Annotated in this window: 42 protein-coding genes, 1 tRNA gene and 3 pseudogenes; 16 read left to right on the top strand and 30 right to left on the bottom strand. The window is 73.1% G+C overall.

Annotated elements, in window-relative coordinates; genetic code table 11:
* A pseudogene (locus AC3WLN_RS14525) lies at positions 1–224 on the bottom strand (AprI/Inh family metalloprotease inhibitor); the annotation flags it as partial.
* Positions 225–732: 508 nt separating this feature from the next.
* Between AC3WLN_RS14525 and AC3WLN_RS14520 the strand changes: the two are divergent.
* The gene (locus AC3WLN_RS14520; RefSeq protein WP_492482307.1) at positions 733–1,749 is read left to right on the top strand and encodes a DUF2778 domain-containing protein; all 1,017 of its coding nucleotides are present in this window, start codon (positions 733–735) and stop codon (positions 1,747–1,749) included.
* A gap of 181 nt (positions 1,750–1,930) precedes the next feature.
* Positions 1,931–2,179 (top strand): DUF6894 family protein, encoded by a 249-nt coding sequence (locus AC3WLN_RS14515; RefSeq protein ID WP_492482306.1) that lies wholly within the window; start codon positions 1,931–1,933, stop codon positions 2,177–2,179.
* Positions 2,180–2,215: 36 nt separating this feature from the next.
* Here AC3WLN_RS14515 and AC3WLN_RS14510 read toward each other — a convergent pair whose 3' ends face one another.
* Positions 2,216–2,560 carry a hypothetical protein gene (locus AC3WLN_RS14510; protein ID WP_492482304.1) on the bottom strand — a complete coding sequence of 115 codons (345 nt, stop codon included), beginning with the start codon at positions 2,558–2,560 and terminating at the stop codon, positions 2,216–2,218.
* Between the two features lie 437 nt (positions 2,561–2,997).
* Between AC3WLN_RS14510 and katG the strand changes: the two genes are divergently transcribed.
* Positions 2,998–5,319, top strand: coding sequence for a catalase/peroxidase HPI (katG, locus tag AC3WLN_RS14505; RefSeq protein WP_492482302.1), 2,322 nt, complete (start codon positions 2,998–3,000; stop codon positions 5,317–5,319).
* A 177-nt stretch (positions 5,320–5,496) separates the two neighbouring features.
* Here katG and AC3WLN_RS14500 read toward each other — a convergent pair whose 3' ends face one another.
* The 3 genes from AC3WLN_RS14500 to AC3WLN_RS14490 are packed head-to-tail and all read right to left on the bottom strand — an operon-like array spanning position 5,497 to position 8,293.
* Entirely contained in the window at positions 5,497–6,741 is a 1,245-nt protein-coding gene (locus AC3WLN_RS14500; RefSeq protein WP_492482300.1) for a cytochrome P450, read from the bottom strand.
* A complete protein-coding gene (locus tag AC3WLN_RS14495; protein WP_492482298.1) occupies positions 6,738–8,030 on the bottom strand; it encodes an NAD(P)/FAD-dependent oxidoreductase in 1,293 nt (430 codons plus the stop codon). The genes AC3WLN_RS14500 and AC3WLN_RS14495 overlap by 4 nt, the downstream gene beginning before the upstream one ends.
* On the bottom strand, positions 8,027–8,293 hold the full coding sequence (locus tag AC3WLN_RS14490; RefSeq protein ID WP_492482296.1) for a ferredoxin: 267 nt from the start codon (positions 8,291–8,293) through the stop codon (positions 8,027–8,029). Before AC3WLN_RS14490 ends, AC3WLN_RS14495 begins: the two co-directional genes overlap by 4 nt.
* Before the next feature lie 258 nt (positions 8,294–8,551).
* Between AC3WLN_RS14490 and AC3WLN_RS14485 the strand changes: the two genes are divergently transcribed.
* Together AC3WLN_RS14485 and AC3WLN_RS14480 are read left to right on the top strand one after the other, a co-directional pair.
* Positions 8,552–10,684 carry a TonB-dependent receptor gene (locus AC3WLN_RS14485; RefSeq protein WP_492482294.1) on the top strand — a complete coding sequence of 711 codons (2,133 nt, stop codon included), beginning with the start codon at positions 8,552–8,554 and terminating at the stop codon, positions 10,682–10,684.
* A gap of 138 nt (positions 10,685–10,822) precedes the next feature.
* On the top strand, positions 10,823–11,101 hold the full coding sequence (locus AC3WLN_RS14480) for a hypothetical protein (protein WP_492482292.1): 279 nt from the start codon (positions 10,823–10,825) through the stop codon (positions 11,099–11,101).
* A gap of 113 nt (positions 11,102–11,214) precedes the next feature.
* Here the strand turns inward: AC3WLN_RS14480 and AC3WLN_RS14475 are convergent, their stop codons facing one another.
* A complete protein-coding gene (locus AC3WLN_RS14475) occupies positions 11,215–11,589 on the bottom strand; it encodes a DUF6481 family protein (protein ID WP_492482290.1) in 375 nt (124 codons plus the stop codon).
* A gap of 242 nt (positions 11,590–11,831) precedes the next feature.
* Positions 11,832–12,041 (bottom strand): cold-shock protein, encoded by a 210-nt coding sequence (locus AC3WLN_RS14470; protein WP_055952791.1) that lies wholly within the window; start codon positions 12,039–12,041, stop codon positions 11,832–11,834.
* Between the two features lie 585 nt (positions 12,042–12,626).
* On the opposite strand from AC3WLN_RS14470, the gene AC3WLN_RS14465 reads away from it, so the two are divergent.
* Both AC3WLN_RS14465 and AC3WLN_RS14460 read left to right on the top strand, forming a co-directional pair.
* On the top strand, positions 12,627–14,558 hold the full coding sequence (locus AC3WLN_RS14465) for an autotransporter assembly complex protein TamA (RefSeq protein ID WP_492482312.1): 1,932 nt from the start codon (positions 12,627–12,629) through the stop codon (positions 14,556–14,558).
* Positions 14,558–18,889, top strand: coding sequence for a translocation/assembly module TamB domain-containing protein (locus tag AC3WLN_RS14460; protein ID WP_492482287.1), 4,332 nt, complete (start codon positions 14,558–14,560; stop codon positions 18,887–18,889). The genes AC3WLN_RS14465 and AC3WLN_RS14460 overlap by 1 nt, the downstream gene beginning before the upstream one ends.
* Before the next feature lie 3 nt (positions 18,890–18,892).
* Here the strand turns inward: AC3WLN_RS14460 and AC3WLN_RS14455 are convergent, their stop codons facing one another.
* A complete protein-coding gene (locus tag AC3WLN_RS14455) occupies positions 18,893–19,081 on the bottom strand; it encodes a hypothetical protein (RefSeq protein WP_492482285.1) in 189 nt (62 codons plus the stop codon).
* Positions 19,082–19,198: 117 nt separating this feature from the next.
* Between AC3WLN_RS14455 and AC3WLN_RS14450 the strand changes: the two genes are divergently transcribed.
* The 4 genes from AC3WLN_RS14450 (at position 19,199) to AC3WLN_RS14435 (ending at position 20,856) form a co-directional block, all read left to right on the top strand.
* The gene (locus AC3WLN_RS14450) at positions 19,199–19,702 is read left to right on the top strand and encodes a peptide deformylase (protein ID WP_492482284.1); all 504 of its coding nucleotides are present in this window, start codon (positions 19,199–19,201) and stop codon (positions 19,700–19,702) included.
* A gap of 88 nt (positions 19,703–19,790) precedes the next feature.
* The gene (locus tag AC3WLN_RS14445; RefSeq protein ID WP_492482282.1) at positions 19,791–20,225 is read left to right on the top strand and encodes a hypothetical protein; all 435 of its coding nucleotides are present in this window, start codon (positions 19,791–19,793) and stop codon (positions 20,223–20,225) included.
* A complete protein-coding gene (locus AC3WLN_RS14440) occupies positions 20,222–20,566 on the top strand; it encodes a hypothetical protein (RefSeq protein WP_492482280.1) in 345 nt (114 codons plus the stop codon). Before AC3WLN_RS14445 ends, AC3WLN_RS14440 begins: the two co-directional genes overlap by 4 nt.
* A gap of 29 nt (positions 20,567–20,595) precedes the next feature.
* A complete protein-coding gene (locus tag AC3WLN_RS14435) occupies positions 20,596–20,856 on the top strand; it encodes a hypothetical protein (protein WP_492482278.1) in 261 nt (86 codons plus the stop codon).
* 26 nt (positions 20,857–20,882) lie between these two features.
* On the opposite strand, the gene AC3WLN_RS14430 is transcribed toward AC3WLN_RS14435, so the two are convergent.
* The 10 genes from AC3WLN_RS14430 to AC3WLN_RS14385 all read right to left on the bottom strand — a co-directional run bounded on the left by AC3WLN_RS14430 (position 20,883) and on the right by AC3WLN_RS14385 (position 27,168).
* Positions 20,883–21,140, bottom strand: a complete 258-nt coding sequence (locus AC3WLN_RS14430) for a hypothetical protein (RefSeq protein WP_492482276.1) — start codon at positions 21,138–21,140, stop codon at positions 20,883–20,885.
* Positions 21,141–21,335: 195 nt separating this feature from the next.
* A complete protein-coding gene (locus tag AC3WLN_RS14425; protein ID WP_492482275.1) occupies positions 21,336–22,010 on the bottom strand; it encodes an HAD family hydrolase in 675 nt (224 codons plus the stop codon).
* 108 nt (positions 22,011–22,118) lie between these two features.
* Positions 22,119–22,406 carry a hypothetical protein gene (locus AC3WLN_RS14420; protein WP_492482273.1) on the bottom strand — a complete coding sequence of 96 codons (288 nt, stop codon included), beginning with the start codon at positions 22,404–22,406 and terminating at the stop codon, positions 22,119–22,121.
* Between the two features lie 248 nt (positions 22,407–22,654).
* The gene (locus AC3WLN_RS14415) at positions 22,655–23,107 is read right to left on the bottom strand and encodes a DUF2934 domain-containing protein (RefSeq protein WP_492482271.1); all 453 of its coding nucleotides are present in this window, start codon (positions 23,105–23,107) and stop codon (positions 22,655–22,657) included.
* Between the two features lie 79 nt (positions 23,108–23,186).
* Complete coding sequence (locus AC3WLN_RS14410; RefSeq protein ID WP_492482269.1) at positions 23,187–23,447, bottom strand: hypothetical protein; 261 nt, start codon at positions 23,445–23,447, stop codon at positions 23,187–23,189.
* A gap of 113 nt (positions 23,448–23,560) precedes the next feature.
* Positions 23,561–23,962, bottom strand: coding sequence for a hypothetical protein (locus AC3WLN_RS14405; RefSeq protein ID WP_056475038.1), 402 nt, complete (start codon positions 23,960–23,962; stop codon positions 23,561–23,563).
* Complete coding sequence (locus AC3WLN_RS14400; protein ID WP_492482266.1) at positions 23,959–24,390, bottom strand: hypothetical protein; 432 nt, start codon at positions 24,388–24,390, stop codon at positions 23,959–23,961. Before AC3WLN_RS14400 ends, AC3WLN_RS14405 begins: the two co-directional genes overlap by 4 nt.
* Before the next feature lie 261 nt (positions 24,391–24,651).
* The gene (locus AC3WLN_RS14395) at positions 24,652–25,122 is read right to left on the bottom strand and encodes a hypothetical protein (protein WP_492482265.1); all 471 of its coding nucleotides are present in this window, start codon (positions 25,120–25,122) and stop codon (positions 24,652–24,654) included.
* A 40-nt stretch (positions 25,123–25,162) separates the two neighbouring features.
* On the bottom strand, positions 25,163–26,425 hold the full coding sequence (locus AC3WLN_RS14390; protein ID WP_492482263.1) for a class I SAM-dependent RNA methyltransferase: 1,263 nt from the start codon (positions 26,423–26,425) through the stop codon (positions 25,163–25,165).
* Positions 26,422–27,168, bottom strand: coding sequence for a TlyA family RNA methyltransferase (locus tag AC3WLN_RS14385; protein WP_492482310.1), 747 nt, complete (start codon positions 27,166–27,168; stop codon positions 26,422–26,424). Before AC3WLN_RS14385 ends, AC3WLN_RS14390 begins: the two co-directional genes overlap by 4 nt.
* Before the next feature lie 251 nt (positions 27,169–27,419).
* Here AC3WLN_RS14385 and AC3WLN_RS14380 point away from each other — a divergent pair, with 251 nt between their 5' ends.
* A complete protein-coding gene (locus tag AC3WLN_RS14380; protein WP_492482261.1) occupies positions 27,420–28,967 on the top strand; it encodes a CYTH and CHAD domain-containing protein in 1,548 nt (515 codons plus the stop codon).
* A gap of 48 nt (positions 28,968–29,015) precedes the next feature.
* Here the strand turns inward: AC3WLN_RS14380 and rlmB are convergent, their stop codons facing one another.
* On the bottom strand, positions 29,016–29,843 hold the full coding sequence (gene rlmB, locus AC3WLN_RS14375) for a 23S rRNA (guanosine(2251)-2'-O)-methyltransferase RlmB (RefSeq protein WP_492482259.1): 828 nt from the start codon (positions 29,841–29,843) through the stop codon (positions 29,016–29,018).
* Positions 29,844–30,177: 334 nt separating this feature from the next.
* Here rlmB and AC3WLN_RS14370 point away from each other — a divergent pair.
* Positions 30,178–30,252 (top strand) — tRNA-Glu (locus AC3WLN_RS14370).
* 403 nt (positions 30,253–30,655) lie between these two features.
* Here the strand turns inward: AC3WLN_RS14370 and AC3WLN_RS14365 are convergent.
* From AC3WLN_RS14365 to AC3WLN_RS14350, 4 genes and pseudogenes are all read right to left on the bottom strand, one after another.
* Positions 30,656–30,791: pseudogene (locus AC3WLN_RS14365) on the bottom strand (IS5/IS1182 family transposase); the annotation flags it as partial.
* A gap of 17 nt (positions 30,792–30,808) precedes the next feature.
* Positions 30,809–31,513: pseudogene (locus tag AC3WLN_RS14360) on the bottom strand (ABC transporter permease); the annotation flags it as partial.
* A gap of 10 nt (positions 31,514–31,523) precedes the next feature.
* On the bottom strand, positions 31,524–32,723 hold the full coding sequence (locus AC3WLN_RS14355) for an ABC transporter permease subunit (protein WP_492482257.1): 1,200 nt from the start codon (positions 32,721–32,723) through the stop codon (positions 31,524–31,526).
* Positions 32,720–33,661: a glycine betaine ABC transporter substrate-binding protein gene (locus AC3WLN_RS14350; RefSeq protein WP_492482255.1), complete on the bottom strand. Its 942-nt coding sequence runs from the start codon at positions 33,659–33,661 to the stop codon at positions 32,720–32,722. Before AC3WLN_RS14350 ends, AC3WLN_RS14355 begins: the two co-directional genes overlap by 4 nt.
* A gap of 304 nt (positions 33,662–33,965) precedes the next feature.
* On the opposite strand from AC3WLN_RS14350, the gene AC3WLN_RS14345 reads away from it, so the two are divergent.
* Entirely contained in the window at positions 33,966–34,355 is a 390-nt protein-coding gene (locus AC3WLN_RS14345; protein WP_492482254.1) for a response regulator, read from the top strand.
* Between the two features lie 2 nt (positions 34,356–34,357).
* Here AC3WLN_RS14345 and AC3WLN_RS14340 read toward each other — a convergent pair whose 3' ends face one another.
* Positions 34,358–34,738, bottom strand: coding sequence for a YraN family protein (locus AC3WLN_RS14340; protein WP_492482252.1), 381 nt, complete (start codon positions 34,736–34,738; stop codon positions 34,358–34,360).
* On the bottom strand, positions 34,728–35,696 hold the full coding sequence (gene rsmI / locus AC3WLN_RS14335; protein ID WP_492482250.1) for a 16S rRNA (cytidine(1402)-2'-O)-methyltransferase: 969 nt from the start codon (positions 35,694–35,696) through the stop codon (positions 34,728–34,730). Before rsmI ends, AC3WLN_RS14340 begins: the two co-directional genes overlap by 11 nt.
* Positions 35,697–35,815: 119 nt before the next feature.
* On the opposite strand from rsmI, the gene AC3WLN_RS14330 reads away from it, so the two are divergent.
* Positions 35,816–37,030: a penicillin-binding protein activator gene (locus AC3WLN_RS14330; RefSeq protein ID WP_492482248.1), complete on the top strand. Its 1,215-nt coding sequence runs from the start codon at positions 35,816–35,818 to the stop codon at positions 37,028–37,030.
* Between the two features lie 39 nt (positions 37,031–37,069).
* On the opposite strand, the gene hemW is transcribed toward AC3WLN_RS14330, so the two are convergent.
* The 4 genes from hemW to AC3WLN_RS14310 form a co-directional block, all read right to left on the bottom strand.
* Positions 37,070–38,248, bottom strand: a complete 1,179-nt coding sequence (gene hemW, locus AC3WLN_RS14325) for a radical SAM family heme chaperone HemW (protein ID WP_492482247.1) — start codon at positions 38,246–38,248, stop codon at positions 37,070–37,072.
* Positions 38,249–38,297: 49 nt separating this feature from the next.
* Positions 38,298–38,930, bottom strand: coding sequence for an RdgB/HAM1 family non-canonical purine NTP pyrophosphatase (rdgB, locus tag AC3WLN_RS14320; RefSeq protein ID WP_492482245.1), 633 nt, complete (start codon positions 38,928–38,930; stop codon positions 38,298–38,300).
* Entirely contained in the window at positions 38,927–39,655 is a 729-nt protein-coding gene (gene rph / locus AC3WLN_RS14315; protein WP_492482244.1) for a ribonuclease PH, read from the bottom strand. Before rph ends, rdgB begins: the two co-directional genes overlap by 4 nt.
* Positions 39,656–39,772: 117 nt before the next feature.
* A complete protein-coding gene (locus tag AC3WLN_RS14310) occupies positions 39,773–40,084 on the bottom strand; it encodes a hypothetical protein (RefSeq protein ID WP_492482242.1) in 312 nt (103 codons plus the stop codon).
* Positions 40,085–40,348: 264 nt separating this feature from the next.
* Between AC3WLN_RS14310 and hrcA the strand changes: the two genes are divergently transcribed.
* On the top strand, positions 40,349–41,404 hold the full coding sequence (gene hrcA / locus AC3WLN_RS14305; RefSeq protein ID WP_492482309.1) for a heat-inducible transcriptional repressor HrcA: 1,056 nt from the start codon (positions 40,349–40,351) through the stop codon (positions 41,402–41,404).
* An 89-nt stretch (positions 41,405–41,493) separates the two neighbouring features.
* On the opposite strand, the gene AC3WLN_RS14300 is transcribed toward hrcA, so the two are convergent.
* On the bottom strand, positions 41,494–42,095 hold a 602-nt coding region (locus AC3WLN_RS14300; protein ID WP_492482240.1), incomplete at its 5' end, for a DUF1236 domain-containing protein.

The following is a 42,095-nucleotide window of genomic DNA, read 5'->3' as shown; positions in this document are numbered from 1 at the left end:
GGCGGCGCCAGGTCGGCCGGGGCGGCGGAGGCACCCGGCGGCGGGGCCAGGGGCTCCGAGGTGACCGGGCCGGACGGCATGGCCGGCACGACGGGCTCCAGGGCCGCCTGGGGTCCCGGGGCGAGGCGGCCGCGGGTCGGACCTTCGAGGCGCTGGGAGGCGCAGGCGCCGAGGCCGGCGGCGAGCGCGAGGACGGCAGCTGTCGACAGGAGCGAACGCGGCATCGATGACAAATTCCGAGCAGGAGCGGGATCGGGGCCTGGAATCCCCGGTTCGAGTCTGCGTCACCGGCAATTGCGCTGGCGGCAAGGCATCGCCCGCGGCCCATGCGGGATTTGGGGGGACGGCCCGAGATTTGGCGGCCGGTGTGGCGTTCGTGCCGCACGGGGTCTCGGAGGCTTTGGGCCGCGCCGGTTCGGGGAGCCACGGGCCTCTCTCCACGCGGCACGGGTCGGAGCGCGGAACGCGTGATCCGGGCGCCGGTCGCGACGCAATGTGGCGACAATCGAGCGAAAGTCGTCGGATCGATCCTCATCTGTGATCGTCAGTAGATCGGCAGGTCTTCGAGTCCGTGTCCAGTTTCGGCGCAATCTGGCCGTAGAAACGCCGAGTCCACCCGTTGGAATCGGACCCTGACGGCCGACGGATTCGGAAGCCGCCAGCCGCACCCGGGATGGTGCGGAACGAAGGGCCGGCAGCCGCGCCGGCCCCGTGGAGCGGATGGCGCCGAGCATGGCTGAAGCTGCCGAGAGATCCCCGCCGATGCCGCCGTCGCGGCCCGCCCTCCGGGGCCTCCTCGCGGCGGCGCTCCTGCTCGGCGGCGGAGCCGGTGGATTCGCGCTTTGGTCCCGAGCGCCGGTCGAAGGCCCGCCCGCGACGATCGAGACAGCCGCGCATGTGCCCGCGCCGGTGGCGCCGCGAACCCCGGCACCCGAGGGGGCCGAGGCCGAGCGCGGTGCCAATGTCGCGCTGAGGGCCCCCGAGGAAGGCCCGGCGGCCGAGACCCTCGCGGCGGCCCCGCCGGAGACGGTCGCCGAAGCGGCGCGCGCCCCGGGCCCCGCAGCGGAGGCTCCGCCGGCCCCCGTCGATCCGGCCTCGGCGACGCCCCCCCTCACCGCGCGATGGGTGCCGCTCCCCGTGCCGCGCCCGCCGGAATTCCGGGCCGGGCGGCTGACCGCGCGGGCGCCGCGCGCGCCTTCGGCCCGCACCACCAGCGCCGCGCCGCCGCCGGAGGACACGCGCTCCTTCATCGAGAAGCTGTTCGGGGTCGAGAGCCCGGAGCCGCCGCGGCTCGCCTACGCCGCCCTGGAGACGAAGCCCGTCGACAACGTCTTCCGGCAGGCCCTGAGCGCCCTCCCGCCCAGCGGAGCGGGCGGGGTCGCCGTCTACGACATCCGCGCCCGGATCGTGACCCTGCCGAACGGCGAGAAGCTCGAGGCCCATTCGGGCCTGGGCGAGGCCATGGACAATCCCGGTCACGTGCATGTGCGCATGAAGGGGCCGACGCCCCTCGGCACCTACGACATTCGCGAGCGCGAGCAGCCCTTCCACGGCGTCCGCGCCTTGCGCCTGACGCCCGTGGGCGGCCCCGAGGCCGTCCACGGCCGCGTCGGCCTCCTCGCCCACACCTACATGCTGGGCCCGAGCGGGGCCTCGAACGGCTGCGTCTCGTTCCGCGATTACGAGAAATTCCTGCAGGCCTATCTGCGCGGCGAGGTCCAGCGCCTCGTCGTGGTGGCGGGGGGATAGGACCATCCCCTCCCCGATGTCGGTCGGGTATCCGACACAAGAGGGGGGATCGTTGAAGTTTTCCCGCGCGACCCGATGCGGCCACGCACGTAATCCCGTAGGGTCCTCCGGTCGCGGCCCTGGATCGGCGTTCCGCGCTTGAGAGACAGAGTGTGCTCCCGCCCTGATGCCGGAGAGCGCTGTGGCTCGCTACTACTTCGACATCCACGATGGGTCCTTCCGGCTGGACGAGGACGGCGTCGAATGCGCCGACTTCGACGAGGTCCGCCGCGAGGCCAAGCGCACCCTGCCCGAGATCGCCCGGGAGATCCTGCCGGAGGATGGCGACCACCACACGATCACCTGTCGCGTGCGCGACGAGCGCAACGAGACGGTCTACACGGCGACCCTCATCTTCAACGGCTTCAGCACGCGCGCCGGGGAGCGGTGATCCGCGCCGCAGAACGGGACGGTTCCCAGGCCCGGCTCAGGGCCGGGCCTGCGCCCGGGCGATGACCTTCGACGCGTGCCAGGCCTGCCCCCCGACCGTCGGCACATGGAAGGCCGCGAGGGCGCCGATAGGCGACCGGGCGGGCTTCGCCGAGCGTCCCGCCGTGCAGATCATCGACGTCGCGACGAAGAGGAAGACCGCCACGGGAAACCCCAGGCTGACCGGCCTGTCCGCCAACCCTGTGGGATGTCCGTGCACGTCCCACCGCACGGCAATCCGGCCCGCCGGGACGCCGGCGCGGCCGAGATGACCGACCGCCGCGAGGATCAGCAGCGTCGCGAGGGATGCGACGAGGCCGAGCCCGCGAAACATCCGGGTCATGGTCCGCTCTCGATCCCGGACGCGGCGCGATTCAGCGAGCTTACCGGAAGAAGCCCGGTGCTGGGTGACGGCTGGAAACGTCCGGGATGGCCGGATCGCCGCCCGTTCGCTTCGCGGCGGGTTCGCGGTGAAGGGGGCGTCGCGGTCCCGGTCGTGCCCCGGCGCATCGGACGCGACCGTCCGCCTGGCCTCGGACCAGACCCCGCGTTTCGCATCGCGCAAACGTGAGACGGTTGTCCCAAGGCGTGCCGGCAAACCCTGGGCCTCGCGGGGGGAACGGCACCTTGATTTTCATCGGAGCCGCCAAACTTCGCTCGTGGTGCCGGGGCGCGAGCCTTGCTTGCGCAGGGGGCATTGCCCGCTTCACGACGCTGTCGGCAACAGGCAGGCGGCCCGATCCGTCCGATGGCGCCGGCCCTGCGGCGAGGGAAACGTTGATGAACGACATGACGATCGACAAGACGAATACCCAATCGTACCCGATGGAAGGCAAGTGCCCCTTCGGAGGCGATCGCATCGGCGGGGCCCAGGGCAGCCGCCCGACCCTCGAGAACTGGTATCCGCACCGCCTCAGGGTCGAAGTCCTGCACCAGAACGGGCTCGCGGCCGATCCGCTCGGCCCGGATTTCGACTACGGCGCAGCGTTCCGGACGATCGATCTCGACGCGCTCAAGAGCGACATCAAGCAGTTCCTGACCTCGTCGGTGGCCTGGTGGCCGTCGGATTACGGCAATTACGGCCCGCAGATGATCCGCATGGCCTGGCACTCGGCCGGCACCTACCGCATCGCGGACGGGCGCGGCGGGGCCGGCACCGGAATGCAGCGGTTCGCCCCGATCTCGAGCTGGTGGGACAACGGCAACACCGACAAGTCGCGCCGCCTCCTGCAGCCGATCAAGCACAAGTACGGCAACGCGCTGTCCTGGGCCGACCTGATGGTGCTGACCGGCAACTGCGCCCTGGAGATCATGGGCCTGCCGACCTACGGCTTCGCCGGCGGGCGCCTCGACGCCTGGGAGGCGGACGACGCCACCTACTGGGGCCCCGAGGTCGTCGAGATGGGCTCGGTGTCGAGCTTCGACGAGATGGTCAACCGCGATCAGCGCTGGCGCGGCAAGAACGGCGAGCCCGACTACGACCTGGAGAACCCGCTCGCCGCCTCGCACCAGTCGCTGATCTACGTGAACCCCGAGGGGCCCTACGCGAATGGCGACCCGCAGGGGTCCGCCAACGACATCCGCGTCACCTTCAGCCGCATGGCCATGAACGACGAGGAGACCGTCGCGCTGATCGCCGGCGGCCACGCCTTCGGCAAGAGCCACGGCATGACCCCCGCCAAGGAGATCGGACCGCCGCCGGAAATGGCGCCGATGGAAGCGATGGGCCTGGGCTGGCACAACCCGAAGGGCAGTGGTTCGGGCAAGGATACCATGACCAACGGCATCGAGGGCAGCTGGACCCCGAATCCGACCCAGTGGGACAACGCCTACCTCGAAAACCTCTTCAAGTTCGACTGGGAGCAGACCAAGAGCCCCGCCGGCGCCCTGCAATGGACCCCGAAGGACCCGAACGCACCGAAGACCCCCGACGCCCACGTCGCGGGGCAGATGCATCCCCTCATGATGATGACCTCCGACATCGCCCTGAAGGTCGATCCGGAATACCGCAAGGTCTGTGAGAAGTTCCTGCACGACTTCGACGCCTTCACCCAGGCCTTCTCGAAGGCGTGGTACAAGCTCACCCACCGCGACATGGGGCCCAAGCACCGCTACCTCGGCCCGGAGGTGACGATCGAGGACGGCCTGCTCTGGCAGGACCCGATCCCCGATGCCGCCTACGGCCTGGTCGGCGCGGCCGAGATTTCGGCGCTCAAGCAGGCGATCCTGGCCACCCACGTCACGGTCTCCGACCTGGCCTTCACGGCCTTCTCGGCCGCCGCGACCTACCGCGACAGCGACAAGCGCGGCGGTGCCAATGGCGGACGGCTCGCCCTCGCTCCGCAGAAGGACTGGGCCGTCAATCGCCGGGCCGCGCCGGTGGTCGAGGCGCTGCGCGGGGTGATGACCGCGTTCCATGCGGGCCGCAGCGACGGCAAGCAGGTCTCGCTCGCCGATCTGATCGTGCTCGCCGGCTGCGTCGCCGTGGAGAAAGCGGCCAAGGATGCCGGGGTCGAGACGGTGGTGCCGTTCACGCCGGGCCGGGTCGACACGACCCAGGAGCTGACCGACATCGAGATGTTCGAGTGGCTGAAGCCCGTGGTGGACGGCTTCCGCAACTATGTCGATGACGGGTTCGGGGCCATGGCGCCGAGCCTATCGCCGGAGGAGATGTTCCTCGACCGGGCCAACCTGCTGACGCTGACGGCACCGGAATGGGTGGTGCTGACGGGCGGCCTGCGCGCCCTCAACGCCAATCACGACGGATCGAGCCGGGGCATCTTCACCGATCGGGTGGGCGTGCTGACGACGGACTTCTTTCGGACCCTGACCGACACGAACCTGGTCTGGGACAAGGCGGATGCCGCCGGGACGGCCTTCACCCTCAAGGATCGCGACAGCGGCCAGGTCAGGTTCGAGGCCACGCGCAACGATCTCGTCTTCGGCTCCAACGCGCAGCTGCGCAACATCGCCGATGCCTATGCGGGCAGCGACGGTCAGCAGCGCTTCGTCGCGGACTTCGTGCGGGTCTGGGACAAGGTCATGATGCTCGACCGTTACGACGTAAAGGGTCACCGCCGCTACGGACCCATGGCGGCCTGACCGGCGGCCGTCGCGCGGAGCGTCCTCGCTCCCGTCCCCGTGTCCCCGGGGGCGGGGGCCGCCGGGACGGGACGACAAGACGCGACGTGGGATTGCCGGAGGGCGTCTCACCGCGCGGTCGCAGCGGCCTCGTCATCGGCACGGGGTCGGGCGTCGGGTCCGATCCCGGTCCCGCCCCTAGGGCGCGATCCCGTCGATCGTCAGCCGCAGGTGCCTGGGTCCGCGCAGGGCCGAACCCGGGCGGTAGGGCGGCGGGTCCGCCGTCAGGCGCGGGTTCTTTAGGCGGCGGGTCAGCGCGACCAGGGCGGCCTCGACCTCGAAGCGGGCGAGCGGCGCGCCGACGCAGTAATGCAGGCTGCCGCCGAAGCCGAGATGGCGGTTGTCGGGCCGGTCCGGGTCGAAGCGGTCGGGCTCGGCATAGACCTCGGGGTCGCGGTTGCCGGAGGCCAGCAGCAGCACCAGGGGCGCGCCCTCGGGGATCGTGACGCCGTCCCGGTTGATCGGGCACAGGGTCTTGCGCGTGCGGAACTGGACCGGCGGCTCGTAGCGCAGGAGTTCCTCCACCACGCGCGGGGCCCGGCTCGGGTCCTCGCGCAGGCGGCGCAACTCCTCGGGATGGCGCAGCAGCGTCAGCATGCCGTTGGTGATGAGGTTCACCGTGGTCTCGTGCCCGGCCACCAGCATCAGGATCGCGGTGGCGATGAGGTCGAAGTCGCTCATGCGGCCGTGGCCCTCGACGCCCTCCGTCGCCAGCCCCGAGAGCATGTCGTCCCTGGGGTCCTTGCGCTTCTTCGCGATCAGGCCCTGCATGTATTCGGAGATGGCGTCGAAGGTGCGGCTGTTCTCGGCCCGCAGGTCGTCGTCCTGCAGAGTGTCGGGCTCCAGGGCGGTGGCGAGCTGCGTCGCCCAGCCGTGGAACTGCGCCTCGTCTTCCGGCGGAATGCCGAGGAGTTCGCAGATCACCGTCACGGGGAGCGGGTAGGCGAGGTCGTCCACGATATCGATCGTCTTCGCGTCGCCGAGCCTGTCGAGGATCTCGTCCACGAGGACGTGCGAGCGCGCCCGCAGGGCCTGGACCCGCTGCGGGGTGAATTGCTGCATCACCGCGGCGCGCAGCTGGTCGTGGTCCGGCGGATCGCGGAAGATGAAGGGCCGGTGGGTGTCGGTGATGTGGTCGCGCACCGGCTTCACCAGCCAATCCTTGAGCGGGTTGCCGGTCTTCGGCCGGTCGGCGGGCGGCAGGGTCTCCGAGCTCACCCGCGGGTCGTGCAGCAGGCTCGCGATCGCCGCGTGGGAGGCGGCCACGTAGGTGCCGTCCTCCTGGCGCGAGACCGGGCATTCCCGCAGGCGGGCGAAGAGCGGGTACGGGTCCGTCCGGGCGGCCTCGTCCTTGATCTGCGCGAACAGGGTGGGATCGGTCATGCCTTGTCCTTGTCGGCCGGTTCGGGAAAGGCCGGCGGCAGCACGGCGAAGGGGCCGGCATCGACGCCGCCGGGCTCCGGCGGGAACGGGGCGCCGGCCGCGATGTGCTCGGCATAGGTCGGGAGCCAGCGGGCGCAGTCGAAGGCCACGGCGGCGATGCAGCGGCCCTCCCGGCCGTAGACCGCCAGGAACCGCCCCTCCTTGAGGCTGCCCCGGGCCACGACGAAGCCGTCGGCGCCCTCGGTCAGGCCCACCGACTTGAGGGTGATGCCGCCCTGGCTCGACCAGAAGGCCGGGACCTCGGCGTAGGGCTCGGGCGCGACGCCGGCCAGCAGCCGCCCGGCATGCCGGCCCTGCGCCACGGCGTGGCCCCAATGCTCCAGGGCGATGCGCCGGCCGGGATAGAGCGGGTGCGGAAAGCGGGCGACGTCGCCGGCGGCCGCGATCCGGGTGTCGGGCCGCTCCGACCCGTCGAGGACGTAGCCCTGCGCGTCGCAGTCGATCCCGCCCTCATCGAAGGCGAGGCCGGAGCCGGCGAGCCAGCCGGTGTTGCGCACGGCGCCGAGGGCCACCACCACAACGTCGGCCGGCAGCCGGGTGCCGTCGGCGAGGCGCACGGCGGCGACCCGGCCGGCGTCGTCATCCTCCAGGGCCGCGACCTTCACGCCGCTGCGGATGGTGGTGCCGAGGCTGGCATGCAGCGCCTCGACCACGGAGCCGAGATGCCGGCCCAGCACCTTCGCCAGCAGGGTCGGGCCGGTCTCGACCAGGGTGACGGGCAGATCGAGGGTCCGGCACGAGGCCGCGACCTCGCAGCCGATGAAGCCGCCGCCGATGATGACGACGTGGTCCGGCCCGGCGGCGAGGTCGCGCCGCAGGGCCTTGGCGTCGTCGCGCCCGCGCAGGGTGTGCACCCCCGCCAGACCCGCTTCCGCGGCGTTCGGCCAGGCCCTCGCCGAGGCGCCGGTGGCGATGAGGAGTCGGTCGTAGGGCACCGCCTCGCCGCTGGCGAGGGTCACCGTGCGCCGGCTCCGGTCGAGCTGCGTCGCCGGGTCGCCGAAGCGCCAGTCGGCCTCGAGGGTCTCGAGATTCGGCAGGGCCGTGGCATCGGCCGGGACCTCGCCGGTGAGCACCGCCTTCGAGAGCGGCGGCCGGTCGTAGGGCCGGTGGGGCTCCGCCCCGATGATCGTCAGGGGCCCGGCGAAACCCGCCTGCCGCAGGCTCTCGGCCCCGCGCAGGCCGGCGAGGGAGGCGCCGACCACCACGGCACGCGACGGTCCATCGGTCATCGGGAGACGGCCCCGGCATCCTCGACGCGGATGGCCTGGACCGGGCAGGCGATGCGGGCGCGCTCGACGTCGTCGCGGGCGCTCGCCGTGGGCGCCGGGTCGTAGTGCAGGGCCTCGCGGCCCTTCAGGACGAAGTGGTCGGGCGCCGCGTAGCAGCACTGGGCGTAGGCCTGGCACAGGTTCAGGTCGACGGTGACCCGCAGGCCGCCGGCGGCGCGCCGGGCATCGGCGCTCGGCCGGTCGTGGGGGGGAAGATCGGACATGCTTGCGCAATGTGCCCGGGCGCTCCGGAGTTCCGCCCCGGGCGGCGCGGTGTGGGGACGCGCCCACGCGACGTCCACGGGCCGGGGATCATCCGGGGCGCCGGGGCGCAGGCCCCGCACGGGCCGCCGGTGATGCGCATGGGCCACAGGGCGGCGGGAAGCGGAGCCGTTCGGCTCCCGGCACTTGTCATACTATAACATCTGCGCCACGAAACATTATAACGTTGGTGACGAGGTGGGCGCGTGCGGCGATCGCGGATGGTGTGGGCCGGGGCGGCCCTGGCGGGTGTCTCGGCGGGAGCCGGGCTCGGGGTGACGTCCGCGGCGGCGCAGCAGGCCCAGGCGACCCTGGAGGAGCTCAGCGTCACCTCGCCGAGCCCGATCCAGCCCGCGTCCGGGACGGGGGTCCCGGGCTCCGGGGCGGCCTTCCCGGTCGGCGTGCTCCCGGTGGTGACCAACACCTATTCGCCGGTCACGGTCGTCACGCAGCAGCAGATCGCCCGCGACCAACCCCGCACCCTCGGGGACGCCCTGTTCGACCGGCCCGGCATCTCCTCCTCGACCTACGCGCCGGGGGCGGCCAGCCGGCCGATCATCCGCGGCCTGGACAACGCCCGGGTGCGCATCCAGGAGAACGGCGTCATCAACAACGGCGTCTCCGACCTCGGCGAGGACCACGCCGTCCCGGTCAATCCCCTGGTCAGCGACCGCATCGAGGTGATCCGGGGGCCCGCCACCCTGCGCTACGGCTCCGGGGCGATCGGCGGCGTCGTCTCGGCCGAGAACAACCGGGTCCCGACCTTCATCCCGGCGAACGGGGTCTCGGGGCAGGTCACCACCGGATTCTCCAGCGTCGACAACGGGCGGCTCGGCGCCGCGACCGTGGATGCCGGCAAGGACGGCATCGCGGTCCATGCCGACGGCTTCCGAAGCGCCACGGACAGCTACGCCATCCCGGGCGGCATCCAGCGCAACTCGGCCACCGAGTCCCAGGGCGGCTCCGTCGGCATCTCGGCCATCGGCGACCGCGGCTTCGTGGGCATCTCGTTCAGCCACTACGACGCGCTCTACCAGATCCCCGGCGGCGAGGCGGCCGAGAGCCGGACCCGCCTCGACCCGCGCCAGGACCGGGTCCTCGCCCGGGGCGAGTACCGGCCCCTCGACGGCCCGCTGGAGGTGATCCGGTTCTGGGCCGGCGGCTCGGTCTACCGGCACGACGAGCGCGGCATCGGTGCGGACGGCATCGACGGCATCCAGGCCACCTTCAAGAGCCGGGAGGCGGAGGGGCGCATCGAGGCCCAGCACGTGCCCGTCTTCACCCCCCTCGGCACGCTGACGGGCGCCCTCGGCGTGCAGACCGGCCGGCGCGTGCTGAACACCCAGGGCGAGGGCTTCCTGCCGCCGACGGAATCGCGCTCGAACGCGGTCTATCTCTTCGAGCAGCTCGATCTCGGCCGGGGCCTGCGCCTGCAGGCGGCCGGGCGCATCGAGGGCGCGCGCTCCGCCAGCACCGCGGTGGACTTCCCGAGCGACTACCTGCCGGTGGTGGGGCAGGACCCCGCCTCCTTCGGCCTGACGCGCCGGTTCGCGCCCAAGAGCGCGAGCGTCGGCGCCCTGCAGGACCTGCCCTACGGCTTCGTGGCCAGCGTCAATGGCTCCTACGTGGAGCGGGCGCCCACCGCCTACGAGCTGTTCTCGCAGGGGCCGCACGACGCCACCGAGACCTTCGAGATCGGCGATCCGCGCCTGAAGCTCGAGCGCGCCCGCACGGTGGAGATGAGCCTGCGCCGGGCGCAAGGGCCGCTGCGCCTCGACGCCACCGGCTACTACACCCGCTACACGGGATTCATCTACAAGCGCGACACGGGCAACCGCTGCGACGACGACTTCGCCTCCTGCGGGATCGGGGACGAACTCCGGCAGATCGTCTACTCGCAGCAGAACGCCACCTTCTACGGGGCGGAGATCGCCGCGCAGCTCGACCTGATCCCGGTGGGCGACGGCTGGGCCGGCATCGAGGCGCAGTACGACTTCGTCCGGGCGCAGTTCGACGACGGCTCCTACGTGCCGCGGATTCCGCCCCACCGCCTCGGCGGCGGCGTCTTCCTGGCGACCGACGGCTGGTTCGCCCGGGTCAACCTGCTGCACGCCTTCGACCACGTCGAGATCGCGCCCTTGGAGACGGTGACGCCCGGCTGGAACGACCTGCGCGCCGAGGTGAGCTACACCAAGACCGTGGACCCGGCGATCTACGGCGCGAGCGCGTTCACCCTCGGCCTGCAGGGGCGCAACCTGCTGAACGACGACATCCGCAACTCGGCCTCGTTCAAGAAGGACGAGATCCTGCTGCCCGGCCGCAACGTGCGCCTGTTCCTGACGGCGCGGTTCTAAGGTCCGGCCGGTCCATCGCCGGGGGCGGCCGGTCCATCGCCGGAGGCGGGAAGATAAAAGCCGACGCGGGGCGCCGGACGTGCTAGAAGAAGCCAACCCCGCACGAACCCGTGCCCTGGGCAAATCCATGAGGCCCAAGTGGCAAATGCGTTCAAGAGCGGTGCATCCCAGTCACGCTCGACCAATGACTTCAACGAGCGCGCGAAGCTCCTGTCCGAGCGCCTGGGCGCCATCGAGAAGCCGGTGCAGATGAAGCGCGCCAACGCGCCGCGCCGCACCTTCAAGGCTGGGCCGCGTCCCGAGGGCGAGACCACCGAGCCGGCCGAGGCCCAGACCGAGGGTCACGAGACCGCCGAGACCGAGAATGAGGACGGCGAGACGGACAACCACGAGTCCGGGGACCGCCGCGAGGCCTGAGGCTCCGGCCCGGCTTGCCCGACCCTCCAGCAAAAAGGGCCGACGCAGCGCGGCGGCCCTTTTTCGTGTCCGGGACCGGGCGCCGCCGCGGATGGGCGGCGCGTTGGTACGGGCTAGCGGCGCGCCTTGGCCTTGCGGGCTGCGTAGCGGGCGTCGCGAGCCGCCTTCTTGGCGGCGAGCTCGGCGGCCTTCGCCTCGGCCGCGGCCAGGGCCTCGGCCTCCTCGCGGGCGATCTGCGCGGCGAGCTCGGCCTCCTCGCGGGCCCGCTTCTCCGCCGCCGCGGCCTTCTCGGCGGCGATCCGGGCAGCCTCGCGCTCGCGGGCGCGCTCTTCGCGGGCGCGGGCGACCTCGGCGCGGGCCTGCGCCTTGGCGATCATCTCCGGATCGTCGGCCGGAGGACGGGCCTTGAATTTTTCCAGCAGCATCTGCTTGGCGCTGAGGGAGTTCTTGCGGCGGTCGTCGAAATTCCTGTAGTCGAAGGCGCCCATCTGACCTTTCTCATGTGGTGTGTCGCCCGCATCCGGCGTGGAGCACGCGCGGCATGGGGCCGTGAAGCGAATCAAATTTTCGGCTAGTTTTGCATCGCAGCAGCCCCATGCCTGACGGACTGCCGGGAATCAACAGAAGCCGCCCCTCGGAGAGCGGCTTCCGTCGGGTTGTTGACACGATGCCTCAGTCGGGGTCGGCCTCACTTGAGACGCATCGCGGGTCCGGTGTCAGGCGACCGGGATCAGGCGGCCTGGAGGTTGCCGGCCGACTGCTTGCCGGTGCGGCGGTCATTCTCGATCTCGTAGGAGACCTTCTGACCCTCGATCAGGTTGCGCATCCCGGCGCGCTCCACGGCGGAGATGTGGACGAACACGTCCTTGCCGCCGTCATCGGGCTGGATGAAGCCGTAGCCCTTGGTCTCGTTGAACCATTTCACGGTACCCGTGCTCATGGTGCTGTTCTCCTGAAACGTTGCTGTGCCTGCCATCGGCTGCCCGGCACCCGCGTGCAGACGCGCGGGCGCCCGAGGCGCAGGGTCTTCGAATGGGATGTGATCGAAGCGGCACCCGCGATCGGGACTGGCGGGCAGTCCCGATGAAATGGCGGGTGTGCGACCCGGTGAAATCCGGCCATGGTGCGATGGTTACGAAAGTAGGAAGCCTGCGACGCAAGGACAAGGCGCAAGGCCAAGCCGGGTTCCCTGAACGACGGCCGAAACCCGTCCCCCTGCGGCGAACCGCGCAACCGGCGCTGCCCCTGGGGGCGGCGGGGCCCGCCGTGGTTGCTGCACCGGCGCCGGGACGGTAGGCTGCGGACCGGATTAAGGGGGTCGAAGGGGACCCCAACCAGGATGGGATGCGGGACCGCCGGCGGGGCCGCGGTCCGATGAAGGGGATGGGATGGCGGGGCCTGCGCTGCAGCGACCAGAGCCGGGGACGCGACCGCGCCCGGCTCGCGGGAACGGCCATTCGTGACTCGAATTCGGGGGCGGGTTCGTGGCGCATCGGTCTGGAGGCTCGCCGCCGGCGCGTGGTCGCTGGCGCTCGGCCTGGCCGTGGGCGGCCTCGCGGCCGGGCCGGCCGCGGCCTTCGACCTCTTCGGCCTGTTCGGTTCCGAGGAGGAGCCGCCCGCCCCGAGCGCCGGCGCCCTGCCCTACACGGTCAAGGTCTCGGGCGTCGATGACGACGACGTCCTGCGCGCGCTCCAGGACACCTCGACCCTGTACCGCCTGCGCCAGGAGGCGCCGCCGGACGGCGAGGGCCTGGTCCGCCGGGCGGAGGCCGACCAGCGCCGCCTCGCGGACGTGCTCTCCGGCTATGGTTACTACCAGGGCACGGTGACGATCCGCATCGACGGCGTCGTGCTGACGGGCGAGTCCACCGTCGTGGCCGCCGCCCGCGCCGCGGAGGCCTCACGGTCGCGCGCCCTGGTTCCGGTCAAGATCGTGGTCGATCCCGGCCCGCTCTACACCCTGCGCTCGGTCGCGGCCCGGGACCCCCGGGGCAACCCCTTCCCCGAGGAGGTCCTGCCCGGGCGCTTCACCCGCGCCGGCGAGGACGTGCCCGCCCGCTCGGCCACGGTGCTGGCCCGCGAGGCCAGGATCGTCGACCGCTTCCGCGCGCTGGGCCACCCCTTCGCCAAGGCCGTCGCCCGCGATCCCGTGGTGGACGACGCGGCCCATGTCATGGACGTGACCTTCACGATCGATCCGGGGCCGATCGCCGGCCTCGGCGAAGTCGCGGTGCGCGGCACGCAGGACATCGACCCGGCGGTGGTGCGCTCGTTCATCTATGCCGAGCCGGGCGACCCCTATTCGCCCAAGGCCGTCTCCGACATCCGGCGCTCGGTGGCCAAGGTCGAGGGCCTGGGCTCGATCCGGGTGCGCGAGGGCGAGACCCTCGACCCCTCCGGCAACCTGCCGATCTTCGTCGACGTCACCGAGCGGGAGAAGAACCTAATCGGCGTCGCCGCCCGTTACTCCACCGTCGACGGCCCCGGCATCCGGGCCTACTACGCCAACCGCAACCTGTTCGGCGGCGGCGAGACCTTCCGGGTCGACGCCGACATCTACTACCTGGGCAACGACCTCTACGCCAAGCAGCGCAAGGCCGCCGGCATCGACTCGAACGGGCTGGGCGGACGCCTCTCCGCCACCTTCGTCAAGCCGGCCCTCTGGGGCACCCGCAACGACTTCATCGCCAACGTCTTCGCCGGCCGCGAGGCGCAGCAATCCTATGTCAGCGACGCCGCCGGCGGCACGGTGGCCCTGCGTCACCGCTTCTCGGACAGCTTCTTCGCGCAGATCGGCGTCGACGGGCAGGCCGGGCGCTCGCAGGACGCCCTCGGCAAGGTCGATTATCGGCTCGTGGGCGTGCCGCTCTCGGTGAGCTACGATTCCACCGACAACCTGCTCGACCCGACCGAAGGCGTGCGCCTCACCGCCTCGGCGACGCCCTATGCGGGCTTCCTCGGCTCCGATCCGTCGATCTTCGTCGCCAAGGCGCAGGGCTCGACCTACTACGCCTTCGACGACGAGGCCCGCTACATCCTGGCCGGCCGCATCGGCTTCGGCTCGATCTCGGGGGCGAACCTCGAGGACATCCCGGCCAACATCCGGTTCTTCGCCGGCGGCGGCGGCTCGGTGCGCGGCTTCCCCTACCGGACGCTGGGGCCGCGCGGACCCTTCAACCTGCCCATCGGCGGGCGCAGCCTGCTCGAAGCCTCGGTGGAGGCGCGCATCAAGGTCACGGACACGATCGGCGTGGTGCCCTTCATCGACGCCGGCACCGCCTTCGCCGGCAGCCTGCCCGATTTCGACGAGCGCATCCGCTACGCGGTCGGCCTCGGCCTGCGCTACTACACCGGCATCGGCCCGATCCGCGTCGACGTCGCCTTCCCGATGGACCGCATCAAGGGCAACCGCGAGCGCCCGGTGGCCCTGTACATCAGCCTGGGGCAGTCCTTCTGATGGGAATCTGGAAGCGTCCGGGCGCGCGCATCGCCGCCGCCATCCTGTGCCTCGCGATTCTCGCCGCGAGCCCGGCCACCCTCACCCGGGCCGACGAGGGCGAGAAGACCGTGCTCGGCGGGCTCCTGTCGAAGGCCCTGTCGACGCCGGGCTCCCGCGTCGCCATCGGGGCGGTCGACGGCGCCCTGTCCTCCGACGCCACGATCCGCGACGTGGCGATCAGCGACGCCAACGGCGTCTGGCTGAAGCTCGACCGGGCCCGGCTGGTCTGGCGCCGCCTCGCCCTGCTGTCGGGCCGTCTCGAGGTGGAGAGCCTGGAGGTCGGGCGCCTCGAAGTCCTGCGCCGGCCCCTCCCCGCCCCGGTCTCGGCGACGCCGGAGCCCGACGGATCGCTGCTCCCCGACCTGCCGGTGAATGTGGAGGTGAAGGCCTTCCGCCTCGCCGAACTCGTCCTCGGCGAAGCCCTGGCCGGGCAGCCGGCCCGCCTGACCGCCCAGGGCCGGGCGAAGCTCGGCGCCCCGGCGGAAGGCCTCGACCTCGACGTCGCTGTCCGGCGCCTCGACGCCGAGGGCCGCTTCGGGGCGCGGCTGCTCTTCGTGCCGAAGGGCGAGACGCTGGAATTGAAGGCCACCCTGGTGGAGCCCGCCGGCGGGCTCCTCTCGAAGGCCGCCAACCTGCCCGGCACGCCGCCGATCAATCTCGACCTCGACGGGCGCGGCACCCTGGATTCCTGGAACGCCCGCCTCGACTTCGATGCCGGGCCGGACCTCGGCGCCCGCGGCACCGCGCGGATCTCCCGCATCGGCGCCGAGCGCCGGCTCGCCCTCGACCTCGCCTCGCGGATCGAGGGGCTGCTGCCCGGACCGGCCGCCGCGATCTTCTCCGGCACCACCAAGCTCGAGGGCGGCCTGCGCTTCGCCGACAGCGGCGCCTTCGGCATCGACCGCCTGGACCTGACCTCGCGCACCGCCCGGCTCGACGCCCGGGGCACCCTCACGGCCGACCGGGTCGCGGATTTCCTCGTCTCCGCCCGGGCCGTGCCCACCGAGGGCGGTGTCACCAGGGCGGCGGATGCCGAACTCGACACCCTGATCTTCGACGGAAGCCTGAAGGGTCCGGTGGCGCGACCCACCGTCAACGGCACGCTGAAGGCCGCGGGCCTGCGCGCCGGCGGCTCCGCCCTGGAGCGGATCGACGCCACCCTGTCGATGCTGCCGACCGGACCCGACCCCGCCGCGGCCCGCTTCGCCCTCGCGGCCGATGCCAAGGTCGACGGCCTGCGCCTCGCCGACCCGGCCCTGCGCCGCGCCATCGGAACCCGGGCCGCGCTGACCTTCCGCGGCACCCTGCAGCCCGACAACGTCCTCGACGTCGCCGAGCTCAAGCTCGACGGGCCGACCGCCAGGGCCGCCTATGCGGGCCGGATCGGCCAGAACACCCTCGACGGAACGGTGGACGCGGCGCTCTCCGACCTCGCGGCCTTCTCGGAGGTCGCCGGAAGGCCCCTCGCCGGCACCCTGACGGCGCGGGCCGCGCTCACCGGCGACCCCGCCCGCAAGGCGGTCGGTGCCGATCTCGACCTGCGCACCAGCGGCCTCGTCCTCTCGCTCCCCGCCCTCGACCGCACCCTGGGGCCCGCGCCGCGCTTCAGCGGCCGGCTCTCGCAGGTCTATGACGGCTACGCCTTCGAGGGCGCCCGCTTCGAGGGGGCCGAGATCGTCGGACGCCTCGACGGCCGCGCCACCGCGCGCCTCGCCGACGCCAAGCTCGTGGTCGACCTGAAGGACCTCTCGACCCTCGATCCGAAGCTCGCCGGGCGCGCCCTCCTCGACGGGCGGCTGACCGGCACCCTGGAGAAGCCCGACCTCACCGCCACCTTGACGGCGGGCGAGGCCCGCGCCCTCGGCCGGCCGCTGCGCGACCTGCGGGTCGAGGCCGCCCTGACGGACCTCACGGGGGCCCTCGACGGCACCCTGCGCCTCTCCGGCGACGTCGCCGGCAAGGCGCTCACGGGCGACGCGCATGTCGCCCGCCGCACGCCCGACGACTGGTTGCTCGACCGCCTCGCCTTCCGGCTCGGCTCCGTCGCCCTCGACGGCCGCGCCGCCGTCGATGCCCGGACCCTGCTCGGCGAGGGCGCCCTCACCCTCGCGGCCGGCAACCTCGACGACCTCGCGCCCCTCGCCCTGACGCAGATGGCGGGCCGTCTCGACGCCGCCGTCACCCTGTCGCGGGCCGGTGGGCGCCAGGACGCCGCCGTCCGGGCGACCGGGACGTCGCTGCGCTTCGGCGAGACCGGGCTGTCGCGGCTCGAGGCCGACCTGACCGGGCGCGACCTGCTGGCCCGGCCCATCGTCGACGGCCGGGTCAATGCCGACCGGATCGTCGCGGCCGGGCAGAGCCTCGACACGATCCGCCTCGTGGCGGTGGGCGCGCCCAGTGCCAGCGACATCACCCTCACGGCGAAGGCGCGCGGCTTCGACCTCGACGGCGCCGCCCGCCTCGTGCCCGGCGAGCGCACCCGCATCGATCTGGCGCGCTTCTCCGCCGCCCGGGGCGGAGACCGGCTGGCACTGGCCGGCCCCGCCAGCGTGACCCTCGACGGCGGCTCGGCAGCGATCGACAATCTCGTGGTGGCCGCCGGCAGCGGCCGGCTCAGCCTGTCCGGCCGGGTCGGGCAGGCCCTCGACCTCAAGCTCGGCATCCGCGCCCTCCCCCTGGCGCTGGCCCGGATCGCCGCGCCCGGCCTCGCCCTGACCGGCACCCTCGACGGCGAAGCGGACCTGCGCGGCTCCGCCGACCGTCCGGAGGGGCGCTACGCCCTCACGGTCGCCCGCCTCGTCACCCCCGAGACCCGCAAGGCCGGCCTGCCGCCCATCGACGCCCGGGCGAGCGGGACGGTGAGCGACGGCCGCGCCGGCATCGACGGGCGGGTCTCCGCCGGGCGCGGTGCCGAGGTGGCGATCACCGGCTCCCTGCCCGTGGCCCCCGGGGAGGCCCTGGCGGTGAAGCTGCGCGGCACCCTGGATGCGGCGCTCGCCAACAGCCTGCTCAGCGTCGGCGGCCAGCGCGTCGCCGGACGCATCGCCCTCGATGCCGGCGTGACCGGCACCCTGGCCGCCCCGCGGGCCGAGGGCGCCGCCACGCTCACGGGTGGCTCCTTCACCGATCCGCTCCAGGGCATCCGCCTGACCAACGTCGAGGGCCGGGTGACGGGGCGCGGCGACACCCTGGTGGTGGAGCGCCTGACCGCGCAGACCCGCAACGGCGGCACCCTGCGGGGCGACGGCCGCGTGGCGCTGGAGCCCGCCGCCGGCTTCCCGGGCACGCTCCGGCTCACCGCCGAGCGGGCCGAACTCGTCTCGAGCCCGCTGATGACCGCGGTGGCGAGCCTCAACCTCGCCCTGACGGGACCGCTGGCCCGGACCCCGAGGGTCGCCGGCCGGATCGACCTCCTCTCCGTGGACGTCTCGGTGCCGGACCGCCTGCCCGCCACCGTGCAGCCCCTGCCCGAGATCCGCCGGGTGAACACGCCGCCGGAGGTGCGCGCCCGCCTTGCCGCCCGGGCCGACCGTCGCGCCAGGATCGCGGCCCTGGGCAAGCGCGGCAAGGCCGCCCCGCCCTTCGACGCCACCCTGGACATCGCGGTGAACGCCCCGAACCGCATCTTCGTGCGCGGCCGCGGCATCGACGCCGAACTCGGCGGCGCCCTGCGGCTCACGGGCTCGTCGCGCGATCCCGTCGCGACGGGCGATTTCGAGATGCGGCGCGGGCGCCTCAGCGTCGTCGGCCAGCGCCTCGACTTCACCCGGGGCCGCCTCACCTTCGGCGGCGAGATCGCCACCCCGGACCTCGACTTCATCGCCGAGACCAAGGCGGCCGAGGTCACGGCGCGCATCGCCGTGACGGGGCCGGCCAACCAGCCGAGCTTCCTCCTCACCTCCGACCCGAGCCTGCCGCAGGACGAGGTGCTGTCGCGCCTGCTGTTCAAGAAGGCCTCGGGGGGCCTGTCGCCGTTCCAGGCGCTGCAGCTCGCGCAGGCCGTGGCCCAGTTCTCCGGCGGGGCCGGCGGCGTCGACGTGTTCGAGCAGGCGCGCAAGGGCCTCGGGCTCGACAGCCTCGACGTCTCCACCGGCGCCAGTGGCGGGCCGGCGCTCGGCGCCTCGCGCTATCTCAGCGACCGCCTCAGCGTCGGCGTCAAGGCGGGCGCCAAGCCGGCCGACACCGCGGCGACGGTGGATTACGACGTGACCCGGCGGGTCAAGATCCAGGGCGAGGCCGGCAGCGACGGCCGCACCGCCGTGGGCGTCGGGGCCGAGTGGGAATATTGAGGCTCAGCGCGTCAGCCAGAGCGACTGGCCGATGCCGCTCAGCGGCTCGTGGAAATGCGTGACCAGGACGATCGCCCAGAGCATGCCGAGAAGCGTGGTCAGGGCGACGAGGATCACCTCGCCGGAATCGCGCAGCCGCAGGAACCGCCGGGCGGCCTTGGGGGGTTGGGTCTCGCTGCGTGGCCGTGCCATTCCGTCTCCGGGTCGGGCGTGTCGCTCGGGCCGGACGCCGCAAGGCACGGGCCACGGCTTCCGCCGGGCGCCCGCCTCGCGCATCCGTGACTCCCACATCCCGCTGGAAACGCCGTCGTGTCCGCTCCGTCCCTGCTGATCTATCCCGATCCCCGCCTGCGCCGCCCGGCCGAGCCGGTCACCGAATTCGACGACGCCCTGCGGGCCTCGGCCGCGGATCTCGAGGCGGTGATGCTGGCGGTCTCGGCGCTGGGCCTCACCCTGCCGCATATCGGCCGGGCTCAGCGCCTGGTGCTGCTGCGGATGGAGCCCGGCGAGCCGATCACGGCCTATGTCAATCCGGAGATCGTCTGGGCCTCACCCGAGCGCGGCCCGCAGCAGGAGGGCAGCGTCTCCATGCCGGGCGTGATGGACGTGGTCGACCGGGCGGCGCGGGTCCGGGTCCGCTACCGCAGCCTCGACGGCGCCGAGGGCGAGGAGGCGGCGGAAGGGTTCCGCGCGGCCTGCCTCCAGCACGAGATCGACCAGCTCGACGGCATCTTCTGGATCGAGCGCCTGTCCCGCCTGCGCCGGGAGCGCGCGATCAAGCGCTTCGCCAAGTTGCGCCACTCCGGTGGCTGAACGCGCCACCGGCGTGGTGCGGTTTGCGATGCCGCGCGTTATAGCCCGGCGGCCCGCCCGGGCGGCCGCCCCGCCGAGATTCGACCCGATGCCTGCGCTTCGCCCCGCCCTGCTCGCCCTGGCGCTCGCCTGCCCGACGCTTTCTCCTGCCGCGGCGGCCCAGCCGGCTCCGGCCCCGGCGGTCGGATGCCCTTCGCTCGCCAACCTCCGGCTGCTCCTGCGTCAGAGCAAGGACGATGCGGCCGCGGCGGTGGTTCTCCTCGGCGACGACAAGGCCGACCATCTCGGCTGCGCGGCCATCCCCCGCGACACGGTGGCGGGGATCGCCGAGCACCTGACCCTGAACGGCAGCGCCTATGATTGCCTGACCCTGCGGACCACGAGCATCTGCCACTGGGTCGTCGCCGGCACGGCGAAGCCCGTGGAGGCGGGGCCGAAGCCCCGCGCGGGTGACAAGCCGCGGCCCTCCGACAAGCCGGCGCCGGCCGACCGGTCCCCGCCACCCGAGAAGGCACGCCGATGACCCGTCAGCTCCGCCCCGGTCCCCTGGGCGCCGTCCTCCTGGCAACCCTTCTCGGCGCCGCCGCGTCGGCAGGGGTCTTGACGGCAAGGGTCGCGACGGCGAACGCGCAGCCGGCCGAACCGACCGACGTCGTGGCCTGCAAGACCCTGGTCGAGCTGCGGGTCCTGATGGCCCAGGGCGACCGGGCCGCGGCCGAAGCGGCCCTGCCCCAGCATCCGGGCTGCCGCCGGATTTCCCGCGCGCGGATCGGCGCCGCCGAGCACCGCGCCATGGTGGGCGGTGCGCCGTTCGAATGCCTCGGGGTGGCGGGTGAGAGCGCATGCGCCTGGGTGATGCCCTGACGTGCCCTACCGAAGACGAAGGAGAGAGGATGACGAGGATGGGATGGACCGGGCCGGCGCTCGCCGCGGCACTCGCGCTGGCGGCGTCCGGAGCCGCGGCACAGGGCGAATCGACGCCGATCCAGAGTCCGCAGGACGCCGCCTGCCGGAACGAGGCGCGGAGCCGGGTGTTCTCGACGCCCGATCCGAAGGGGCTCGGCCTCTACGCGATCGGCCGGCAGCTCTACTTCGCCTGCATGAAGCGCGCGCAACCCGGACCGCGCCGGCGCGAGCGGGCGCGCGCGTCCTGAAGGACGAAAAGCGCCCTGCGGGGCGCTCAGACGCTGAGCGGCGCGCCGATTCGGGCCCGCAGGACGTGCCGGAGATTCTCGTTGTCGTTGGTGTCCGCGTCGAGGGCGGCCATCAGGCGGAGCAGCCGGCTGATCGGCGTGGTGCGGTCCTGGACCGCCGCGTCGATGAGCGTCCGCAGGGAGGTCGGCTCGCCGACCGGATGCGGTTTCGAGGTCGTCTGGGCCGACTGGAGCATGGTCCGGGGATCCGTGGCGAGATCGAGGGCGTGATCGGGCGCGATCACGGCCGGCCTGCTACGCCATCCCCGGGGCCTCGGCTAGAGTTTTTTGCCATCTATCCATAGCCGGCACGCAATCCTGCTCTGCGTGCGGGAACAAAACGGGATTAAGCGGGAAATGTGTGGATCGCGTCAGATCCCACGCCCTGGTCGCCCGTTTGCCACGGCGGTTGCCCGAATCGACATCGTGCCCCGCGCCGGTCACTTCGCAAGAGGCGACGCGGCGTAGCCGTCGAGGAGATCCTGCGGGTCCTTGTAGATCGCGATGCAGCCGGCCTCGTTGAGACCGGCCTCCGGAAAGCCGCCGCAGAGGACGCCGATGGTCCGCAATCCGGCCTTTCCGGCGGCCTCGGCGTCGTAGGGCGTGTCGCCGATCACGATCGCCTCGGCGGCCGTCAGGGGGGCGAGCGTCTTCAGGGCGGCCTGGAAGATGTCGGGGAAGGGCTTCGAACGCTCGACGTCGTCGGAGCTCACGACGACGTCGGTGAGGTCCTCGATCTGCATCAGCGCCTGATAATGCTCGACCTCCTTTGCCTTGCCCGACGAGGCCAGGGCGACGGTCAGGCCCTCGCGCTTCAGGCGCTCGAACAGGGCCCGCACGCCGGGAAAGGGCTTCACCTTCGGCAGGTAGTCGCGCTTGAACAGGTCCGAGCGGTAGGCCTCGATGGTCTCGCCCTCGCGCGCGATCCGCGCCGCGTCGAGGAAGACCGGGAGGAGCTGGTCGCCGCCCTTGCCGATCTGGCTGCGGGCCGCGTCGTGGCTGACGGTGACGCCGAAATGCGCGAAGGCGTCGACCCAGGCCTGGGCATGCAGGTCGACGCTGTCGAGCAGGGTGCCGTCGATATCGAAGATGGCCGCCCGTACGGTCTTGGTCATCGCGTCGTCCCGAACCGGTTCGGCGCCGGGCCGTGTGCCGACGCTCCGTCGAGCGAACGGATGGCCACCCGGGCTGTTCCGCCCGGATGGCGCGATTCGCCGGTCCGATCAGCGCGGGAAGATCTGCAGGCCGTCATCCGGGAGCAGGTTGCGGGCCGGGCCGCCGGTCTGCTGGCCGCGGCCCTGCTGGTAGTAGGGCAGCTCGGGCCGGCGATCGTTGTCGCCGCCCGAATCGTACTCGTAGGGGCGGCTCCACGGCGCGCGGCCGCCGACGCCGCCGGTGGTGTCGACGTCGATGAGGGCCGGGCCGCCGCGCAAGCCGGCGGGGGACGCCACGGCGCCGATGGGCAGGCCGGCCAGGCCGAGGGCCAGGAGGGTGGCGATCGTCGTCTTCATGGAAGCCTCGCGGGAGGATGCGCGCGGCCGTCCGGACCGCGTGCGCGTGTCGGGGTCTGGCCTGACAACGGTCAAGGTTCCGCTTCGTTCCGGCCCCGCCCGAGGGGGCATGTCCGCGGCGCCGGCCCCTCGCGGTCCGGTTTCGTGGCCGTTTCCCGGACCCAGCGGAAAGCCCGCCCCGCCGGTCCGGCGAAGCGGGCTTGATCTCTTCGTCCGATGGCGGGGCCGGAGCGCTCCGGCCGCGCGCCTCAATGCACGGTGGCGGCGTTCTCGACGGCGCGGGCGCGGGCCGGGGCCCGCGGGGTCTTCGTGGCGGCGGCCTTGCTCACCGGAGCCTTGCTCACAGGAGCCTTGCCTGCCGGCGCCTTGGCCGTCGCCGCCTTGGCCGTCGCGGCCTTGGTGGTGGCGGCCTTGGCCGTCTTCGTCTCGGTGGCGGCCTTCAGCTTGGTCTCGACCTTGGCGCCGGCGCTGCGGCTGCGGCTCGGCTTGGCCTTCAGGCTCTCGGCGAGCACCGCGGCCGGGCTGGCCGACAGGGTGACGTCCGCCGCGGCGGTCTGGATGACCTCGACGCCCATCCGCGACGGGGTCAGGATCTCGTTCTCGGCGCGCAGCCAGTGCGCGTCGGCGTGGCCGTGCAGGCGGCCTTCGTCTTCCCAAATGTAATAGGCGCGCTCGCGCACCTGCTGCTCGAAGGGGGTCATGGTCTCTCCTCGTCCGGTCGGTCCGACGTCCCGGGCGAGGATGAAACCGGATGGTTAAGCGGACGTTAACCGGCCCCGCTCAGCCCTTGGACAGGCGGCGGGCATTGGCCTGCACCGTCCGGCGGTAGCCGGCCACGACACGGGCGGTGGAGCCGCCGGTGGCGATCAGCAGGGCGGCCTCGTTGGCGGCCATGATCTTCTCGGTGATCATGCGGTGGACCTCCGCCTGCGCCGCGGCGCCGCCCGTCGACAGCTTGGCGAGCCGCAGGCCGATGACCTCCTGCGATTCCAGGGCGAGCAGGGTCGCGTCCATGCCGAGCTTCCACCAGGAACCGAACATCAGCATCCACTCTTCAAGACGGTCTCGTTGCGAATCGGGTTCGGCGCGGCGCCGCGGCCCGGCCGCACGGGAACGCGCCCGCGCCGCCGGAGCGTCTGCGGGCGTGCCCGGGTTCAGTCGAACAGGCGGTTCTTCGCGCCGGAGCCGCCCAGGCTGATCTTCTTCGTGCCCGAGCCGCCGAGGCTGATCTTCTTCGGGGGCGCCGCCGCGGGGCTCGGCGTCGCCGGGCGGGCCGGCTTCAGGCGGGACTGGCCGTAGACCACCGAGCCGATCTCGTCGGCGACGCGCACGAGGTCCTCGCGCTCGCAGGCCCGGGCCACCCGCAGGCCGAGCTGGTGCATGTGGCTCTTGCCGTAGAGGTAGACGGCGAGGCGCGCCCGCGTCGTCGTCGACATCGCGTCGAGGATCTCGGGCAGGTCGTCCTCGTCGGCCCGGTAGACCTGGCCCAGGAGTTCGAGGGAGACCGGGCAATCCGGATCGGGAACGGCGCCGCTGGTCGGATGAGACTGCGTCATGGAGCGTCTGCCTGTGCGAGGGGCGGAAGGGAAGCGGCCGCGGGATCGGCCGCGATGGGGGTCGGGCCGTCCGCATCGGCGCGGACGGGAGCGGCCGGGACCGGGGGCGCCGGGGGCCGGAGGGCCACGAGGCAGCCGGTGCAGACCGAGGCGATGGCGATGCGGGAGCGCGCCTCCGCCCGCTGCCAGACCGCCTCGCTGCGGGCGCGCGCCGCCTGGCCGGCGGCCTCGTCGAAGGCGCCGCCCCCGCCGAGGCCGGGCGTCGGCTCGGCGCCGGGACGGATGCGGATGAACAGCGGTTCCTGCGCGGCGGCCGGGGCCGCCGCGAGAACCCCGATCGTCGGGACCCCGATAGCAGCAGCGAGGGCGACGAGGCTACCGGCGATCGCGAGGGGCAAGCGCAGGATTGCGGGGATCAGACGGTGCATCGGCTCCTCGAGCGGGCGCCCACGATGGGATCGGTCACGTCCTGTGCCATCGTTCGGCCGAACAGGGTTAACGTTGTCTGAAGCGAACCGGATGCCGCAGCGGCAGCGCGTCCGCTCGACCCTCCGCGGTCGCGCGGCCTAACAGGACGCCATGGAACCCAACGTCTACCTCCTGATGGCCGCAGCCCTCCTGTATTCCGGCTACATGGTGATCGCCATGCGCTCCTGAGCGCACCGGGAACCTGACCTGCGCGAACGACCCTAGCGGCGCTCGTCGCGCTCGATCACCGCGCAGGCGGTCACGGGCGCGTCGCGCGGCCCCGAGAGCGAGCAGGTGACGAGCGCCGTCCCGGCATCGACGTTGCTGTGCCGCGTCGTCGCCGCGGCGGTGAGCGCCGTCCGCCCCGCCTGCGTCAGCACGTCCGCGGCGATGCCCGTGACGGCGTGGCCGGCCCGTCCGAACAGCTCGAAATAGCCGGGCGGCAGCGGCGCGCCCCGGAACTGCGTGCCGGTGGCCGAGAGCTCGCCGCAGGCGAGCGTCATCCCGATCCCGTCCAGGGCGCTGAACTCCGCGAAATCCGCCGTCCGCTTGACCAGGGTCGCCCCGGTCCCGGCCGTGACCCGGTCGATGAGCTCGCCGCAGGAATCCGCCGCGGCGGGCCCGGCGAGGGCGAGGGCGAGGGTCGTGGCCAGGGCGAGGGTCGTGGCCAGGGCGAGGAGGAGTGCGCGCATGCCCCTCACCTAAGGGCGTGCGCGCGGTTGTCGAGCCGCGCTAGAGCCGCTTGCGCGGCGGGCGCGGACGCCGGAACACGCCGACCATCTCGAGATGGCCCGAATAGGCGAACTGGTCGACCGGGATCACCCGCTCCAGGGTGTAGCCGCCCGCCACCAGGGTGGCGGCGTCCCGGGCGAAGGTGCCGGTGTCGCAGGCGACCCCGATCACCAGCGGCACCTTGGATTCGGCGATCCGGGCCGCCTGGGCCCCGGCTCCGGCCCGCGGTGGATCGAAGACCGCGGCGTCGTAGGCGTCGAGTTCGAGGGGCAGGAGCGGGCGCCGGAACAGGTCGCGGCGCTCGGTGGTGACCCGGCGCAGGCCCGGCACGGCGCGCACCGCCCGGTCGAGGCTGGCGAGGGCGGCGGCCTCCCCCTCGACCGCGTGGACGTCGCGGGTGCGGGCCATGGCGAGGGTGAACGGGCCGCTGCCGGAGAACAGGTCGACCACCCGCTTCACCTTCTTGTCGAGCGCGCCCAGGACGGCCTCGGTCAGCACCGCCTCGCCCGCCGCCGTGGCCTGCAGGAAGCCGCCGGCGGGCGGCACCAGGCGCAGGCCCGAGCTGGTGACGGCCGGCGCCCGGCGCTCCACCAGCACCTCCCCGTGCAGCGACAGGCGGGCGAGGTCGAGGTCGCCGGCCAGGCGCACCAGGACGGCCCGCACGCCCTCGGCCGCGGGGCCGTGCCCGCGGATGTCGACGTCGAGGCCGGCCTCGGTGGCTGTGAAGGCGACGTCGAGGGGCTTGCGGCCGTGCCCGAGGGGCGCGCTCAGGGCGACCGCCGCCTGCGGCGCCCGGTGCAGCGCCGGCACGGTGATCGGGCAATGGTCGATGGCCACGAGGTCGTGGCTGCGCGCCGCCATCAGGCCGGCCTGCGCGATCCCCTCCACCGCCCGCACGTGCAGGGTGAGGCGCCGGCGCCCCTCCCCGCGGGCATCGACCAGCGGCTCCGGCACGGTGCCGAGCCCGGCATGGGACAGGGCCTGGACGAGGTGGTCGCGCTTCCAGACCGCATAGGGCTCGGGCGCCAGGTGCTGCACGGCGCAGCCGCCGCAGGTCCCGAAATACGGGCAGAACGGCGTGATCCGGTCCGGCGAGGCCCGCTCCACGGCCACGAGCGTGCCCCGCGTGCCGGCCCGGACGATCGTGACGCGCTCGCCCGGGAGGGCGAGGGCGACGGCGGTGCCGTCCTCGGCGAGCCCGTCGCCGCGGGCGCCGAGGCGGCGGATCTCCAGGGTGTCGGTCGGCGGCTGAAATTCGGTCATGACGGGGGGTCCAGGCGAGCCCCGATCAGGAACTCGCGATTGCCGTCGCCGCCGGCGACAGGTGACGGGATCAGTCCGAGGGTCCGCAGGCCCGCGGCCGCGACGGCGTCGCGGATCTCGGCGCAGACCGCCTCGTGGATCGCCGGATCGCGCACGATGCCGCCGCGTCCGACCCGGGCTCGCCCGGCCTCGAATTGCGGCTTGATCAGCGCGGCGAGGCCGGCGCCGGGGGCGAGCAGCGGCAGGACCGCCGGCAGGATCAGCCGGAGCGAGATGAAGCTCACGTCGATGGCGCAGAGCTCGGGCGCGCGCGGGATCGCCGCGCGGTCGAGGCCGCGGGCATCCGTTCCCTCCAGGCTGGTGACGCGCGGATCGGCCCGCAGGGAGGCGTGGAGCTGATCGCGCCCGACATCGACCGCGTAGACATGGGTGGCGCCCCGGCTCAGCAGGAGGTCGGTGAATCCGCCGGTCGAGGCGCCGACGTCGAGGCAGACCCGGCCGGCCGCGTCGAACCCGAAGGCGTCGAGGGCGGCTTCGAGCTTCAGCGCGCCGCGCGAGACGAAGGGGTGCGGGGCGGTGGCGTCGAGGCGCGCGTCGCGGGGGATCAGGTCGGAGGCCCGCGCCACCGGCTGGTCGTCGGCCCGGACGAGCCCCGCCGCGATGGCGGCCTGCGCCCGGGCGCGGCTCTCGAAGAGACCCCGCTCCACCAGCAGGCGGTCGGCCCTCAGCCGCTCCCGATTCATCACGACGCCCGACATGTCCCCGATCGACCGGCCCCCGGGCCGGTCCCTCCCGCTACACCACTCGACGCGAGGGGCGAACCGAAATCGTGACGATTTCAGTCGCGCGGCCGGTGCGCCCTGCTCCATAACCATCGGCGGCCACGGCTGATTCCTCGCGGAACGGTTGCGCCGGGCCGGGCTTGTCCCGGTCGTGAAAGGGTCCGCAGGGTCCGTCGCGCAAGACGGACCGGGGCCGAAACTTGGGACAGACCATGGCCGCGCCGCGTGAGATCGAGTTGAAGCTGGAATGCGAGGGCGGCGACCTCGCCGAGCTGGGCCGCCACCCCTTCCTGCAGGCGGAGGCCCCCGAGACCTCCCACCTTCTCGCCTCGACCTACTACGACACCGCGGACGGCGACCTGCGCAAGGCCGGCCTGACCCTGCGGGTCCGCCGCGACGGCGACGCCTTCATCCAGACCGTGAAGGCCGCCGCCACCGCGCCGGGCCTGTTCGACCGCTCGGAATGGGAAGCCCCCGTGGCCGGCGACGCCCCCGACCTCGCGCCCCTGGCCGAGACCCCGGTGCCGGGCGTGCTCGACGCCGCCGGGACGCCCGACCTCGCCCCGGCCTTCGCCACCCTGGTGCAGCGGCGCGCCCGCGCGGTGCGCTACGGCGCCTCGCTGATCGAGGCGGCCTTCGACGAGGGCCGGATCGAGACCCCGAACGGCGACGCGCCCCTCTGGGAGCTGGAGCTCGAACTCAAGGAGGGCCGGCCCGAGGACCTGTTCACCCTGGCCCAGGCGCTGGCCGAGACCGTGCCCCTCCGCCTCGGCGCCCTGAGCAAGTCGGCGCGCGGCTTCAGTCTCCTCGACGGGACCCTGCGCCGCCCGAGCAAGGCGCGCCCCGTACATCTCGCCGAGGACGCGAGCGCCGGCGACGCGTTCCGGGCCATCGCCTTCGCCTGCCTCGCGCATCTGCGCCTCAACGAGGACGTCTTCCTGCACACCCGGGACGTGGAGGCCCTGCACCAGCTGCGCGTCGCCCTGCGCCGCCTGCGCTCGGCCTTCACCCTGTTCAAGCCCGTCCTGGCCCAGGATGCGGCCGCCGCTACCCTGCGCGAGGAGATCAAGCGCATCACCGAGCCCTTCGGCCATGCCCGGAACCTCGACGTGTTCCTGGCCGAGACGCTGCCGGCGGAGATGGCGAAGCGGCCCGACGAAGCCGGCCTCCACGACCTGCGCGAGCGCCTGGAAGCCGAGCGGGTCCGCGCCCATGACGGCGTGCTCGCCACCTTGGAATCGCAGGAATGGCGCGGCCTGATCCTCGACGTCGCCGCCTGGCTGGAGACGGGCGCCTGGCGGACCGGGCCGGCGGCCCCGGACCGCGACGCGCCGGCGGCCGACTTCGCCGCCCAGGTCCTCGACAAGGCCCTGCGCCGCATCCGCAAGCGCGGCCGCCACCTCGACCGGCTGGAGGCCGAGGAGCGCCACCGGGTCCGTATCGAGGCCAAGAAGCTGCGCTACGGGGCGGAGTTCTTCGCGAGCCTCTACACCGAGAAGAAGCTGCGCAAGCGCCACAAGGCCTTCGTCTCGGCCCTGTCCGACCTGCAGGATCACCTCGGCACCCTCAACGACCAGGCGACCGCCCACACGGTGCTGGCCGGCCTGGTGGCGGTGCCCGACCCCCAGGAGATGCCGGGCGAGACCGCCTTCGCGGCGGGCCTCGCCGCCGGCGACAACGAGGCCGACGGCCGCAAGCTCCTCAAGGCGGCGGCCGAGGCCCATGCCGAGCTCGTCGAGGTCAAGCCGTTCTGGCGCTGAGGCCGGCGCGCGGAATCCCCGGCTGGAGAATCCCGGGCCGCGGGCGCCTCAGCCGCGGGGGCTGAGGGCGTAGAGGGTGATCGCGGCGGCGTTCGAGACGTTGATGCTGCGAATCTCGCCGCTGAACGGGATGCGGGCCAGCACGTCGCAATTGTCGCGGGTGCGCTGGCGCAGGCCCTTGCCCTCGGCGCCGAGCACGATCACCGCCGGACGCTTCGGACCGATGCTGTCCAGCGCGGTCTCGGCCTCGGAATCGAGCCCGATCCGGGTGAAGCCGCGCTTGCCGAGATCGACCAGGGCGTCGGACAGGTTGCGCACCACGATCAGCGGCACGTGCTCCAGCCCGCCGGAGGCGGATTTCGCCAGCACGCCGGTGGCGTTGGGCGAGTGGCGCGCGGTGGTGATGATGCCGGCGACGCCGAAGGCCGCGGCGGTGCGCACGATGGCGCCGACATTGTGCGGATCGGTGATCTGGTCGAGGGCGAGGAGCAGGACGTCGTCGCCCAGCTCGTCGAGGTCCGGCCCCGGCAGCGGATCGGCTTCGAGGTAGAGCCCCTGGTGGACGGCGTCCGGCCCGAGCAGCGCGTTGATGGCGCTCGGGCGCACCAGCTCGGGATCGATCCGCAGCGTCCCGATCTCCTCGGTGAGCCGGATCATGGCGTTCTCGGTGGCGAGCAGGCGGTGCAGCTTGCGGCCGTCGTTGGCCAGCGCCTGCGCCACCGGATGCCAGCCGTAAAGCACGACGTGGTCGCCGGAGGCCGCCGCGACGCTCGCCGCGCCGCGCTGGTTCTGCGGAGGGCCGCGCCGAAAGGGACCGCGCGAGAAGCCGGGCTTGTTCGTCCGCGGCCCCGGCGGGCCGTCACGTCGCGTCGTCATGCAGTCAGGTCCGCTCTCCGGCCGCCGATCCAGGATGCGGGCCGCGCCTCCCCCGACAAACCGGCCGGGGCCCCGTTCGTCAAGCCGCAAACGCGCGGCGATTCCCCCGTTGCCCCCGCGCCCGAAGCCGCATATAGAACCGCTCACCGCAGCGGCGCCCTTCGTCTAGCGGTCCAGGACGTCTTCATACCCCTCCCATTCTACCACGTGTGTAGGTTCCGAGGGTTAGGGTTGGTCGGTCTACCAAGGCCTGCCATCGAAGGATGTCCCCGGGTTCGAACGGGCTGTTGACCACTGGGCTGAGCGAACGTAAAAACTCGCGACAGCACCTAACGCGCCTATCGTCTATCGGTTAGGACAGGTCCCTTTCAAGGATCAGAGCGGGGTTCGACTCCCCGTAGGCGCGCCAACACAGTATAGCGTTTGTTGGCCAGTGTCCTAGGGCGCATTCCAGTCTTGGACCGCCGGTGGCGAGACGAAAATTGTTCCTGCCTGAAGATGGGTTCGACCTCACTCGGGCAAGCCATGACCTTCCAGAATCAGAATACGTCTCGCCAGATCATCTGAGGCCGACCCCTTCACCGTCAGCCCTCGTCGCTGCGCATGATCGTGTCGAGCACCGCCAAGAAGCTTGGGTCTGAGAGCGATCGACCGTCCATCGTTTCCACGGACCCGTCCGCCGCATCCCGGAGGGGCCTGGCCCTCATGGGTCTCGCATCGATAACGTCCCTCACCGCCCCCCTTGAAGAGCATGTCGGCGCCCGGCCTGATCCGGTGCCGGTGGGAACGGCGGTGAAGCATGGGCCGGGCCGCCTCGCGCTCGCCGTCGCGGCCCGGCCCCGGCGGCTCGCCCGAACCGTCCTCCTCCCGAAAGCTCTTCATCGCGGCCCAGGCCGCGATCCGCGTGCCCTCGACCGAGACGTGGTCGCTCGACGGAAGCCGCTCGACCGCCACCAGCCGACGCCCGCCAGCAGCGCGGCGTCGGCGAGGAAGGCCAGGGCGGCCGTGGCGGCGGTGCCCTGGAGCATCGCCACGGTGTTCTGGTTCTGCAGGCCGGCCACGATGGGCGTGCCGAGGGTCGAGGCGCCGGCCAGCGCCCCGACGGCCGCCGTGGCGATGGCCAGCACCAGGGCGGTGCGCAGGGTCTCGACGATGTCGGGGGCGGCGAGCGGCAGTTCGATCCGCCACAGGATCTGCAGGTGGGTGAGGCCGATGGCGCGGCCCGCCTCGCGGACCTCCGGGGCCACGCCCGCCAGGGCGCCGGCCGTCCCGCGCAGCACCGGCATGATGCCGTAGGCGACCAGGGCCAGCAGCGTCGGCGGGCCGCCGAAGCCGAGAACCGGAAGCGCCAGGGCCACCACGACCACCGGCGGCACCGCCTGCGCGGCGGCCGCGAGCCCGTCGATCGCCGGCCGCCAGGGCGCGGCGAAGCCGCGTGTCACCAGGATGCCGAGGCCGATCCCGAGGGCCGCCACGAGGGCGAGGCCGGTTCCGGCGAGGACGAGGTGCGCGCCCGTCAGGTCGAGGAGGCGCTCCACCGCCAGGGGGCGGCGGGCGGCCTCCCCCAGGGCCTCGGCGATCCGGCTCGCGACGGCCGGGTGGCTGGCGCCGGCCAGGGCGAGGCCCGTCAGCGCGAAGCCGAGGGCGGGCGGACACCGGAAGCGGCTCATCGCGCGGGTCTCATGCGTGCCACCGCCGCCGCGCGGCCGCCTCGAGCCGTCCGAGGCCGCGCTCCGCCAGGAGGGAGAGCATCACCACGGGGATCGCCCCGAGGAGGATCAGGTCCGGGGCGAACTGCGCCATGCCGTCGAAGACGATGCGCCCGAGCCCGCCGGCCCCGACCAGCGCGCCGAGGGTGGCGAGGCCGAGACCCTGTACGGCGGCGACCCGGACGGCGCCGACCAGGATCGGCGCCCCGATGGGCAGGCGAATCCGGGCCAGGATCTGCCGGCGCGAGAGGCCCAGGGCCTCGGCGGCCTGGAGGGTGTCGGCGTCCGGCGCCCGCAGGGCCAGGGCGAGGCCGCGCCAGAGCGGTAGCGCCAGGTAGGCGGCGATGGCGACGATGGCGGGCACGGGGCCGAGGGCCGAGAGGCCGAGGTCGCGCAGGGCCGGGACGGCGCGCAGCACGCCCGCCATGGCGGCGACCATCGCCCCCAGGAGGGCGACGGCGGGCACGACCTGGACTCCGCCGAGGACCAGGGCCACCGGCCCCTGCCCGCCCCGCGGCAGCGACAGCCCGACCGCCAGGAGGGCGGCGAGGAGGAGTGGGGCCCCGGCGAGGCCGAGATGCTCCCAGATCGCCGCATTCACCGTCTCGCGCCGGGCGGCATACTCGACCGCCAGCGAGAGGGCGTCGAAGGCTCCCGAACGGCCCGGGATCACCAGGGCGAGGCCGAGAAGCAGAAGGACGGCGAGGCCGAGGCCGGGCACCCGGGCGCGCCGGACCGCGAGACCGAGCGCCCCGCCGAGGAGGGCGAGGCTGAGCCAGCTTCCCGCGCCGAGGCTCGCCCGGGCCGCCGGGGGCAGGTCGGCGAGGGCCAGGGCGGCGCCGCTCCCGAGGCCCAGTCCGAGGAGGAGCAGGGCGAGGACGAGCACCAGCGCGGCCGCCGCGGCGCCGGCCCGCCCGCGCGTCGCCGCGACGAGGGCGATGGCGCCCGCGCTCGCCGCGAGCCCGAGGGCGCCCGTCGCCCCGAGGGCCGCGAGACCGGTGACCGGATGCCCGAGGGCGAGCCGGTTCTCGGCGACGCTCAGGAGCGGGCTCCGCAGCGCGGCGCCGAGCAGGGCACCGAACCAGGCCAGAGCACCGAACCAAGCGAGGGCGGCGAGGCGCGGGGCAGCGCTTGGCCGGCGCGTCCCGTCCGGTCGGGGATCGTCCGTCACGGCAGCAATCCGTTCTCGGAGAGGTAGCGGTCGGCCACCGCCTCGGCGACCGCGCCCTCCACGGTGATGCGGGCGTTGAGCCGCCGCAGGGTCTCGGCGTCGAGGCGGGCGAAGACGCGGTCCAGGGCCGGGGCGATCCCGGGGTGGCGGGCGAGGTCGGCCTGCCGGATCACGGGCGCGACCTCGTAGACGATCTGGGCGCCCAGGGGATCGCTCATCACGGCGAGGTCGAGGGCCGCGAGCGCCCCGTCGGTCCCGTAGACCATGCCGGCATTGACGCCGCTGATGCCCTGCGCCGCCGCCCGCGCGGTCACCGAGGTGTCGCCGCCGGGCAGGCTGATGATCCGGTCGAGGGGCAGGGTGAAGCCGTAGGCCGCCTCGAAGGCCGGCAGGGCCGCCGGACTCTCCACGAACTCGGTGGAGGCGGCGAGTTTGATCAGGCCGCCGCGGACCGCGCCGGCGAAGTCGCTCATCGTCGCGAGGCCGTGCCCCCGCGCCAGGGCGCCGTTGACCGCGATCAGCCAGGTGTTGTTGGCGGGCGCCCGCCTCAGCCAGACCAGGCCGCGCCCGGCATCGAGCCGCCGGATCGTGTCGTAGGCGCCCTGCGGGGACTTCCAGACCGGATCGGTCTCGGTGCCCGAGAAGAAGGCGCCGTTGCCCGTATATTCCGGATAGATCGCGATCTCGCCCGAGAGCAGGCTGTTGCGGACGATCAGGGTCGGGCCGAGCCCGAGCTTGCGTAGGACCGGCAGGCCGAGGCGCTCCAGGACCCGGGCGATCATCGCGCCGGTGAGGGCCCCCTCGGTGTCGCTCTTCGAGGCCACCACCAGGGGCGCGGCCGCCCGGACCGGACGCGCCACGGCGGCCCCGGCGAGGCCGAGCCAGGCGAGCGCGTCGCGACGCGTTCGATGCCGCACCGAGAGCGTTCGATTTAACATAGGTTGTTGGTGCGGGACGCCGCCGCTGCCTACCGGTGGGTGTCGGCGACGCGGAAATGTTTCAGACCGTAACATTGCGTGCGTCCCGACGGCCTCTGGCGAGCGTCAGGCGCTTGACACGCCCCCCGGAACGGGCGACGGCTCGCTCTGTGCCGGGCCGGTCTGAGGGCCTCGCGGTCTCGCCCGGACGACGGATCGTCCGCGCGTCCCGGGGTCGATCGCACACGGTGGGAGCGAACACCTGAGCATCTTCTCCGGAAGGTGTTTCAGAATTCCGAACGGATCGAAGGGAAGAAGCCCCGGCGTGAGTGCTCAAGTGGACGAAGACCTTCTCAACGGGGCTCGCGTGCTTGTCGTCGAGGACGAAGCCGCGATCTCGATGCTGCTCGAGGACATGCTGCTCGATTTCGGCTGCACCGTGGTCGGGCCGGCCGCGCGCCTGTCGACCGCGCTCGAGATGGCGCAGAACGAGAGTTTCGAGGTCGCCATCCTCGACGTCAACGTCGCGGGCGAGCCGATCTATCCGGTGGCCGAGGCCATCGTGAAGCGCAACCTGCCGATCGTGTTCTCGACGGGCTATGGCGGCGCCGGCATCCGCGAGCCGTTCCGGGAGCGGCCGGTGGTGCAGAAGCCCTTCAGCCAGGCCGATCTCAAGCGGACGCTGCTCGCCGCGGTGGCCGCCGCGCGCGCCTGACGTCATCGGATCGGAAAGGCGTCGGCCACGTGCCGGGGCCAGGCCCGGGGCGAGACGAAGACCGCGTCCGCCCGGAACGTCGCCGCGTCGGTGGCCGGATGGCGGCTGATCCAGGCCCGGGCGGCGCGCGAGAAGCGCGCGACCTTGCGGGCGTCGATGGCGCCCTGCGCCGCCTCCAGCGTTCCGCGCGCCTTCACCTCCACGAACGCGATCACCGTCCCGCGCCGGACGATCAGGTCGATCTCGCCCCCCGCCGCCCGGAAGCGCGCGCCGAGGGGGCGGTAGCCCTTCAGCATCAGGGCCAGGAGCGCGACGGTCTCGGCCGTGCGGCCGCGGCGCTCGATGCTGCGCCGGCGCTCGGCCGCGGGGCCCTCAGCCCGCATCGTCGCGCCGGGCGAGGGCGAGGGCGCGGGCGTAGACCGTGCGGCGGGGCTGTCCGGTCTCCTCCGCCACCAGGGTCGCCGCATCCTTGATCGAGTGCCGCGCGAGCGCCGCCGTCAGGGCCGCGTCGAGGCCCGCATCGGTCTCGGCCTCGTCGGGGGCTTCGTCCTGCGTGCCGATGATCACCACCACTTCGCCCTTGGGAGCGCCCTCCTCCGCGTAGAGGCCGGCGAGATCGCCGAGGCTGCCGCGCCGGATGGTCTCGTAGAGCTTGGTCAATTCGCGGGCGACCGCGGCCGGGCGCGTCGGCCCCAGGACCTCGACGGCGTCCACCAGCATCTCGGGCAGGCGATGGGGGGATTCGAACAGCACGAGGGTGCCGGGGATGCGCCCCAGCGCCTCCAGGCGGTTGCGCCGGGCGCCGGATTTCGCCGGCAGGAAGCCCTCGAAGAAGAACCGGTCGGTGGGCAGGCCCGCGGCCACGATAGCGGTCATCACCGCCGAGGGGCCCGGGATGGGGGTGACGCTGAGGCCGGCCTCGATCGCGGCCTGCACGAGCTTGAAACCCGGATCGGAGACCAGGGGCGTGCCGGCGTCGGAGACCAGCGCCAGGGCCTCGCCGGCCTGCATCCGGGCGACCATCCGCTCGCGCACCGCCGCGTTGGAATGTTCGTGATAGGCCACCAGCGGCGTGGTGATCCCGTAATGCATCAGCAGCGTGCGGGTGACCCGGGTATCCTCGGCCAGCACCGCATCGGCCGCGGCCAGCGTCGCCAGGGCGCGGAACGAGACGTCCTTGAGGTTTCCGATGGGGGTCGCGACCACGTGCAGACCGGGCTCGATCGCCTCCGCCTCGGCGGCGAGGCCGAAGGCCGTGAAGGTGGCGGGCGGGCGGGTGCCGGGTCCCGTGGCGGCCGGGTCGCGCCGCCGCCGGGTCCGGGTGTCGATCTTCTGGGTCATGGCCGGACCTTGCCACGATCGGCCCCTCCTGCGGAATGCGTGGCGGGGCGTCGGCTCACATTTACTTTTGGCTCCTAGACTGCAAGCGTGGGTCGTCAGCCGGCGACAGGGGGCCACCGATGACGCGCGCGAACAGGCTCAAATCCGGGCTGGTCGGGATCTCGACCCTGCTCCTGCTCGCGGCCTGCGTCGGCGGTCCGGATGGCGGCGGCCGCTTCTCGAACCGGGTGCCCCCGCCCCAGGCCGAGGGCCCGGCCATCGACGCGCCGGTCCTCGCCGCCGGAGGACGGATCGGCACCGGATCGGTGAAGGTCGCCCTGGTGGTGCCGCTCACCGGACCGGGCTCGACGGTGGGCATGGCGATGCGCAACGCCGCCGAACTCGCCATCGAGGACTTCCAGAAGCCCGACCTCCAGATCCTGGTGAAGGATGACCGCGGTGCGCCGGACGGGGCGCGCGAAGCCGCGCAGGCCGCCGTGGCGGACGGGGCCGAGATCGTGCTCGGCCCGCTCTTCGCCGCCAACGTCCAGGCGGCGGCCGGCGTGGCGCGGACGGCGGGCAAGCCCCTGATCGCCTTCTCGACCGATGCCGGCGTGGCCGCGCGCGGCACCTACCTCCTCAGCTTCCTGCCCCAGGCGGAGGTCGACCGCGTGGTCGACGAATCCGTGGCCGCCGGACGCAAGTCCTTCGCGGCGATGATCCCGGAATCGAGCTACGGCAACGCCGTCGAGGCCCAGTTCCGCGAGGCCCTGGCCCGCAGGGGCGCGCGCCTCGTGGCGATCGAGCGCTATCCCGTCGGCAATCCGGGCCCCGCCATCGCGCGCCTCGGCGGGCTGATCACCGGGCCGGCGGCCCAGGCCGACGCGCTGTTCCTGCCCGATACGCCGGACGGCCTCGCCGCCGTCGCCCCGGCCCTGACCAAGGCCGGATTCAGCCCCGGCCGGGTCCGGCCGATCGGCACCGCCGTCTGGAACGATCCCCGCGTGTTCGCGCTGCCGGCCCTCCAGGGCGGCTGGTTCGCGGCGCCGGACGCGGCCGGCTTCAACGGCTTCTCGCAGCGCTATCAGGCGCGCTTCGGCGCGGTGCCGCCGCGGGTCGCCACCCTGGCCTACGACGCGGTCTCGCTGATGGCGGCCCTGTCCCGCCAGTTCGGTTCGCAGCGCTTCGCCGACACGACGCTGACCAACCCGTCGGGCTTCTCCGGCGTGGACGGCACCTTCCGGTTCCGGCCGGACGGCCCGAGCGACCGGGCCCTGGCGGTCTACGAGATCCGCTCCGGCGCGCCGGCCATCGTCAGCCCGGCGCCCCGCACCCTCGGTCCCTCGGGGACCTGATCAGGCGTCAAGATCAGGCGGCAAGATCAAGCGGCAAGTTCAAGCGACAAGTGCCGCCACCACGGCGTTGAGCACCGGCGCGCCGGCGGGCGTCGCCGCGATGCGGCCGTCGGGGCGGCGGGCGATCAGCCCCTCGGCGACGAGATCGTCGATCCGGCCGGGCTCGAGGGAACGGCCCTTCAGGGCCGCGTAGCGCCGCGGATCGATGCCCTCGCGTAGCCGCAGGCCCATCATCAGGAATTCGTCGCCCTGGTCGGAGGCGGCCAGCGACTCGGTCTCCACGATGCCGTGTCCCTCCGCCTCCACCCGGGCGAGCCAGGCTTCCGGCGCCCGCTCGGTGACGGTGCCGAGGCGCCCCGCCGCGCCGACGAGGCGGCCATGGGCGCCCGGGCCGATGCCGGCATATTCGCCGTAGCGCCAGTACAGCAGGTTGTGCCGCGATTCCGCGCCCGGCCGGGCATGGTTCGAGATCTCGTAGGCCGGCAGGCCGGCCCGGTCGCAGACCTCCTGCGTCACGTCGTAGAGGGCGCGCGCGGCATCGTCGTCGGGCGGCACCAGCTTGCCGGCGGCGGCGAGGCCGTAGAACGGCGTGCCCGGCTCGATGGTGAGCTGGTAGAGCGACAGGTGCTCGGCCGCCCGGGCGATGGCGCCCTCGAGCTCCGCCCGCCAGGCCGCCGGGCTCTGGTCGGGGCGCGCGTAGATCAGGTCGAAGGAGTAGCGCTCGAAATGCGCCGCCGCGACCCGCACCGCCGCCATGGCTTCGGCCGCGCTGTGCAGGCGACCGAGCTGCTTGAGCGAGGCGTCGTCCATGGCCTGGACGCCGAGGGAGACGCGGTTGACGCCGGCGGCCCGGTAGCCGCGGAAACGGTCGGCCTCGACGCTGGTGGGGTTGGCCTCCAGGGTGATCTCGACGCCGGGCGCGACGCTCCAGGCCTGCCCGACGGCCTCGATCAGGCCCGCCACCGTGGCGGGCTGCATCAGCGAGGGGGTGCCGCCGCCGAGGAAGACGCTGGACACGGTGCGACCCGGCGTGCGCGCGGCCACGTGGGCGATCTCCGCCCGGAAGGCCGCGAGGAACCGGCCCTCGTCCACGGGGGCGTGGCGCACGTGGCTGTTGAAGTCGCAATAGGGGCACTTCGCGGCACAGAAGGGCCAGTGCAGGTAGACCCCGAAGCCCGCGTCGCGGGTCGGGTGGTCCGGGCCGGTCGGTTCGGTCATGGCGCGGATGTGCGCGCGGGACCGCCGTTTGGCAATCCCGGCGCCGGTCTCAGGGACGCCGCAGGCAGGTCCGCGCCAGGAGCACGAAGGCGCGGGCGCGGTGCGAGAGGGCGTTGCCGGTCTGCCAGTCGACGCCGTGCTTCTCCTCCGAGGAGATCTCGCCGAAGGTGCGGTCGTAGCCGTCGGGCAGGAACATCGGGTCGTAGCCGAAGCCGCTCGCGCCGCGCGGCGGCACCAGCTCGCCGAAGACCCGGCCCTCGAAGGTCTCGGTGTGGCCGTCCGGCCAGGCGATCACCAGGGCGGAGACGAAGTGCGCCCGCCGGGTGGTGGCGCCGCGCCTGTCGAGCTCGTCGGCGATGCGCGCCATGGCGCCGGAAAAATCCTTGGACGGGCCGGCCCAGCGCGCCGAGAACAGCCCCGGCGCCCCGTCGAGCGCGTTGACGCAGAGCCCGGAATCATCGGCGAAGGCCGGCAGGCCGGAGGCCGTCGCGGCGGCGCGCGCCTTGATGGCGGCGTTCTCGGCGAACATCGTGCCGGTCTCCTCGGGCTCGGGCAGGCCGAGTTCGCCCGCCGAGACCGCCTCGACGCCGAAGGGCGCCAGCAATTCGCGCATCTCCACGAGCTTGCCGGCATTGTGGGTCGCGATGACGACGCGGCCGGTGAGGATGCGATGCTGGCTCATGCGGCGACTCCCGGCGCGATGGCCTGCTTCTGGAGGGCGACGAGGGACTGGATGCCGCCCTTGGCGAGGCGCATCAGCTCGAACAGCTCCTCCTCCGAGAACGGCTTGCCCTCGGCGGTGCCCTGGACCTCGACGAGGCCGCCGGTGCCCGTGATGACGAAGTTGGCGTCGGTCTCGGCGCCCGAATCCTCGGCGTAGTCGAGGTCGAGGACGGGCTTGCCCTTGTAGATGCCGCAGGAGACCGCGGCGACGTGGTCGCGCAGGGGGTCGACCGAGATGATCGAGCGGCCGCGCATCCAGGTGAAGCAGTCGTGCAGGGCGACCCAGGCTCCGGTAATCGCGGCGGTGCGGGTGCCGCCATCGGCCTGGATCACGTCGCAATCGACGGTGATCTGGCGCTCGCCGATGGCCGGAAGGTTGGTGACGGCGCGCAGCGACCGGCCGATCAGGCGCTGGATCTCCTGGGTCCGCCCGGAGGGCTTGCCGGAATTCACCTCGCGCCGGGTGCGCTCGTGGGTCGCGCGGGGCAGCATGGCGTATTCCGCCGTCACCCAGCCCTTGCCGGACCCCCGCAGCCAGCCGGGGCCGCGCTCCTCCAGGGTGGCCGTGCAGAGCACCTTGGTGTCGCCGAAGCTGACGAGGCACGAGCCCTCCGCGTGGCGGGAGACGGCGCGCTCCAGGGTGACGTTGCGCAGTTCGTCGGTCGCGCGCTTCGAGGGCCGCATGCCGCTCTCCTTCCGAGTGTGATGGAGAGCGGCTTTACGGTTTGGGCCGCCGCCCGGCAAGCAAGGCCGGACGGAGCGGATCTCGTTCACGGTGCGCCGCGGCTGCGCCCGGACGGCTCAGTAGCGGTAGCGGCGATGACCGAAATGGTGGCCGTGGTGCCGGCCGTAATGGTGGCCGAAATGCCGGTGGTGACGATGGCCGAAGTGCCGGCCGCGGTGGTGATGGTGCCGGAAGCCGCGGCCGTGATGGCGCCAGTGGCCTCCGCCGTACTGGACCTCGGTGACGGCGGCCGCCGGGCCGGCGACCTCGGCCGAGACGATAGCGGGGGCGGCCTGGGCGCCCCGCGGCGCGCCGAACAGCATCGCACCGACCATCGCCAGGACGATGGCGAGGGACTTGATCAGGCCGGATCGAGCGGTGGGTCTCATGAGATGGTCACTCCTTCGTGCGATGCGCGCCGCCTGGGCGTCGGCGAGGTCCCGTCGCCGGCCCGGCCGCGCGGCCGGGTTCGACGATGGGCCTGAGCAACGCACGAACCCGGCGGAACGCCTCACACGGCCAAGCTGTTTCTTCGGCGTCCCCCCGGGATCGGCCGCGGGACGCATTGTGTAAAGCACTGGAGACCGTCACACTCTCCGCCTCAGGAATGGATCGTGACAGAGCCCTCCCACCCCTTCTCGACCTCGCAGCAGATGCAGGTGCTCAGCGCGCTGAACGAACGCTCGCGCGAGATCTTCCGCCAGATCGTCGAGAGCTACCTCACGACCGGCGAGCCGGTGGGCTCGCGCAACCTCGCCCGCATCCTGCCGATGACCCTGTCGCCGGCCTCCATCCGCAACGTCATGGCGGATCTGGAGCATTCCGGCCTCATCTTCGCCCCGCACGCCTCCGCCGGCCGCCTCCCCACCGAGCAGGGCCTGCGCTTCTTCGTCGATGCGATGCTCGAACTCGGCGATGTCGGGCGCGAGGAGCAGGAGCGGATCGAATCGCAGATGCGCGCGGCCGCCTCCGGCCACACCTTCGATTCCGCCCTGGCCGAAGCCTCGATGCTGCTCTCGGGCATCTCGCGCGGCGCCGGCGTGGTGCTCACCACCAAGACCAACGTGCATCTCAAGCACATCGAGTTCGTGCGCCTGGACCCGACCCGGGCCCTGGTCGTCCTCGTCTCCGACGACGGCTCGGTGGAGAACCGCCTGCTCGACCTGCCGCCGGGCCTGCCGGCCAGCGCCCTGCAGGAGGCCTCGAACTACCTGAACGCCCGGCTGCAGGGCCGGACCCTCGGAACCCTGCGCGCCGAGATCGAGGCGGGCCGCCAGGCCATGAAGCGCGAACTGGATGTGATCACGGAGCGCCTGGTCGATGCCGGCCTCGCCGTCAGCGTCGGACCCTCGGATGCCCGCCAGCTGATCGTGCGCGGCCAGGCCAATCTGCTGGACGACCTGCGCGCGGCCGAGGACCTCGACCGCATCCGCCTGCTGTTCAACGACCTCGAGACCCAGAAGGACGTGATCGAGCTCCTGTCCCGGGCCGAGGGGGGCGAGGGCGTGCGGATCTTCATCGGCTCGGAGAACAAGCTGTTCTCCCTCTCCGGCTCCTCGATGATCGCGGCGCCGTTCCGCGACGGCACGCAGAAGATCGTCGGCGTCGTCGGCGTGATCGGTCCGACGCGGCTGAACTATGCCCGCATCGTGCCGATGGTCGACTACACCGCCCGGGTGGTCTCCGGCCTCCTCGACCGCAAGCGCTGAGCCGGGCCGAGCGCCCACGCGCGGGCCCCGAACGCGAAGGGGGCGGAGCCCGAAGCCCCGCCCCCTGCGTTCCCGTCGACCCGCTCAGGTCAGCCGCGGATCACGTCGACGATCTCGTAGGTGTCCGGATCGACGATGACGATGTCGTCGTCCACCAGCACGTAGCGGTAATCCTCGTATTCCGGCGCGATCCGGACGATGTCCGGCGGCAGGTCGTAGAGGGTGTAGCTGCGGGCGATCGCCGTGCCGACGGTGAGCGCGAAGGCGCCGGCCGCCAAGCGCGGAATGCCGCGACGGAACACGCTCTGGCGGAACTCGGTCCGCTGCGGCGCGCCGAGGCGGCCATAGGCGCCCCGGACCGCACCGCGGTCGCCGCGCTCGCCACGACCACCCCGGTCCGCGCGGCCGTCGCGTCCTCCGCGCTCGTCCCGGTCGGCCCGGCCGCCGCGCTCGTCGCGTCCGCCGCGCTCGTCGCGGCCATCCCGGTCCGCGCGGCCGTCGCGATCACCCCGGCCGTCCCGCGCCGCGGCTCCGCCGTCCTCACGGCCGCCGCGCTCGCCGGCCGCCGAGCTCGGACGCCCGTCCTGGCGTCCCGCGCCGCCCTCGGCGCCGCGGCCGCCGGCCTCGCCGCGCTGCGCGCCCCCGGCCGGACCGGCGCCGGTCTCCGCGCCGCCGCCCCGCATGCCCGCGC

It is taken from the genome of Methylobacterium sp. FW306-05-D (assembly GCF_058782155.1).
Note: the sequence above shows the minus strand (reverse complement) of the source record. Positions and strands in the feature narration are given on the sequence as shown.

Coding starts and splice junctions, on each gene's coding strand:
- AC3WLN_RS14520 (WP_492482307.1), top strand. CDS start 733: ATGGCTGAAGCTGCCGAGAGATCCCCGCCGATGCCGCCGTCGCGGCCC.
- AC3WLN_RS14510 (WP_492482304.1), bottom strand. CDS start 2,560: ATGACCCGGATGTTTCGCGGGCTCGGCCTCGTCGCATCCCTCGCGACG.
- katG (WP_492482302.1), top strand. CDS start 2,998: ATGAACGACATGACGATCGACAAGACGAATACCCAATCGTACCCGATG.
- AC3WLN_RS14500 (WP_492482300.1), bottom strand. CDS start 6,741: ATGACCGATCCCACCCTGTTCGCGCAGATCAAGGACGAGGCCGCCCGG.
- AC3WLN_RS14495 (WP_492482298.1), bottom strand. CDS start 8,030: ATGACCGATGGACCGTCGCGTGCCGTGGTGGTCGGCGCCTCCCTCGCC.
- AC3WLN_RS14490 (WP_492482296.1), bottom strand. CDS start 8,293: ATGTCCGATCTTCCCCCCCACGACCGGCCGAGCGCCGATGCCCGGCGC.
- AC3WLN_RS14485 (WP_492482294.1), top strand. CDS start 8,552: ATGGTGTGGGCCGGGGCGGCCCTGGCGGGTGTCTCGGCGGGAGCCGGG.
- AC3WLN_RS14475 (WP_492482290.1), bottom strand. CDS start 11,589: ATGGGCGCCTTCGACTACAGGAATTTCGACGACCGCCGCAAGAACTCC.
- AC3WLN_RS14470 (WP_055952791.1), bottom strand. CDS start 12,041: ATGAGCACGGGTACCGTGAAATGGTTCAACGAGACCAAGGGCTACGGC.
- AC3WLN_RS14460 (WP_492482287.1), top strand. CDS start 14,558: ATGGGAATCTGGAAGCGTCCGGGCGCGCGCATCGCCGCCGCCATCCTG.
- AC3WLN_RS14455 (WP_492482285.1), bottom strand. CDS start 19,081: ATGGCACGGCCACGCAGCGAGACCCAACCCCCCAAGGCCGCCCGGCGG.
- AC3WLN_RS14445 (WP_492482282.1), top strand. CDS start 19,791: ATGCCTGCGCTTCGCCCCGCCCTGCTCGCCCTGGCGCTCGCCTGCCCG.
- AC3WLN_RS14440 (WP_492482280.1), top strand. CDS start 20,222: ATGACCCGTCAGCTCCGCCCCGGTCCCCTGGGCGCCGTCCTCCTGGCA.
- AC3WLN_RS14435 (WP_492482278.1), top strand. CDS start 20,596: ATGACGAGGATGGGATGGACCGGGCCGGCGCTCGCCGCGGCACTCGCG.
- AC3WLN_RS14425 (WP_492482275.1), bottom strand. CDS start 22,010: ATGACCAAGACCGTACGGGCGGCCATCTTCGATATCGACGGCACCCTG.
- AC3WLN_RS14420 (WP_492482273.1), bottom strand. CDS start 22,406: ATGAAGACGACGATCGCCACCCTCCTGGCCCTCGGCCTGGCCGGCCTG.
- AC3WLN_RS14415 (WP_492482271.1), bottom strand. CDS start 23,107: ATGACCCCCTTCGAGCAGCAGGTGCGCGAGCGCGCCTATTACATTTGG.
- AC3WLN_RS14410 (WP_492482269.1), bottom strand. CDS start 23,447: ATGTTCGGTTCCTGGTGGAAGCTCGGCATGGACGCGACCCTGCTCGCC.
- AC3WLN_RS14405 (WP_056475038.1), bottom strand. CDS start 23,962: ATGACGCAGTCTCATCCGACCAGCGGCGCCGTTCCCGATCCGGATTGC.
- AC3WLN_RS14400 (WP_492482266.1), bottom strand. CDS start 24,390: ATGCACCGTCTGATCCCCGCAATCCTGCGCTTGCCCCTCGCGATCGCC.
- AC3WLN_RS14395 (WP_492482265.1), bottom strand. CDS start 25,122: ATGCGCGCACTCCTCCTCGCCCTGGCCACGACCCTCGCCCTGGCCACG.
- AC3WLN_RS14390 (WP_492482263.1), bottom strand. CDS start 26,425: ATGACCGAATTTCAGCCGCCGACCGACACCCTGGAGATCCGCCGCCTC.
- AC3WLN_RS14385 (WP_492482310.1), bottom strand. CDS start 27,168: ATGAATCGGGAGCGGCTGAGGGCCGACCGCCTGCTGGTGGAGCGGGGT.
- AC3WLN_RS14380 (WP_492482261.1), top strand. CDS start 27,420: ATGGCCGCGCCGCGTGAGATCGAGTTGAAGCTGGAATGCGAGGGCGGC.
- rlmB (WP_492482259.1), bottom strand. CDS start 29,843: ATGACGACGCGACGTGACGGCCCGCCGGGGCCGCGGACGAACAAGCCC.
- AC3WLN_RS14350 (WP_492482255.1), bottom strand. CDS start 33,661: ATGTTAAATCGAACGCTCTCGGTGCGGCATCGAACGCGTCGCGACGCG.
- AC3WLN_RS14340 (WP_492482252.1), bottom strand. CDS start 34,738: ATGCGGGCTGAGGGCCCCGCGGCCGAGCGCCGGCGCAGCATCGAGCGC.
- rsmI (WP_492482250.1), bottom strand. CDS start 35,696: ATGACCCAGAAGATCGACACCCGGACCCGGCGGCGGCGCGACCCGGCC.
- AC3WLN_RS14330 (WP_492482248.1), top strand. CDS start 35,816: ATGACGCGCGCGAACAGGCTCAAATCCGGGCTGGTCGGGATCTCGACC.
- hemW (WP_492482247.1), bottom strand. CDS start 38,248: ATGACCGAACCGACCGGCCCGGACCACCCGACCCGCGACGCGGGCTTC.
- rdgB (WP_492482245.1), bottom strand. CDS start 38,930: ATGAGCCAGCATCGCATCCTCACCGGCCGCGTCGTCATCGCGACCCAC.
- rph (WP_492482244.1), bottom strand. CDS start 39,655: ATGCGGCCCTCGAAGCGCGCGACCGACGAACTGCGCAACGTCACCCTG.
- AC3WLN_RS14310 (WP_492482242.1), bottom strand. CDS start 40,084: ATGAGACCCACCGCTCGATCCGGCCTGATCAAGTCCCTCGCCATCGTC.
- hrcA (WP_492482309.1), top strand. CDS start 40,349: ATGCAGGTGCTCAGCGCGCTGAACGAACGCTCGCGCGAGATCTTCCGC.